The following is a 57320-nucleotide window of genomic DNA, read 5'->3' as shown; positions in this document are numbered from 1 at the left end:
CATGAGACCGGATGCTTGAAATTTACCACCATCGTTAGATGAGGCGGCGATGGCCCATTCTCGGCGGCCGGAAACGGATTTTTTCCCGTCGCCGCAACCTTAGTCCACATTTGCCGGTGATCCTCCAATTATAGAATAGTAATTTTATGGAAAATATTGACGATTTCGGACCGTCGCCCGAGGATAAGGGAATTGAGCAAAGGAGGCGCACATGCCGCAGGGACTTCATGCGTTTACTTTCGATCTGTTCGGTTTGACCCGGCGCCAGCCGCGTAGCGAGGAACAGGTTAGTCTTCATCCTCTGGATCATTCCGGACGCATCAGGCAGGAGAAAAGCGATCTCGAACTCGAAAGGGAAGAGATCTGCGAAATGAACTTTGCGATGCTCGGCCTTTATCCGGTCTTCTGACGATCATTAACGAAGGCTCCTTTTCCCTTCGGAGCGCGGTTTATCGGGGAGAGAAACTCTCTTCGCCGGGTGGAAATTGGAACAAAATTTCTTAAACGCGCCGGGGAATTGGCTACCCTTTTATCATCAAGCCGCATTGCCCGAGGGCAGATTGCAAAGGACCTGCCGATGAGCACACCCGATAAGCCACTCGATTTTCTGTGGTTCATACCCACCTCAGGCGATGGCAGCTATCTCGGCTCAGACGATCTTTCGCGTCCTGCCGATCCCGGCTATTTCCGGGAAATAGCCCAGGCCGCTGATCGGCTCGGTTATTCAGGCGTGCTCATTCCCACCGGCGTTGCCTGTGAGGAATCCTTCATCCTTGCGGCCAATCTTGCCGCCTATACCGAAAAGTTGAAATTCCTGGTCGCCATCCGTCCGGGCGTCGCATCGCCCGCTTATTATGCGCGGCTTGCTTCCACTCTCGATCGCGTTTCCCATGGCCGGCTGCTGCTTAATATCGTGGTCGGCGGCAGCGCCCAGGAACTCGCCGGCGATGGCATTTTCCTGCCCCATGACGAGCGTTACGATCACGCCGGGGAGTTCTTCCAGGTGTTCAATTCGCTGATTGAAACCGGCAAGGGAAACCTCGACGGCAAATATATCAAGGCGGTGGACGCAAAACTCGGCCTGCCGCCGGTGCAGGAACCGCGACCGCCTATTTATTTCGGCGGCTCCTCCGATGCCGGCATCGAGTTTTCGGCCGGTATCACCGACAAATACCTGACCTGGGGTGAACCGCCGGCGCAGGTGGCTGAAAAAATCGCCAAGGTGCGCGCCGCCGCCGCCAAAAAAGGGCGCGAGGTTACCTTCGGTATCCGGCTGCATTTCATCGTTCGCGAAACAGACGAGGAAGCGTGGGCCGATGCCGACCGGCTGATCTCGAAGCTTTCCGACGAAACCATCGCATCCGCTCAGGAAGTCTTCTCCAAGGCTTCGGATTCCGTTGGGCAGGCGAGAATGCAGGCGCTGCACAATGGCCGGCGCGACCGGCTGGAAGTCTCCCCGAATTTGTGGGCGGGCATCGGTCTTGTCCGTTCGGGTGCAGGCACGGCGCTGGTCGGTTCGCCGAAGACGGTGGCGGCGCGGCTCAGGGAATATCAGGCGCTGGGCATCGATACCGTCATCGCCTCGGGTTATCCGCATCTGGAAGAAGCCTATCGGCTATCCGAACTGCTGTTTCCGGAAATCGGGCTCGGTGGGCCCCGTAACCAGATACGGTCCTCTTTCGGCGCGAAACAGGTTTTCGGCGGTGGCGGGCATGGCGGTAACGTCAAGCTGGTGTCCGGATCCTGATTCATCGGCGGGAGGCGGCTTATGCCTTCTTCCGTTTCGGCAGACATCCTTGCGGCGCAATGAAATCAGGCAACGGCATATAAAACATTATTTCTATAGAATATTATCAATATGGAAAACGATGTCTATTTCACCCCCCGCCATCGCTGCTAGCTATTGAACAATTCAGCTGTTTTCAGGAGCAACCCGATGACATTGCAATATGCGGCCAAGGATCAACACTTCATCAATCTCCGCGACCCGGTTGGCGGCAAGTCGGCGGATGCCGACAGCCTCAAGGCGGCGTTGAGAACGCTGGGCGGCGGTGTCAGCGTGATTACGGCGGGGGGGGGGGGCGGGGGAGCGGGAGCGGGCGTGACTTCGGCCACCGCTCTGTCGGTCGATCCGCCGCGCATTCTGGTAGCGCTCACCCGTTCCTCGTCAACGTGGCCGGTGGTGCAGCGTTTCGGTCATCTTGCCGTCAACATCATCGGAGCGAACCATCAGTTCATTGCCAATCAGTTTGCCGGCATCGGTGGCCTGAAGGGCCCGGATCGGTATCGCGGCGCTGAATGGACACGGCTGTCGAGCGGCGCGCCCATCCTCGAAGACGCGGTTGCCGCGATCGATTGCACCATCGAAGAAACGATCGAACGGCACAGCCATGTCATCGTCATCGGCAAGGTGGAGGCGATCCGCATCGGCTCCGGTCATTCGCTGCTCTATCAAAACGGGCGTTATCATTCTCTGGACTGAGCGCCGGCCATTCGGCGCTTTCACTTTGTCATTCTTTGAGGGAGTTGAGCATGGGATCCGTCACGCCTCTCGGCGAAAGACTTCGTTTCGTTCCTCCACGCCTCGGCGCGGATATCGATGTGCTGACCGTTGCCCGGACGATCGCCGAAAACTGCGCCGTTGAAAGTCCCGGGCAAATTCATGCGCGGATCGCCCGTTCCGGTCTTCTTGCTCTTTCCGTTCCAACGGAACTCGGCGGGGCGGATATCACAAATGACGTTCTGTCACAGGCGTTAGCCATCATTTCCGCAGCCGATGCGGGGGCGGCGCATGATCTCGTTGAACATTTCACCGCCCTGGAATTCATCAGGAACGCGGGTAGCGAAGACCAGCGCAAGGCGCTCTTCGCCCGTCTTGATCTTGGCGAGACCTTCGCGCTGGCAATATCTGCCGCTGATCTGGATCAGGCGGTTGTGGTGACGGAAGACGACTACGCCCTGCGGCTGCCCGATGAAGTTGCGGGGTCGGTCAAGGTCGATGCGGACTGGATCGTTGTGCCGGCTGTCAACACGGCCGGACAGCCCCTGCTTGTCGTCCTGCGCAATCGCCCCAATACGTCATGGGAGGGTCTCTTGCGCGCCGATCAGGTGGTGTTCCTTGCCCAGGGCGTAGGAAACCTGGCCGCTTCCGTTTCCGCCCTTTTGAAAGCCGCGGTGGCGCTGGGGCAGAAGCAGCGTGAGCTTTCCGTTCTGCTGATCGACAGACTGGCGGACGAGGGCGCAGCGCGGCCCGTGATAGGTGAAATATTTCTCGCCATCGAACTCCTGAAGGCGCAGATAACAAGCCTTGCGGCCAATATCGATGCGGCGCAGGTGGGGGCGGAGAACGTCACCTTTCGTTCGGTCCGCAACAATGCCATCACGCTTGAAATCCTGATGGCGCGCCTCGGTCTTGTCGAAGGCGTCAGCGAAGCCGGGCTGATCGCGTCGCTGGACAGTGATCTGCGCAGGCAATAAGCGACGCTCTGTCGTGGAACCCGAACGAAGGGCCGTGCGAAATCCTATTCGCCGGCCGGAATAGAACGGGCATCCTGCCCGTCCTTTGCCACGAACTGCGCAAGCGTCATATTGTCCAGAATGGTTGCGATGGCGTCACGCACGTCCGTCATCGAAACCCTGACCTGACAGGTCTCGGGATCATCACAATCGTCACAGGCTTCAAAGGCCGTGCGACTTGCGCAGCGGATGGGAGCCAAGGGTCCATCCAGCGTACGGATAACTTGCCCGATCATGATTTCGGATGGCATTTTCGACAGTGAATAACCGCCATTCGGGCCCTTCTTGGAGCGCAGAATGCCGCTATTGCGTAGTTCCAGAAGAATAGTGTCCAGGAATTTTTTCGGGATGTTGTTGCGGGTCGCAATCTCCGTCACGAAGGCGGTCTCGCCCTGGGGCAACCGCGCCAGATCGACAAGAGCCTTTAATCCGTATTTGCCTTTTTTGGTCAACATCGCACGATCCGAAAAGAGAGTCGGCACAGTTTACAGTGCCGGGCCGTATTATTCCTTACTTACTAAGTAGTTTTTAGCGAATTCCGGCGCAAGCCCGTTTCGTCCGGGTTTGGTGCTGAAAGCGGCCTGTTGCAGCCTTTTTGAGACCAGGTCCCCCGTTTTGCCGGCACGGGCTTTCGAAAACATCACTGAAAACAATATTTTCTCTGATCGTGCCGCAACGTGGAACGATCATCCTTTATTAGAATATAAAATCGGTAGACAAAGTATGCATCAAAGACGCGAGGTGATGATGTATACGCTCAGTTTGCTGGACAAGAGCCCGGTTTCAACGGGGGAGGACGCCGCGAGCGCGTTCCGCGACACGATCAATCTTGCCAAACGCGCCGAAGAGTTGGGTTATCGCCGTTTCTGGGTGGCCGAACATCACAATTCGCCGGAGCTTGCCGGTTCCGCGCCGGAGGCGCTGGTTGCATGGATACTGGCGAAGACTTCCCGCATCCGTGTTGGCTCGGGCGGCGTCATGCTGCAGCACTATAGCCCTTACAAGGTTGCCGAGGTTTTCAACGTCCTGTCGTCGCTTGCGCCCGGCCGGGTCGATCTCGGCATCGGCAAGACACCGGGTGGGTTGCCGCTTGCGACGTCGGCCTTGCAGCAGGCCTATGATCCCGCCCGCAAGCCGGATTTCGAAGCGGCCTTCGGTGAACTCACCACATTTTTATCGGGCGCCGCGCCGCAGGATCATGCACAGGCCGGGCTGCAGGCAACACCTGCGCCGCCGGTCGCGGCAGAGAGATTTCTGCTCGGCGCCAGCCCGGAAAGCGCAAGGCTTGCGGCTTCAAGGGGATGGAATTTCGTCTTTGCCGGCCACCTCAATGGTGATGCGGAGGTTCTTCGCCGCAGCCTCTCGGCTTTCCGGGAGGAAAGCAGTGGAGCTGCCCCGATCCTTGCCCTGTCGGCTTTTGCGGCCAGCGATCCAGCCCATGCGGCGAGACAGGTCGAAGGTCAACGCATCTACCGGGTATTCCTCAGCGACGGCAGGGCGTTCAACCTCGGCCGCCGCGAACAGGCGGAGGAATTCGCCCGCCAGTCCGGCGATACCGATTATCGCATCGAAGAGCGCAAGCCCAACGTCCTGCATGGCGGGCCGGAGGATATTCACAAGGCGCTTCGTGCGCTTTCCGAAGAGCACGGCATCGAGGAATTCATCATCGAACCGCCCCATGTCGGGGCTGATCAGCGGCTTGCCTCGGTCGAACTCTTGGCCCCACATCGCCTTTCCCGGGCGGCATAATTTTCTCTCAGGAGGGAATGACATGACGAGAAAGAAAATCCGTTTCGGCATCATGCTTCAAGGTCCCGGCGGGCACATGAATGCCTGGCGGCACCCCAAAAGCCCTGTCGATGCCAGCGTCAACTTCGACTTTTTCAGAAAGAACGCGCTGAAGGCGGAAGCAGCCGGCATCGCCTTCGCCTTCGTGGCGGATGGGCTTTACATCAACGACAAGTCCATTCCGCATTTCCTCAACCGGTTCGAGCCGCTGACGATCCTTTCGGCGCTCGCCGCCGTCACCTCGAAGATCGGCTTGGCGGGAACCGTTTCGACCTCCTATAGCGACCCCTTCACCATTGCCCGCCAGTTTGCCTCGCTCGATCTTTTGAGCGGCGGCCGTGCCGGGTGGAATGCCGTGACGACACCGCTCGAAGGCACGGCGAAAAATTACAGCCGCAATCACCCCGAACATGCGCTGCGTTACGAGATCGCCGACGAATACCTCGAGGTTATCAAGGGCTTGTGGGACAGCTGGGACGATGACGCTTTCCTGCGCAACCGCGAGACGGGACAGTTTTTCGACCGCGCCAAACTCCACACGCTCGGCCACAAGGGCCGCTTCTTCCAGGTGGAAGGCCCGCTGAACATCCAGCGTTCTCCGCAGGGTCAGCCGGTGGTGTTCCAGGCAGGCTCGTCCGATGCCGGCATCGGTCTTGCTGGCAAACACGCGGATGCGGTCTTCACCAATTCCGCTTCGCTGGAGGAAAACCGGACCTTCCTCAAGCGCGTGAAACAGAGCGCCGTTGCGCAGGGCCGGTCCGCTGCCGATGTGAAGATTTTCCCCGGCATCGGCCCGATTGTCAGCGAGACGCAGGAGGAAGCGGAGGCGAAATACGACGTCATCCGCAACCTCATCACTATCGAGGATGCGCTCGCCTATCTCGGTCGCTTCTTCGATCATCATGATTTCAGCGCCTATCTGCTGGATGAGCCTTTCCCCGAACTCGGCGAGATCGGCAAGAACAGTTTCCGCTCGACGACCGACCGCATCAAGCGGCGGGCCAAGGAAAAGAACCAGACGCTGCGCGAGGCGGCGCTGGAGGCTGCGACCCCGCGTGAAGGCTTCATCGGCACACCCGACAAGGTGGCCGACGAGATCATACGCTGGGTGGAACACGATGCGGCCGATGGCTTCATTCTGGGCTTTCCGGTGATTGCCGAGGGACTGGATGATTTCATCCGCCTCGTCATTCCGGTGCTGCAGCGGCGCGGTTATTTCGATCCGCATCTGGAAGGCGCGACATTGCGTGATCATCTCGGTCTGCCTTTTCGGGAAAGCGTCTATGCCGGCGGCGAAAACGCGTCTGACAAGGCCATCGCCTGAGCTTGCAGCCGGGCGGCGTTAATCGCTGCCCGGCGCATATTTCAAGACGCGGCGCGCAAAGGCCCCGCGCAGGAGACAGAACCATGAATATCCGCATTGACGGCGCGCGTCCGCAGGACGACGCCGAACGGGGAATCCTTGCCTTCATCGAAGAGAGCATCGCCATCCGGCATGATCTCCACCGGCATCCGGAGCTTTCGCTCAAGGAGACGCGCACGGCGGCGCTCATTGCCCGTTATCTCCTGTCTTTCGGATACGAGGTGGCGGAGGGTGTCGGTGGTCACGGTGTCGTCGCCACGTTGAAGCGCGGTCATGGTGAAAAACGTCTCGGAATCCGCGCTGATATCGACGCCCTGCCCATTATCGAGGAGACCGGCCTTGCCTATGCCAGCCAGACGTCGGGCGTCATGCATGCCTGCGGTCATGATGGCCATACCGCGATCCTGCTTTCGGCCGCCCGTTATCTTGCCGAAACATCGAGCTTTTCCGGCACGCTGACGCTGATTTTCCAGCCTGCCGAAGAAATCGGTGCGGGTGCGAGGGCGATGATAAAGGACCGGCTGTTCGAGCGCTTCCCGGTCGATGCGGTGTTCGGGCTGCATAATTGGCCGGGTGTCGAAACCGGCCAGTTCGGCTTCGTCGAAGGCCCTGCCATGGCCTCCGTCGACAAGGCGAAGGTGCAGATCATCGGCAGGGGCGGGCATGGGGCCGCACCGCATGAGACGGTCGATCCGGTTCTCGCCTCGGCAAGCTTCATCACCGCCCTGCAAAGCATCGTTTCGCGCAATGTCGATCCGCGCGAGATGGCGGTGCTGACGGTCGGCTCCATCCATGGCGGAACCGCCTCCAACGTCATTCCCGAGAGCGTAGAACTCCAGATCACCGCGCGGGCTTTTTCGCCCGCCGTACGTGACAGGCTGGAGGAGCGGCTTCCGGCGCTGGCCAGAGCGCAGGCGGAAAGTTTCGGCGCAAGGGCCGATGTCTCCTATTCCCGTGGTTTCCCGCCGGTCATTAATCACGCCCCGCAGACGGTCTTCGCCCGTGAGGTTGCCAAAAGGCATTTCCCGTCCGCGCAGATTGCCGAAGCGTTCCAGCCGCGCACGGCGAGCGAGGATTTTGCCTTCATGCTGCAGGAGCGGCCCGGCTCCTATCTCTTCGTCGGCAATGGCGACAGCGCGCCGCTGCACAGCCCCCACTATGATTTCAACGACGCGATCATCGCACCGGCAGCGCGCTTCTGGGTGCGTCTGGCGGAAGCATACCTCTCCTGACGCGAAATTTAGGACAAGGACATGAGCGACAGTTTTCTCTACACATCGGTCAAGGATCCGCTCGCAACGCCGCTTCTGGAGGAGTTGCTGTTTGAATATGACAGCCGTTACGGCACATTTTTCAACGCGGAAGGGGCCAAGGCGGAGCTGAACAAATATCCGCCGGAGGCCTTCAGCCCGCCATCGGGCAATTTCCTGCTGCTTTTGCGCGACGGTAAGGCGATCGCCGGCGGCGCTTTCATGCGCTACGACCACGAGACGGCCGAATTCAAGCGCGTCTGGACCCACTCGGCCCACCGCCGGCAGGGGCTTGCGAAAATCGTGCTTCAGGAGCTGGAGCAGCAGGCGATCCGGCAGGGTTACGCCCGCGTTTATCTGACCACGGGTTTCCGCCAGCCGGAAGCGGTCGGCCTTTATCTCACCAATGGCTATCGCGCCCTGTTCGACACGGCGGCCGATCCCGAGACGATCCGATCGCTGCCATTCGAAAAATGGCTTTCCGACACTGCCGCCTCCATCCCGGATGGCGCGCCAGTACAGGCCGCCCGGCCGCAACTCTCTCCGGTTCATCCGTGAAAGGCTTTCTCCGATGACAATAGCCTCCGATTTTCCGCATGTTGCGGTGAACGAACAGAAGGGTGAGCCGGTCAAGGACGGTTACGCGCATTTTCGCGTCGTTCCCGCCCGTTATCCGCTGCGCACGGCGGGCACCGTTCTCTCGGTCCTCATCATCGCTGCCATTTTGCACTCCGTATTCGGCAATCCCCGCTGGGGCTGGAACGTGTTTGCGGAATGGTTCTTTGCCGAACCGGTGCTTGTGGGGCTCGGCCGGACGCTGCTGTTGACGGTACTCGGGGCTTTTCTCGGTTTCGTGCTCGGTACGGTTCTGGCGCTTGCGCGCGTTTCGGGTTCGCCTTTGCTTGTCGCGATTTCCTGGACCTATATATGGATATTCCGTTCCATTCCGCTGATCGTGCTTTTGCTGATCCTCAACAATCTCGGTTATCTCTACGAGACCGTGACGATCGGCGTGCCCTATACCGGCATCAATTTCTTCAGCTGGAATACGACGCAGCTGATGACGCCCTTTGCCGCTGCGGTGTTGGGGCTGACATTGCACGCTGCGGCGTTTTCATCGGAAATCGTGCGCGGCGGCATCCTTTCGGTGGAACAGGGCCAGCTTGAGGCTGCCGCTTCACTCGGCCTGCCGCGACGCAGACAGTTTTCACGGATCGTGCTGCCGCAGGCGATGCGCACCATTCTGCCGAATGGTTTCAACGAGATCATTCTGCTCGCTAAGGGCACGTCGCAGGTCTATATCCTCGCCCTGCCGGAGTTGTTCTACACGATCCAGATCATCTATCGCCGCAATCTGGAAGTGATCCCGCTGCTGATGGTCGCCACCGTCTGGTATCTGGTGATCCTGACGGCGCTTTCCATCGTGCAGCACCATATCGAACGGCACTTCTCGCGCGGCGCTCTGCGCAATCCGCCGCCCTCGCTGTTCGCCACGCTCTACCGCACCTTCCTGCCGCGCAAGCCCCTGCCTGAAGCGGGGGAGACGGCGACGCCTGCGGTTGCCGTGTCCCAACGCCCCGCCACAGTCAGGACGGGAAGTTTCCAGCTCGGAAATCGCGGCGGTTCGGTCAATATTCACGGTGTCTCGAAATCCTTCGGAACGCTGAAGGTGCTGGACGATGTCAGCCTTTCCATCCCGGCAGGCAGCGTCACCACCATTCTTGGCCAGTCCGGCTCCGGCAAGTCCACATTGCTTCGTTCCATCAACCATCTGGAGCGTGTCGATGACGGTTTCATCGCCATAGACGGCGAGCTGGTCGGTTATCGTCAGAAGGGCGATACGCTTTACGAACTGAAGGAACGGGAAATCCTGAAACGCCGCGTCGAAGTGGGCATGGTGTTCCAGAGCTTCAACCTGTTCCCGCATCTGACCGCACTTGAAAACATCGCCGAAGCGCCGGTCGTGGTTCGCGGCATATCGAAAGAGCAGGCCGAGGCCGAAGCACGCGATCTTCTGGCCCGTGTCGGCCTTGCCGAAAAAGCCGGCGCCTATCCGCGCCAGCTTTCCGGCGGGCAGCAGCAGCGCGTGGCGATTGCCCGGGCGCTGGCCTTGCGGCCGAAGGTGCTGCTCTTCGACGAGCCGACATCCGCTCTCGATCCTGAACTCGTCAACGAGGTGCTTGACGTCATCAAGGAGCTTTCCCGCTCCGGCGTCACCCTCATCATCGTCACCCATGAAATCGGTTTTGCCCGCGAAGTCTCCGACAGGGTCGTCTTCATGGAGCAGGGCCGCATTCTCGAAACGGGCACGCCGGAAAAGGTGTTCAACAACCCGGACCATCCGCGCACGGCCGAATTCCTCGCAAAAGTTCTCTAATCAACAACAAAGGAAACACTCGCATGGCATTTTCATCGAAATTATTGTCCCTGCTCGCCGGCGGTCTTTTCACCGCCACCGCCGCACTCATTCCGGCTGCGCATGCGCAGGAAGTGGACCTTTCCCCCGAACAGAAGGGCCGGGTGCGCGCCGAAAAGGTGGAAGAGGCGATCAAGCTTCTGCCCGCCGGCCACAAGTTCATCGCCGACGGAAAGCTGACGGTCGCGACCGTGCCCTTCCGTCTGCCGCTGGTGGATTATGCGAGCGACACCAAAACGCCGATCGGCGTGGAGCCGGATATCGCCCAGCTGGTCGCGGACAGCCTTGGCCTTGAGCTGCAACTTGTTCCCATCGCCTGGGCCGACTGGCCGCTCGGTCTCACCTCCGGCAAATACGATGCCGTCACCTCCAACATCACGGTCACGGAAGCCCGCAAGGAAAAATTCGATTTTTCCAGCTATCGCAACGATCTGCTCGGCTTTTACGTCGGCAATAACAGCAAGGTTACGTCCATCGGCAAGCCCGAGGATGTAGCCGGGCTGAAGGTGATCGTCGGCGCGGCAACCAATCAGGAGCAGATCCTGCTGAAATGGATCAAGGACAACAAGGCCAAGGGTTTGGCCGATACCGACGTGCAATATTACGACGATCAGGCCGTGCTTGACGTCGCCCTGCAATCCGGTCGCGCGGATGCCTATCTCGGCCCCAACGCCACCTCTGCCTTCCAGGCGGCAAGCCAGAAGAAGACGAAACTTGTCGGCACCTTCTCCGGCGGCTGGCCAGAGGCGGCGGAAATCGCCGTCGCTTCGAAAAAGGACGCGGGCATCGCCGAGGCCATCACCGCCGCGCTGAACGTCCAGATCAAGAATGGCAATTACGGCAAGGTTCTCGCCCGCTGGAATCTCGGTTCGGAAGCCATTACCGAATCCCGCACCAATCCGCCCGGCCTTCCGAAGAGCTGAGTTCTGGTTTGCTTGCCAAAAGCTGAGTCGAAGGTGGGACATCACTCAGCCGGTAGCGCGGGCATCCTCCCGCCCGCGCTACCTCCGTCCCGCAATCATTCTATCGGGAAACCACAATGACCTTCACCTCTCGTCTCGCCACGGCCACGCTCGGTGCTTTTCTTTCCGTTGCCGGTTTCGCACCGGCTTTTGCAGCGGATGTCTTCGATCTGTCGCCGGACCAGCCAGGCCGCGTCAGGGTTGAAAAAGACCCCGGCGCAATTGCCGCTATTCCCAAGGATTTCAAATTCGTCACACCGGGCAAACTCACCGTCGCGGTCGCACCCGGTGGGCCACCGCTTGCGACCTATGCGACGGATGCAAAAACTGTGGTCGGCGCAGACCCTGATTACGCGCTTGCGGTGGCCGACAGCCTCGGCCTCGATCTGGAATTGGTGGCGGTGGCCTGGGCGGACTGGCCGCTGGGGCTTGCTTCCGGCAAATACGATGCGGTGATCTCGAATGTCGGTGTGACCGAACAGCGCAAGGAAAAGTTCGATTTCTCCACCTATCGTCAGGGCCTGCACGGATTTTTCGTCAAGTCGGATAGCGGTATAACCGCCATCCGCGAGCCGAAGGACGCGGCCGGCCTGAGGATCATCGTCGGCGCTGGCACCAATCAGGAGCGTATTCTGCTGAAATGGAGCGACGAGAATGTTGCCGCCGGGTTGAAGCCGATCGAGTTGCAATATTACGATGATGAAGCCACACGGTTTGTGGCGCTTTCTGCGGGGCGGGCGGATGTGATCGTCCAGCCGCATGCGCAGCTGGTTTTCATCGCCGCACGCGACAAGACCATCAAGCGCGTCGGAACCCTCTCCGCTGGCTGGCCGGAACGGTCCGATGTCGCCATCACCACCCGTAAGGGCTCAGGACTGGCCGATGCGCTGACGCTTGCCACCAACGATCTGATCAAGAGCGGCGCTTACGCGAAGATCCTGGATCGCTGGCAGCTATCGGAAGAAGCCCTGCCGGAATCGCGCACCAACCCACCCGGCCTGCCAAAAAGCTGACCGGTCGAATAAATGCGGCGGACGACAATACCCGCAGGCTCAGGCCTTGCGGGTATTGTTTTGTCCGTCAGCCCTGGGCGGGAAGGGCGCGAAAGAGTTGTCGCAATTCGCCAACAAAGGGTTTGAAGAAACGTGAGAGCGGCCGCGCCGTGTTGGTGGAAACGGCGACATTCATCGTCACTTCAGGCATGAACGGGCGCACCGTCACTCCCTCGAAACTGTTCCACCGCACCAGGCCGTCAACAAGGGCGATGCCGATACCGCCACGCACCAGCGGCACAGCGCCGACCGACGAGGTGACCTGCACCGAGACATCACGCATAAGCCCGTCGCGTTCGAAGACCTCGTTCAGCTGCGGGCCGATCTCGTCCGCCTGGTTGCCGTAGGAAATCAGCGGTCTGCCGGCGAGGTCGCGCGGCGTCACCGTCATCATCTCGGCCAGGGCATCATCATGCCGCATCACCGCCACAACAGGCACGGAGGCAAGAATTTCACTGCGCACTGTTGGTGCCTGAATGGTGGACAGCGTTACCGCAAAATCGATGTCTCCCAGCAGCAGCTGCTCGGCAATTTCCTTTTTGGGCAGGGCGTTGAGGTGGATTTTGACGGTCGGATGCGTCTGCCGGAAAGCGAGCAATGCTTCAGGCAGCACGGAATAGGTGACCGGCAGGCTGGCCCCGATGCGCAGAAGGCCAAGCTTGCGCTCGCCGATGGGGCGCGTCGTTTTTTCAGCCCTTCCAGTTCACGGAAAACCCGGTCGGCATCCTCGTAGATCAGATGCGCTTCCATCGCCGGCACCAGCCGCCCGCCGATGCGCTCGAACAGCTTGTAACCCAGCTGGCTTTCCAGATGGTGCAACACCTTGCTGACGCCGGGCTGGGAAACGGCAAGCGAATTGGCAGCCGCTGTCACGGAGCCGTCGCGCATGATGGCGCGGAAAATTTCAAGCTGTCGGGCGTTCATGGAAACCTCCGGCGTCATCTCTTCCATAACCCAAGGTTCTGTTCAAGCGACCATTTGCGATTGGTGAGAAACCTTCTGCCGTGGAAATCTGTGACGGTGCAGGAGAGGTGCCTGCGAAGGTTTTGGGAAAGGAAACGCGGATGCTTGCCAGATTCAGGCGCATCGCCGAAGAGCGACGCGCGGTTTGCCCTGTCCTGATCGACGGCATGCCGGTCGAGGCGCTGGAGGGAGACACGGTGCTGACGGCGCTGATGCTGTCGTGCGGGTTTGCCCGCCTTTCGGAATTCGCCGATGGCAAGCGCGCGGGGTTCTGTCTGATGGGCGCCTGTCAGGATTGCTGGGTCTGGACCGGGGAAGGGGAGCGGCTGCGCGCCTGTTCCACCGCCGTTCGCCCGGGCATGGATATCAGAACCGAGGTTCCGGAGGGGTTATGGCAGATTTGCGCGTCGTGATCGTGGGCGCCGGCCCCGCCGGTACGCGTGCCGCCGAGACGCTGGTGCGGGCTGGGCTTCGCCCCGTCGTCATTGATGAGGGAGATCGCAGCGGCGGCCAGATCTATCGCCGTCAGCCGCAGAATTTCAAGCGCTCATATACCGCTCTTTACGGCACGGAAGCGGATAAGGCGAAGGCTCTGCACGACACATTCGACGGGCTTTCAGACCATATCGATTACCGCCCGCAGACCCTGGCGTGGGCAATTCGCGACAATCGCATTCATATTCAGCGCGCAGAGACATCCGAAGCTCTGGATTTCGATGCCCTCATCATCGCATCGGGTGCGACCGACCGCATCATGCCCTTGCCGGGCTGGACGAGGCCGGGTTGTTTTTCGCTTGGCGCGGCGCAGATATCCCTGAAGGCGCAGGCCTGCGCGATAGGGCGACGGGTGGTTTTTATGGGCACGGGGCCGCTGCTTTATCTCGTGGCTTATCAATATATGAAGGTAGGGGCGGTGCCTGTGGCGGTGCTGGATACCACGCCATTCTTCACGCAGATCAAGGGCCTGCCGGGGATGGTGGCACGACCAATGCAGCTCCTCAAGGGCATACGGCTTGTCGCGGCGCTGCTTGCGGGCGGCGTGAGGATCGAACGGGGCATCGTGCCGATAGAGATTATCGGCGACGCTGAGAGTGGCGTGACCGGCATTCGCTATCGGGATGCGTCCGGTGAGGAAAAACGTCCCGCCTGCGATGCCATCGGCATGGGCTATCATCTGCGGGCGGAAAGCCAGCTTGCCGACCTTGCCGGTTGCCGCTTCTCCTTTGATCCGCTGATCCGGCAATGGCTTCCGGATGTGGACAATATGGGGCGGAGTTCCGTGCCTGATGTCTATCTGGCAGGCGATGGCGTGCGTATTCTCGGTGCAGATGGTGCGGAAGCCTCCGGCCGGCTCGCCGCGCTCGCGCTTCTTGAGGATCAAGGTTTGAAGCCATCCCGTGCGGAGATCGGCCGCTGCCGGAAATCGCTGAAAGCCGCGAGCCGCTTTGCGCAGGGAATGGCCCGGGCCTTCCCCTGGCCGCACCTGTTGGTGCGGTCACTTGCCGACGACACGATTATCTGCCGCTGCGAGGTGGTGACGGCGGGCGAGTTGCGCGCAAGTGTGAGCGGCAAGGGCGCGACGGAGGTCAACCGCTCGAAAGCTTTCTCGCGGGTTGGTATGGGGAGATGCCAGGGCCGGTTCTGCGGGCAGGCGGGACAGGAGATTGTCGCCGCCGCCTCTGGTCTATCGGTGGAATTGGCCGGACGGCTGCGCGGGCAGGCGCCGGTGAAACCGCTGCCGCTGGCGATTGTGAAGGGAGGCGATGATGCGTAACACGCTTGCAGAGGCCGATGTCATTATCGTCGGCGGCGGCATTGTTGGAACCGCGACGGCGTTTTTCCTGCGGCAACGGGGTGTCAGCGTCATTCTGCTGGAGCGGTTCCTTGTCGGTCAGCAGGCGAGCGGCACCAATTTCGGCAATGTCCGCCGACAGGGGCGTTATCTCGGGCAGCTTCCGCTCGCCAACAGATCGCGGGATATCTGGAGCAGGATCCCGCAATTGACCGGTGCGGATGTGGAATTCATGCCGGTCGGCCATATCCGGTTTCTCTGGGCGGAAGAACAGATCGCCGTGGTCGAGAAATATCGCGACGATGCCGCGCAATATGGTCTGGAATTGCAGATCCTCTCGCGCGAGGCTGTCAGGCAGAAATTCCCCTTCATCGGACCGGAGGCAGTTGCGGGATCATGGTCGCCGCATGATGGTCACGCCAATCCGCGCCTTGTCGCGCCCGCCTTTGCCCGCGCGGCGCGGCGGGATGGTGCAACCATCGTGGAAAATTGCGAAGTTCTGGCCATCGAAAAGGCGGGCGAGGATTTCCGGGTGACGACGGCGGAAGGGGAATATCGCGCGCCCTCGGTGCTGGTCGCCAGCGGTGCATGGGGCGGCGGGTTTGCCGGCGCCCTGGGAGAGGCGGTGCCGCTGGAAGTGGCCGGCCCGCAAATGGGCGTGACGGAACCTTTGCCATGGTTCATTCACCCCGTCGTCGGCGTCTCCACCAAAATTCCCGGCGAGGTCATTTATATGCGGCAAATCCCGCGCGGAAACGTCATTTTCGGCGGGGTGAAACGATGCGCCGCCGCGCTGGACGAACGCCGGGCGAAATATGATCCCGCCGGGCTTGATGCTCAGCTGCGCCAGTTGCTGCGGCTGGCTCCCGCTTTGCGCCATGCCCGGCTGATCCGCACCTGGTCCGGCGTGGAAGGTTATATGGCCGACGATCTGCCGGTCATGGGGGGAAGTGCTGCGACCTCCGGCCTTTATTATGCCTTCGGCTTCAGCGGCCACGGTTTCCAGATCGGGCCGGGTGTTGGCGACGTGATGGCGGAGCTGATAGCAACCGGGAAGACTACGACGCCGATTGCGGATTTTCACATCGGCCGGTTCCATCGCGGTGAGTCTGTCGCATCCCATTAAGGGAGGGTCAGAAATCGGCGACCTTGCCCCAGGACGAATCGAGGAAGCGGCTGGGGTGATAGGGGGCGGCATCGACGATCGGGTTCGAGCCCGTCACGATATCGGCGATCAGATGGCCGGCACCCGGTCCGATGCCGAAACCGTGGCCGCTGAAGCCGGCGGCGAGGATGAAGCCGGGCAATTCGCTGGTTTCGCCAATGGCGGGCACACCATCGGGCGTGCTGTCGATGAAGCCCGCCCAGGCGGCGGAAATCCGGGTTCTGCCGAGGGCCGGCAGAAGCTTCAGTGCCCTTTCATGGGTCTCGCGGATGGCGGCGGCATTGGGTTTCGGATCGAGAATACGAACCCGTTCCATCGGCGTCGGCGCATCGAGCCGCCAGCGTTTCAGCGTCTCGTGGCCGCCGCGAAGACCTTCCAGCCCGCCTGGCCGCAGGCTTCGCCAGCGCTTGAGAAACATCGGAACAAATTCACGGGCAAACCGCATCTGCTGCGCCGTCGGGTCGATGCGCCCCAGCCCGCTGATAGCGAGAGTATAGCCGCCGTCTTTTCTCTTCGTGGCTGAGACGGCGGCGGTGTGCAGTGCATCCGGCAGCCCCTCCGCACCCGGCGTGACGGACAGAATGGAGGAGCGGACGGAGGCCTGCGGGAAACGAATGCCGAGCTGGCGGCAAAAGGACGACGCCCAGGCCCCGCCGGACATGATGGCGGTTTTGGTGCGGATCGCGCCTTTTTCGGTGACAACGGCGCTGACACGGCCGCCTTCCGTCTCAAGGCCGCGCGCGGCGCAATTCTGATGCACCGTGCCGCCCAGTTTGATGATGGCGCGCGCCACGGCGGGCGCAGCCATGGAAGGATCGGCCGTGCCGTCTGTTGGTGAAAACACACCGCCCTTCCAGCGCTTGCCCGTAGATCGGCCGCGTTCGCTCGCCTCATCGGCGCTCAGCATATGGGTCGTCACGCCTGCGGTAATGGCAAAATCGCGCCAGCGCGCCCAGCCGGCAAGCTCGGCTTCATTGTCGCTCAGATAAAACAGCCCGCAGCGCCGAAAGCCCGTGTCCTCGCCGCTCTCTGCACCAAACTCTTCCCAGAGCGCCAGGCTCTTGGTGGAAATCGGCAATTCGCGGGCGTCGCGGTTCTGCTGGCGGCACCAACCCCAGTTGCGGCTGGATTGCTCCGCCCCGATCAGGCCCTTTTCGACCAGCGCCACTTTCAGGCCGCGCCGGGTGAGATAATAGGCGGCGAAGACACCGACGATGCCGCCGCCGATAATGACGGCGTCCGCAGATGTCGGCAGTTCCGGCGATGTCGTGATCTGTTGCAGCGGGGCGGGCATGGTCGGACTCCTTATATTCGTCCTAATTTACCTCAGCTGGCGTGTAAACGCTGCCAGACTGGGCGTCTTGCCGGAATCTCATGCTGTTGGTGGCCACGTCTGCAACTCTTTATGCTGCACCAAAAAAACATCTCCACGTCGACAGGGCGCGCCCATGTGGTAAGATTTCCGATACCGCGCCAGAATTTTATGCCGCGTGTTCAAAAAACAAAAAAGGGGTTCCGCACGTGATGAAACTTGACCGGATCGATATCAAGATCCTCTATGAACTGCAGAAAAACGGTCGCATCACCAATGTCGAGCTGGCGGAGCTTGTCAATCTGTCGCCCAGCCCTTGCCTGATGCGGGTAAAGAAGCTGCAGGCGGAAGGTTATATCGAGGGTTATTCGGCGCAGATCAACATCAACAAGCTCGGCCAGACGCTGACTGTTTTCACCGAGATTACGCTGAAGAACCACCGCCAGATCGATTTCGCCCGCTTCCTCGGCGTTGTCGAAAAGATCGACCAGGTGGTGGAATGCCACCTCGTTTCCGGGGGTTACGACTACCTGCTGAAATTCGTCACCTCTGGCATCGTCGAATACCAGTCGATCATGGAGCGACTGACCGATATGGATGTCGGCATCGATAAATATTTCAGCTTCGTGGTGCTGAAATCACCGATCATCAAATCGCATATGCCGCTGACCAGCCTGTTTCCGCTTTGAGGTGTGGGATACGGCCCTTTGCAGGGCCGTATCATCCCGTTCTCACCTCTTCGAAAACGCCCGCACCAGCTCCGCATCCTGCTGCAGATTGTCGAGCCATTTCGGGTCGAGTTTCGGCACCGAGGAGAACAGCAGTTTCGAATAGGGGTGGGTCGGCGACTTGATCGCTTCCGTCTCCAGATGCTCTACCTTCTGCCCGCCATACATCACGACGATTTCGTCACAAATGGTCTCCACCACCGAAAGATCATGGCTGATGAAGATGTAGGAGAGGTTCAGCTCCCGCTGCAGTTCCCCGAGAAGATCGATGATCGCGGCCGCGACCACGGTATCGAGCGCCGAGGTGATTTCATCGCAGATGATGAGCGATGGTTCGGCCGCAAGCGCCCGGGCGAAATTGACACGCTGCTTCTGCCCCCCGGAAAGGCCGGAAGGATGGCGATGGCGAACCGAGCGCGGCAGCTTCACCATATCGAGAAGCTGGTCGATCCGAGCATCGCGCGCCTTGCCCTTCATACCGTGATAAAAGGTCAGCGGCCGGCCGAGGATGTCCTCGATGGGTTTGGACGGGTTGAGTGCCGTGTCCGCATATTGGAACACGATCTGCATGCGGCGAAGCTGATCGCCGGTCCGTCGGCGTGCATCGGCATCCAGTTCCTTGCCTTCGAAGATCACATGGCCGCTTGCCGCCGGCAGAATGCCGGCAATGGCGCGCGCAAGTGTCGATTTTCCGCAGCCGGATTCGCCGATAATGCCGAGATTGCGGCCGGGATAGACTGAAAGACTGACGGAATCCACCGCACGCACTAGCGGCATCTTGTCTCCGCCCTTCGTTCCATATCCGGCGATCAGCTCCTCTATATCCAGGAGGGGCGTGGCCTGCTCCTGTTTGATGGGTGTGACAACGCGTGCCTTGTCGTGAAAAGCCGTCAGCAATTCCCTAGTATAGGGATGCTGCGCATTTTCGAGGATATCCGCCGTGGTGCCGGTTTCCTGCACCTCGCCGCCTTTCAGCACCACGATCCGGTCGGCAATCTGGGCGACGACGGCAAGATCATGCGAGACATAAACGCCGCCGATACCGCCCTTGCACATTGCCGATTTGAAGGCGCGCAGCACCTCGATCTGGGTCGTGACATCGAGCGCCGTGGTCGGCTCGTCGAAGATCACCAGCTTCGGGTTGCCGATCAGCGCCATGGCGGCGGACAGGCGCTGAAGCTGGCCGCCGGACACCTGATGCGGGTAGCGCTCGCCGATGGTCTCAGGGTTGGGCAGCGACAGGGCCTTGAAGAGTTCTACCGCCCGCACCCGCGCCTCCTGCGGCGGCATCAGATGGTGGATGCGGGTGACTTCGATCACCTGGTCGATGATCCTCTGCGCAGGGTTAAAGGCGGCGGCCGCACTTTGGGGCACATAGGTCACCTTCGTGCCGCGGATCGTTGCTCGCTCGGCTTCGGAAAGCTGCACCATGTCGCGACCCGCCACCTTGACGCTGCCGCTGGAAATGCGGCAGCCCGGGCGGGCATAGCCCATCAGCGTCAGCGCAATGGTGGTCTTGCCGGAACCGCTTTCGCCGATCAGCGCAACGATCTCGCCATCGGCGATGTCGATGTCCACACCCTTGATGATGTCGATGCGGCGGCCGGAATCGGTGGTGGCCTCGACTTTCAGTCCGCGGATTTCAACGAGATTGCTCATTATTCGCTCCTGTCGCGGATTTTCTGCGGCAGATTGTCGATCAGCAGGTTGACGCTGATCGTCAGGCTGGCAATCGCCAGGGACGGGAAGATGACGGCGGGTGCCGCGAACGGCAGGCCGCCGATGTTTTCGCGCACCAGCGCACCCCAGTCCGCATTCGGCGGCTGCAGGCCAAGACCAAGGAAGGAGAGGCCTGACAGCAGCAGCACGATGAAGACGAAGCGCACGCCAAGATCGGCCAATACGGGACGGACGATGTTCGGCAGGATTTCGGAACCGATGAGATAAAGCAGGCTTTCGCCGCGCACGCGGGCGACGGTGACGAAATCCATGGTGTTGACATTGACGGCGAGCGCCCGGGCGAAACGATAGGCGCCCGGCGTATAGATGACCGAGAGCGTGATGATCAGCACCGGTATGGACGAGCCGACGGCGGCGACGACAACGAGGCCGAAAAGCTTGCTCGGAATGGAATTCACCGCATCGAGAAACCGGCTCAACGCCGCATCGAACCAGCCGCCGATGACGGCGGCGCACATGCCGAGCACGACGCCGGAGGTGCAGGCGATGGTGACGGCTGCGAGCGATATGCCGACCGTGAAACGCGCGCCCATGAGAATGCGGGAAAACACGTCACGGCCGAGGTAATCGGAACCGAGCCAGAGATCTGATGTCATCGGCCCGAAATAATCGAGATCGACGATTTCACCGACTGGATGCGGTATGAGATACGGCGCCAAGATTGCGACCATGGCCCAGGAAAAAATCATGAGAAAGCCGAAAACGCCGACTGCGTTGATCTTGTAACCCAAACGCGAAGTCCCCGAAGTTGTTTTGATATTGTCGGCCATCAGCGCAGCCTCGGATTGGACATGATGGTGATAATGTCAGCCGTCGTGATGAGGAGGAGATAACCGACGCAGAAGATCATCGCGCAGCTCTGGATCAGCGGCAGGTCGCGGGTTGCGACGCCATCCACCATCAGCTTGGCGATGCCAGGATAATTGAAGATCGTCTCAACGATGATGACGCCGCCGACGAGATAGGAAAGTGACAGCGCCACCGCATTGACGATGGGGCCGAGCGCATTGGGAAGCGCATGGCGAAGCACGATGCGCATGCGCGGTGCGCCCTTCAAAAGCGCCATTTCGACATAGGGCGTATCCAGCGTTTCGATGACGGCGGCGCGGCTCATGCGGATCATCTGCGCTGAGACGACGAAGGTCAGCGTGATGACCGGCATGGCATAGACCCGCAGTACATCGAAAAGCGTGTGAACCTCGCTGACCAGCGAAAGCGCCGGCAGCCATTTCAGGTAAACGGCGAAAAGCAGCACGGCGAGTGTGGCGATCATGAATTCCGGCACCGAGATGACACCGATGGTCAGCACGGTGACGGCCCGGTCATAAAGCGTTCCGCGCAGCATGGCGGAGCTGATGCCAAGCGTGAGCGCCAGCGGCACGGCGATGATGGTGGTAATGCCGGCAAGCTTCATGGAATTGACGAAGCGCGGACCGATAAGATCGGCAATCGCCATGTTGTTGGCATAGGAGGTGCCGAGCTCGCCATGCAGCAGGCCAAAAAGCCAGCGGACGAAACGCAGCAGGGCCGGGTCGTCGAGATGCATGGCGGTCCGCAGGCCCGCCACGGCCTCCGGCGTCGCCGCCTGGCCGAGAAGGATCGTCGCCGTGTCGCCGGGCAGCAGGCTGGTGGCGGAAAAGACGATAAACGACACGATCAGCAGCGTCGTCAGCATGACGACCAGCCGCCTGGCGATAAGGGACAATATCCGGCTGTTCATTCACACGCTCCTGCGACCTGCCTGATTGTGGAGGCTTCCCGCATCCTGCGGAAAACGTGCCGGGCGCATTTTCGCGCCCGGCCCCATGGTCTATCAGGCTTCAAGCCAGACGTATTCCGCGAAGGAATAACCCATCATGCCGCCGAGCGGATTGGCTTCCAGCCCCTTCAGCTTGGAGGTGATGGCGTCGACATTCGAAATATAGGCGGGGATGATGGTGCCGGCTTCGTCGGCGATCATCGTTTGCAGTTCGAAGTAGATCTGCTTGCGCTTCTCCATATCGAGCATGCCGCGTGCTTCCAGCATCAGCTTGTCGAATTTCGGCGACTTGTACTGGCTTTCGTTCCACGGGGCGTCTGAAGCATAGAGCAGCGAGAACAGGATGTCCGGCGTCGGGCGCGGGTTGATGTTGCCGAAATGGACCGGCGCCTTCAGCCAGTAATTGCTCCAGTAACCGTCGGAGGGAACACGCTGCACATCCAGCTTCACGCCGATTTCGGCGGCCGAAGCCTGGATGATCATCGCCATGTCGACCGAAGAGCTTGCTGCATCCGATGCGATGACCGGAATGGACTGGCCGATGAGGCCTGCCTTCTGGAAGTGGAATTTCGCCTTCTCCGGATCGAAGGCTTTCGGCTTGAGATCCGGATTGTGATAGGGGTTCATCGGCGGAACCGGCTGGTCGTTGCCGACTTCACCGAGGCCGCGCAGGGCCGCCTTGACGATCTGCTCGCGATTGACGATCGACTTCATACCGGCAATGAAATCGGCATTGTTGCCGGGCGCCTGGTCGAGACGCATGTTGAGGTTGGTGTAGTTCCCCGATGTCGTCTTGGACAGAACGACACCTTCCTGCTTGTCGAGCAGGCGAAGCGCACGTGGGTTGATGGAGGCCGCGAGCTGGATATCACCCGAGAGAAGGGCGTTGACGCGGGCATTGTCGTCCGAAATCGCCATGAATTCGAAACTGTCGATGTGCGGCCCGCCGGACTTCCAGTAATTGGTGTTCTTGGCCATGATCGAACGGACGCCTGGCTCGAATTTCTCGAGCTTGAAGGCGCCGGTGCCGTTGCCCTTGGAGAAATCCGTGGTGCCGTCGGCAACGATCATGAAATGGTGCAGAGCCAGAATGGATGGCAGGTCGGCATTCGCGTTCGCCAGCGTGATTTCGACCGTGCTCTTGTCGAGAGCCTTGAAGCCGGTCATCTGCGCGGCAATCTTGGCGACCTTGGAGCCGACGGCCGGATCGAGATGGCGCTTCAGCGAATAGACCACGTCATCGGCGGTCAGGGCCTTGCCGTCATGGAAGGTGACGCCGGAACGCAGCTTCACCGTCCAGGTCTTGGCGTCCTTCGTTTCGATGGCTTCGGCCAGCTCCAGCTGCGGCGTGCCGGAAACATCGAGGAAGCTCAAACGGTTGTAGAGCGCGCAGCAACGAACATAATCCGTCGAAAGCGAGGCTTTCGCCGGATCGAGCGTATCGGCGGTGGAGGAGGACCAGCCGGCGGCCTTTAGCGTGCCGCCGGAGACCGGCGTTGCGGCCACGGCATTTGAGGCGCGACCGAGAATGGCCGAACCGGCGGAAAGGGCGACACCACCCGCCAGCAGCATGTGAAGCAGCTCGCGCCGCGTTGCGCCGCGTCGGATCGCCTGTTCAACGGCGGCATCGTCGGAGCGGGTCCAGTTTGTAATCCTGTCACTCATGGTCTTCCCCTTTTGTATGATTTGTTGAAATGCATCTGAAGAAATTTCAGGCATGCCGCATCCCAGTTCGCGGCACGCCACTGGCGGTGCGGCTTAACCGCCCGCTTGCCTCGCGGCGTCGGCAAGGCCGGCCATTGAGGTAAAGTGATAGTCCGGCTCGGTGAAGTTTTCCGGTTCGATGGTGCCGCCATATCCCTTCTGGGCGTGACGCCGCTCGATCCAGCAATTGGTCATGCCCAGTTTCCGGGAAATGCCGATATCGTGATACTGGCTTTGCGCGACATGGAGAATGTCATCCTTCGATGCGCCTTCGCTCTCCACAAAAGCAAAAACCTTTTCGAAGAAGGCAGGATCGGGTTTTTCCGTGCCGGTATCATCCGCCGTGAAGGCCGCATGAAAGGGATTGCCGAGTTCCTTCGCGAAATATTCGAAGGCCCAGCGCTGGGCATTGGTCATGGCGATGAGGCGATGCGTCTTGGCAAGCTCGGCCATGGCGGCGCGGCTGTCTTCAAAGCCTTTCCAGCTTTTTGCCGCGTCGCGCAGGCGCTCGCCGAAAGCGCGTTCCGCCGGCAGTCCAAGTTGCGGAGCGATGATCAGGTAGACGCGGACGAGATCGTCCGGAAACAGGTCGGTCGCATCGGAGTAACGGGCTGCGCGATAAAGGGCGAGCGCCTTTTCACCATCGACCTCCACGCCGTTTTCCGCGCCGATTGCGGCCAGCGTCGATTTCAGGCCGCCTTCGAAATCGATGAGGGTCCCCACCACGTCGAAGCTCATATATTTGAAGTCGCTCAGTTTTTTGGGCAATGTCGGTCTCCGCTTGGCCGCCTCGGCCTCTTGGGGAGGCTGCGGCAGATTATTCTGTTCCCGGACGGGATCCTTGCCCCGTTCCCATTTGTAATTACGCCCTTTTTTATGGCGTTTAGTGCCTTTTGCATTAATAGTTTGGCACTTTCGGCACGCCGGATACGCCGAAATGGATCGGCTCTTCGGCAGAATATTGCGAATATGCGGTGCGTTGCGACATTTCGAGAGGGTGCCGCAACGCTGCCCTTCTATCGGCTCAGGCCATGGCGGCCCTGACGGCCGGGTCTTCGAGCGTCTGGTCGAGTGTCTTCAGCGTCCGCTCGATAATGGCGTCGATCTCGCTATCGGTGCAGCAGAGCGGCGGCGCGTAACCGAGAATGCCGTTTGCAAAGGCGCGCACGATCAGGCCGTTTTCCCAGGCGCGGTCGAAAACCTTGCGTGCAGGGGCCGCTGCAGCCGGCAGCGGCGTCTTTTTGTCCTTGTCCGTCACAAGTTCGATGGCGGCGAGCATGCCACGGCCGCGCACATCGCCAACCAGCGGATGGCTTTTCAAGCCTTCCAGGCCGGCCATCAGTCGTTGACCGGCGCGGCGGCCGTTTTCCAGCAGCCCGCCCTCGTAGAGTTTCAGCACTTCAAGGCCGACAGCGGCGCTGACGGGAGGGGCGGAGTAGGTGTATCCATGCCCCACGGCGGCATCGCCGGCAAAGTCGGCTATTGTATCATAGACGTGATCCGCCATGAAGACGGCGCCCATCGGCACATAACCCGACGTGAGACCCTTTGCAGCCGTGATGAAGTCCGGCACGATGTCCTCGTCCGTGCAGGCAAAGAGCGGTCCGGTGCGGCCGAAGCCGGTGATGACCTCATCAGCGACGAAGAGAATGCCATAGGAACGGCAGAGTTCGCGCATGGCCTTGATCCAGCCCGGCGGCGGCACCAGAACGCCGCCCGAGCCCTGAATGGGTTCCGCATAAAAGGCGGCGACCCGGTCCGGGCCGATGGCCTCGATCTTGTCTTTGAGAATTTGCAGGGAGGAGGCGATGATCGCGGCCGGATCGTTGCCGGCCGGATTGCGGTAGGCGTAGTGCGACGGAATTTTGTGCTGCCAGTCATAAGGCACACCGAAACCCGCATGGAAAGCGGGCAGCGCCGTCAGACCCGACCCGGCGGTAGTGGAGCCGTGATAGCCCTGTTCGATGGAAATGAACTGATCGCGCTGCGGCTGGCCTTTGGCGTGCCAGTAATAGCGGATGAAGCGGATGGTGCTGTCCACCGCATCGGAACCGCCAAGCGTGAAATAGACATGGTTGAGATCGCCCGGCGCGCGGTCGGCGAGTTCGGAAGCAAGCCGGATCGCCGGTTCACTGCCGATGTCGAAATAGGCAGTGGCATAGGGCAGCTCACGCATCTGTTTGGCTGCCGCTTCGATGATGCTGTCATGCCCGTAACCGGCATTGACGCACCAGAGGCCGGCAAAACCGTCGATGAGCTGGTGACCGGTCATGTCGGTGACCGTGGCGCCGCTTGCCGATTTCAGCACCCGCACACCAAGCTTCTCATGGCCGCGGAAGGAGGAGACGGGGTGCACCAGATGGGCGCGGTCCAGTTCGATCAGTGAATTGCTTAACATGGGTCTCTCCAGATTCAGCCCAGTGCCTGGCTGGTCAATGCGAATGTTTTCAGTTTTTTGTCGGCGGGGATTTCGGTTTTCGACCGGCGCATGGCGATGCCGCCGCCGACATGGGCAAGGCCACGTTCGGCAAGCCAGGGGCCAAGACCGGTATCGGCGGTGGTATCCACGCGCAGGAATGCGCCGGGGCGCTCGGAAACTGCAAAGGCGATCAAATTCTTGGCGATTTCAGCATTTTCCGCCACGACCGGGCCGATGACCTCGCCGCGCCCGAAGGTGCGAAGTGCGGCAAAACCCCTGATGACGCCCTGTTCCTCGACGATTGCGAAACGTGCCCTGTCGGCAAGCGCTGCAAAGAGCGCCGTGCGATCGGCGCCGAAAGCCTGCGCATCGAGTGCCGCAAGCGCGGATGGATCAATGGTCTCGACCCAGTTGACACCGGCTGGCTTGTCGGTCGTCACCGGAATTCCCTGATGTTGAAGCACCTCGCCGCAGGCGACGAAGCCCAGTTTTTCATAGAGCGGCAGGCCGTCCGCCGTGGCGATCAGACGGCATTCGCGATCTTCTGCTGCGTCCATTGCCGCCTGCATCAGTTGACGCCCGAGGCCACGGCCGCGCATGCTCTCATCCACGATCACCATATTGACGGTGGCGCAGCTTTCTCCGAGAAGCGTCGCCATGGCGGTGCCGACGACGCGTCCGTTCTCAAGGGCGACAAAACCCCTGCTCAGGGAAAGGACCAGCGCCCAGTCTTCCTTCCGGTGCGGCCAGCCGGCCTGGCGGGAAAGTTCAACGGCCGCGTCGAGGTGGTCCGGTTGAAACATTTGGATATCGATCAGGCTCGCCTGCATGCCGGAACTCCGTTTTTTCTTACTCTTCATTGATAGACTGACGCCGGAAGAAGATTGTCCCGACAAATGGGAAGGTTCGATATGTTTCGCTGTTGCTTTTATCCGCCGCCGCATCTTATGCCGCATCTTGTCCGCACCCGGTCGTAAAACCAGGGCGGGCGGCGGCTTTCGGTTGGGCTCAACGCAACTCTCTGCCAAACTGGCGGCTGCATACGCAACAATCTGCTTCCGCTGATGGCAATTGCGGTGCGCCGACCGGGCAAAGGCTTTCTATGATCAATTCATTCCGGCACGGCCGATCCCCAAGCAAGGATGACGACGATATGACCATCTTCCGCCCGAAATACATCTCCTTTGATTGCTACGGCACGCTGATCAATTTCCAGATGGCAGAGGCCGCCCGTGATCTCTATGGCGATCGCCTGGATGAAGCGCAGATGCAGCAGTTCATCAAGAATTTTGCGGCCTACCGTCTTGATGAGATTATGGGCGACTGGAAGCCCTATGCTCAGGTGGTCCACAATTCGCTTTCGCGCAGCTGCAAGCGCAATGGTGTCGCTTTCAAGGATGAAGATTCCACCTTCGTTTACGAGCGCGTTCCGACCTGGGGGCCGCATGCCGATGTTCCGGCCGGCCTCGCGAAGGTTGCGAAGGAAATTCCCCTCGTCATCCTGTCCAACGCCATGAATTCGCAGATCATGTCGAATGTCGAAAAGCTCGGCGCACCCTTCCATGCGGTCTATACCGCCGAGCAGGCACAGGCTTACAAGCCGCGTTTCAAGGCCTTCGAATATATGTTTGACATGCTCGGCTGCGGTCCGGAAGATATGCTGCATGTTTCCTCCTCGTTCCGTTACGATCTGATGTCGGCCCACGATCTCGGCATCAAGAACAAGGTCTGGGTCAATCGCGGCCACGAGCCCGCCAATCCCTATTATGGTTATGTCGAGATATCAGATATTTCCGGCCTGGCAGGCGTGGTTGGATTGTAAGGAAAGGTCGGGACCATGAAGTTCGTCTCCTATTGGCACGATACCGCGCCGCAATTTTCAGGTGCCGCGCAAGGTCCCGTCGAAGGTCATTATGATGTCGCCGTCATCGGCGGCGGCTTCACCGGTCTCGGGGCCGCGCGCCAGCTGGCCAAGGCGGGCGCGCGGGTGGTCGTTCTCGAAGGGGAGCGGGTCGGTTGGGGCGCCTCTGGCCGCAATGGCGGGCACCTCAACAATGGCCTTGCCCATTCCTATCTCTCCGCCAAGGCGGAACTGGGCAAGGAACGCGCGATCGCCCTCTACAAGGCGCTGGACGATTCAGTCGACACGCTGGAAGCACTGATCGCGGAGGAGGGGATTGATTGCAATTTCCGCCGTTCCGGCAAGCTGAAGCTCGCTTCCAAGCCGCAGCATTTCGAAGGTCTGGCAAGGAATTTCGAGGCGTTGCATGCCGAGGTTGATCCGGATACGGCGCTTCTGTCGGCTGCCGATCTCAAGGCGGAAATCGGCTCGCCCTTTTATGGCGCCATGCTCTCGAAGAAGAGCGCGATGATGCATATGGGCCGCTATGTGGCCGGCCTTGCCGAAGCCGCCAGCCGCCATGGCGCGGTGATCTTCGAAAAAGCGGCGGTGACGAAACACATCCAGAACGGCAAGCTCCATGAGCTGGAGACCGTCCGCGGTAAGGTCACGGCCAACAATGTGCTTGTTGCTACCGGGGCTTACACACCCTCCGGCTTCGGTTATTTCCGCCGCCGCATCATCGCGGTCGGCAGTTTCATCATCGCCACGCGGCCGCTGACGGATGCCGAAATCAAGGCTTCGGTTCCCGGCAGCCGCACCTATGTCAACTCCATGAATATTGGCAATTATTTCCGGCTCTCGCCTGACAACCGGCTGATCTTTGGTGGCCGCGCCCGTTTTTCCGCAACTTCGGATCAGCGTTCGGACTCCAAAAGCGGTGCGATCCTGACGGAAAGCCTGCATCGCATTTTCCCGCAGCTTGCCCATGTGCCGATCGATTATTGCTGGGGCGGACTGGTTGACATGACCAAGGATCGTTATCCGCGCGCAGGTTTCCATGACGGCGTCTGGTACGCCATGGGCTATTCCGGCCACGGTGCGCAGCTTTCCACCCATCTCGGCATGATCATGGCCGACGCCATTCTCGGGCGGCCGGACAACAATCCGCTGAAGGGGCTGGACTGGCCGGCGGTGCCGGGTCATTTCGGCAAGCCCTGGTTCCTGCCGCTGGTGGGATTCTATTATAAGATGCTGGATAAGATTCAGTAGAAGGGCTGTTAGTTCTTCCGTCATGCCGGACTTGATCCGGCATCCAGCCACAACGCGGTGAAAGAATTTCTTGCGATCAATGACTTGATCGCACTGAATCCGGACTGTGTCCGGGGTGACGGCGTGTAAATGCTGCCGCTTTTTCAATCCCACGCTTCAAAAAAGAAGGGCCGCAGAGCGGCCCTTTAGGCGGGGATGAGAAAAAGGCTCAAGCGAGCCCACCGATATGGAAGGTCTTGATCTCCAGATATTCCTCGATACCGACCTGCGCGCCCTCGCGGCCGAGGCCGGATTGCTTGACGCCGCCGAAGGGGGCGACTTCGGTGGAGATGAGGCCGGTATTGAGGCCGACCATGCCGAATTCCAGCGCTTCGCCCACACGCCAGGCGCGCTTGAGGCTCTCGGTATAGAAATAGGCGGCGAGGCCGAAGGGCGTGCCATTGGCGATGGCGAGTGCTTCTTCTTCCGTCTCGAAGCGGAAGAGCGGCGCGACGGGCCCGAAGGTCTCTTCGCTTGCCAGAAGCATGCCGGTCGTGGCGTCCGTCAGCACCACCGGTGCCGTATATTGCGGACCTTCCGGCAGATTGCGCGGCTTGGTGATGATCGTCGCGCCCTTCGAAATAGCGTCGTCGATATGGGCGCGGATCTTGGCGATGGCCGGCTCGTTGATCATCGGGCCGATGGAGACCCCCGCTTCCGTGCCGGGGCCGACCCGCATGGCATCGACGCGATCCGCCAGTTTTTTCGCGAAGGCGTCGTAAACACCAGACTGGACGAGAATGCGGTTGGCGCAGACGCAGGTCTGGCCGCCATTGCGGAATTTCGAAATGAGGGCGCCTTCAATGGCGAGATCGAGATCGGCATCGTCGAAAACGATGAAGGGCGCATTGCCGCCCAGTTCCAGCGACAGTCGCTTTATGCTGTCGGCGGCGCCACGCATCAAAAGCGAACCGACGCGGGTGGAGCCGGTGAAGGAAATCTTGCGAACCGTCTCGTTGGCCATGATTTCGTTGCCGATTTCCGTCGGCATACCGGTGACGATGTTGATGACACCTGCGGGAATGCCGGCTCGTTCGGCGAGTACGCCGAGCGCCAGGGCGGAATAGGGTGTGAATTCCGATGGCTTGATGACCACGGTGCAGCCGGCCGCGAGTGCGGGCGCGACCTTGCGGGTGATCATGGCGTTCGGGAAGTTCCATGGCGTGATGATGCCGCAAACGCCGACAGGCTCCTTCAGCCCCACGATGCGCCGGTCCGGCGTCGGTGACGGAATGGTGCCGCCGCCGATGCGACGCGCCTCTTCTGCAAACCATTTGACGAAGGATGCGCCATAGCGGATTTCGCCCTTTGCCTCCTCGAGCGGCTTGCCCTGTTCCGTGGTCAGGATCAGGCCGAGATCGTCTATATGCTCGATCATCAGCGCGAACCATTTTTCGAGAAGTGCCGCACGCCCCGCATGGGTCTTCTTCTTCCACGGGCTGAAGGCGGCGTTGGCTGCCTCGATGGCCGCGCGCGTTTCCGCGCTCCCCATATCGGGAACGGTGCCGATCACGGCCTGTGTCGCGGGATCGATGACATCGACCGCCTTGCCCGACGCTGCCGTCTTCCATGCGCCGCCGATCAAGCCCGTCTGGCGAAAGAGTTCTTTGTCCTTCAAGCCCTGCATCATAATTCTCCGAAATCAGTCGAGTGCCGCAAGAATCGCGGCGGTGATGGCGTCTGTCTTGTCCTTACCCGGCACCGTGCCGATACCCCGGCCGGTCGCCGTTTCCAGCGCCGTCATGATGCGCACTGCTGCATCTTTTTCGCCGAGATGCTCGAGCATCATCGCGCCGGACCAGATGGCGGCAATGGGGTTGGCTATGCCGAGATGGGCGATATCGGGGGCCGAACCATGCACCGGCTCGAACATGGAAGGCGCGCTGCGGTCAGGGTTGATATTGGCGGAAGCGGCAAAACCAAGACCGCCCTGAATGGCCGCGCCGAGATCGGTCAGAATGTCGCCGAAGAGGTTGGAGGCGACCACGACATCAAGGCTTTCCGGGGCCATCACCATGCGTGCCGCCATGGCGTCGATGTGATAGCTGGAAACTTCGACATCGGGATATTCGGCAGCGAGCTTGTGTGTCACCTCATCCCAGAAGACCATCGAATATTTCTGGGCATTGGACTTGGTAATGGAAGCGAGCTTGCCGCGACGCTTCTGCGCCTGCTCGAAGCCGAAACGCAGGATACGCTCCACGCCCTTGCGGGTGAAGATCGAGGTTTCGACCGCAACTTCATCATCGGTGCCCTGATGCACGCGGCCGCCCGCGCCGGAATATTCGCCTTCCGTGTTTTCGCGGATGCAGAGAATGTCGAATCCATCGGCCTTCAAAGGTCCCTGCACGCCGGGCAGAAGCCGGTGAGGGCGGATATTGGCATATTGCACGAAGGCCTTGCGGATCGGCAGCAGCAGGCCGTGCAGCGAGACTGAGTCCGGCACTTCCGCCGGCCAGCCGACTGCGCCGAGCAGAATGGCATCGAAGCCGCGCAGGGTTTCGATACCGTCCTTCGGCATCATCGCGCCGGTTTCCTTGTAGAAGGCGCAGGACCAGGGGAATTCCGTGCCTTCAAGTGCAAAACCGGAGGTTTGGGCGGCGGCGTTGAGCACCTGCCAGGCGGCATCAGTTACGCTTTTGCCGATGCCGTCTCCGGGAATGAGTGCGATGCGATGCGTTTTCAAGAGAATTCCCCTGTTACAGTCCAATCAGGACGCTTTTGCTCTTGCGGTTGGCGAGATAGGCCTCCCGTCCGAGATCCTTGCCGATGCCGGAGCGCTTGTAACCGCCTGTCGGCAATATGTGGTCGCGGGAGCGGCCGTAACGGTTGACCCAGATCGTTCCGGCCTGAATGGCGCGCGACAGACGCAAGACACGCGAGACATCACGGCTGAAAAGACCCGCCGCCAGACCGTAAGTCGGATGATCGGAAAGCGCCAGAGCCTCTTCTTCCGTCCGGAAGGTCTGCAGCGTCAGCACCGGTCCGAAGATTTCCTCGGTGACGGCGGGAGATGTCTGGTCGACATTGGCGATCAGCGTCGGTTGGTAGAAATAGCCGGGGCCGTCCATGTTCGCGCCGCCCGTCAGGCATTCGCCGCCATGGGCGACGGCCGCCTGAACGATGCCGTCGATGCGCTTGCGCTGCACTTCGGAGATAATAGGCGAATATTGCGACGCCTCGTCCCATGTCGGGCCGGGCTTCACCGCCTTCATGCGGGCGATGATCGCGGCGGAAAGGGCATCTGCCGCACTTTCTTCAACTATAATGCGGGAGCCGGCCACGCAGGCCTGCCCGGCATTGGAGAGAATATTGCCGGCAATGGCCGCCGCCGCTTTTTCGATATCGGCATCGGCAAAGACCAGTTGCGGGCTCTTGCCGCCGAGCTCCAGCGTCATGGGCTTGATGCCGGTGCGGGCGATATTGGCCATGATGGCGGCGCCCGCGGCTGTGGAGCCGGTGAAGCTGACCTTGGAAATATCAGGGTGCCCGGTGATGGCATTGCCCGTCACAGGCCCGTCACCCAGTACGATATTGATGAGACCGGCGGGGAGCCCGGCCTTGATCGCCAGCTGTGCCATGAAAATGCTGGAGAAGGGCGTCATTTCCGAGGGTTTCAGCACCACGGCATTGCCGGCGGCAAGCGCCGGGCCGAGCTTCCAGCCGGCCATGGACACGGGAAAGTTCCACGGCGTGATGGCGCCGACGACACCATAGGGCTCTGTCATGATCATGCCGAGGCTTGCATCGTCGGTCGGCACCAGATCGCCGCCTTCCTTGTCGGCAAATTCGGCGAAGAAGCGGATTTGCTCGGCGGTGACGGCGATATCACCGGCAATCAGCTGGCCCACGGGCCGTGTCGAGGAGAGCGCTTCGATTTTTGCCAGCGTCTCGGCTTCCTGTTCGATCAGGTCGGCCCAGCGCTGCAAGACCTTTGTACGCTCACGCGGGCGCACGCCGCCCCAGTTGCTGCTCTTCAACGCAGCCTTGGCAGTCTGCACCGCTTCATCGACCAGCGCTGCATCCGCCTTGGGACAACCGGCATATCCAACGCCATCGGATGGGCGGTGCATGTCGATGCCGTTTGCCGCCGTAATCAGCCGGTCGCCGATGAAGTGGCCGATCGGCAGGGACAAGCTGTCTGGATCGAAGCTGAGCGTCATGTGGAATCCTTTCTGGATATGCCCCAACGCTAATCCCTGACGGCAAGCAGCATCGACCGACTGCGGCGTGGGCGGTGAATGAAAATCCTGTTTTGCCACCGGCAGACAGCGCAATCTTCGGCGGCGAAGGCAGGCCGCCGGTCAAACGCCGTAGCGTGCACTTATCCGGTCGAAAATCCCGGCCATCCGCTCGCAAAGAGGCCGGGGATCGTCGCCTTCGTTTTCGACTGCTTCAAACACCCGGTGTTTCAGGAAGAAACGCCATCCCACGGGCGATTTTTGCAGAAATTGAGTCAACAGGTCATAACGTTCCCGGGTCCAGACCGCCTCGAAGGCGAGCCGCTCCGGTCCATAACTGATGATATCGTCCGTCTTTCGGCGCGGTGTGGAGCGCAGGGCGGCCGTCGCTTCTTCATCGATCTCATCGCCGATGAGCGCGACCCCGTAGTGTCTTGCAGCATTTTCTGCCGACACTGCGCCGCGCCGCACATCGCGAAGCACGGCCTGTTGCGGGCGGGTGAAGGGGTCGCCGTAACCGCCCGCTCCCGGTCCGATGACACGAATGACATCACCCGGGCCGCAATGGACGATATCGGTATTGCCGAGCGAGATTTCGCCCTCCGTATCGGGATTGCGGAGAAAGCGGGAAATCAGCCCCGGGCCCGCACCATTGACGCCCCAGCTTGCCATCAGCGAGCGATTGCGGTTGCGTGCCGTGACCACCGTTTCCGGCGAGGATATTTCAAACTCCATGATGGCCGAAAGCCCGCCGCGAAAATGGCCTGCCCCGCCGGTATCGCGTTGCAACCCATAACGACGGAAGAGGATCGGCACCTCCGCTTCGCTGATTTCGATCGGCGTGTTGCGCAGAAAGCCGGTGGCGCCGCCCGCGCCGTCGCTGCCGTCGCAGAAGGGCGTACCGCCGCCACCGCCGCCAACCGGGCCGATGGAGGCCATGACCGGGCGGCCGCTCCGGTCGCTGGTCTTGATGTTCATGATGGCGTTTCCGCCGGGGGAGGCCGCGGGAATAAGCTCGGGCAGGGCCTTTGCGAAAGCGCCGATGGTGACGATCTGGGTCATGGCGCAGGTGAGTGAGCGCATGCCGACAGCGGCCGGGCGTTGACAATTGACGATCGTGCCTTCCGGCAGCACGGCCCGTACCGGGCGCAGGGTCCCGGCGTTCAGAAGCAGGCTGTTATCGAGCGTATAAAGCACATAGGTCAGGCCGACCATGACGAGTGAATGTCGCTCGCGACCGCCGGTTGGCATATTCAGCGACGAGCCGAGCTGCGGATCGCTGCCGGTATAGTCGAGAACCGCCTCGCCGCCGCGGATTTTCAGCGTCAGCGCCACGCGGCATGGCCGGCCGCCAACGGAATCCTCGTCGGCATAGTCGGCAAAGAAGTAATCGCCATCGGGAACCCTGGTGAGGATTTGCCGGGTCTGCTCTTCCGCATAGTCGAAAATCTGGCGCACACCGTCCAGAAAATCATCAAAGCCGAAACGGGCAACGATCTCCTGCATCTTGCGTTCGCCGATGTTGACGGAGGCGATCTGGGCGTGGAGGTCGCCGATATTCTGTTCCGGCATGCGGACATTGGCCTTCATCATGTCGATGATGAAGGGGTCGAGCCTGCCTTTGCGAACGAGCTTGACCGGCGGGATGCGCAGGCCTTCCTGCTCGATTTCGGAAAGCGAGCGGGACAATGAGGCGGGAACCGCGCCGCCGACATCGGTATTGTGGATGTGCCCGACCACGAAACAGGCGATTTTGCCCTCGTGGAAGACCGGTTTCCAGATGTGGATATCCGGCGAGTGGGTGGCGACGAAACCGCTATAGGGATCGTTGGTGATGCAGATATCGCCGTCTTCATACTCCTCGAACATGGAAATCAGCGGCGCGTAATCGATGCCGCTATACCAGGGCGCGCCGAATTGCCGGGGATTGGCGAAGGCAAGCCCCTCGCGCGTCACCACCTGGCAGGAAAAATCCTCGGTTTCCTTGACGAAGGCGGAATGGGCGGTGCGCATCAGCGTAAAGGCCATGGCGTCGGCGGCGGCCGAACAGAAATTGGCAAGCACCTTGAGATTGCGGCGATCGATGGCCATGTATCAAAACTCCCTCTTGGTAATGACGAGATTGCCGAAACGATCCACATGGACGGAGAAGTCGGGCGGCACCACGGTTGTGGTGTCGTCCTGAAGGATGATGGCGGGACCATCGAAATCGTGTCCGGCCGCCAGATCGGCACGATGATAGATAGCCATGTCGTGTTCCGTGCCACCAAACCAGCCTTTCGCGTGGAAGCGCGGTTTAGCGGGACCGGTGGCCATGCCTGTCTCCCGAAGAGGGGGCTTCGGTGTTTGGCCGGAAACGACGAGCCTGAGGTTGACCATTTGTGCGGCCGCCCGTTCATCGGAATGGCCATAAAGACGGGCATGTTCTTCGTGGAAAGCCTTGTTGATCGCGCCGGCGTCGCCTCTGCCCAGCCATTCCGGCTGCAGCGTGGTGTCGATTTCGTAGGACTGGCCGCGATAGCGCATGTCGGCGGAAAGCCGCATGTCGCAATCACCGTTAAAACCCTGTTCCTTCAGCCAGTTGCGGCCGGTCTCCTGCATTTCGGCGAGAAGGGGGGCGAGATCAGAGGCCGCCCTGTCGTCCACCTCGCAATAGGTGGTGCGGATGAAATCATTCTTGAGATCGGCAATCAGGCCGCCGAGCGCGGAAACGACACCGGGGGTGGGCGGCACCACCACACCTTTCATATCCAGTTCGCGGGCAAGGAAACAGGCGAGCATCGCGCCCGCGCCGCCGAAAGCGAAGAGGTGAAATTCGCGCGGGTCGATGGCGAAGCGGGAGGTCAGGGCGTTCACCTCCGCATACATGCCCGAGACGGCGATATCGACGATGTTGCCGGCGAGCGCCTCGACGGAAAGGCCGAGTTTTTCGGCAAGCGGCAAGAGGGCGGCGCGCGCTGCGGCGTGATCGACGGTCACTGCGCCATAACCGAGCGGCATGTGGCCGATGAGATTGGCGGCCGCCATGGCGTCCGTGATTGTCGGGCGGTCGCCGCCGCGTCCGTAACAGGCAGGCCCCGGCGTCGAACCGGCACTTTCCGGTCCGACCTGCAACAGGCCGAGACTATCCACCCACGCGACCGAGCCGCCGCCCTGGCCAACGGAACTGACGGAAACGGAGGGAACATGAATCTGGAAATCGCCGATCAGCTCACCGACCCCATATTGGGCCTCGCCATCAAGGATAACGGCCACATCGGCGCTGGTGCCGCCAATGTCCAGGCTCATCACCCGCTCAAAGCCGCTGGCCTTCGCCAGATAACCCGCGCCGATGACGCCGGAGGCGGTGCCCGACAGGATCATCTGCACACATTCGCGCCGCGCCTGATCGATGCCCATGACGCCGCCATTGGTCTTGGTGATGAGCAGCGGGCAGGCAATGCCTTGCCTGCGCAGCACCGTTTCAAAACGATCGAGGTAATGTGCGACGCGCGGCTGGACATAACCACTGATGACGGCGGTGACTGTGCGCTCATATTCGCGGATGATCGGCCATGTCTCGGCAGAGGAGACCACTGGCAATTGCGGTGCGATGCGCTCGATCATCGCCTTCACGGCCCGTTCGTTTTCGGGGTTACGGTAGGAATGCAGGAAGGCGAGAACGATGCCGTCGCAACCGGCTGCAATTGCTCCGGCGACAGCCTTCGCCACATTCTCTTCGTTCGGCGTGAGCTTTATCTCGCCGGTCGCCAACATACGCTCGGCTATGCCGAAAACCCGTTCACGCGGGATGAGCGGTTCCGGCCGCACGGAATAGAGATTGTGGATCTGCGGGATTTTCAGGCGTGCAACATCAAGCACGTCCTCGAAGTTTTCCGTGGTGAACAGGGCGACGTTCTGGCCGTTGCGCTGGATCACCGTGTTGACGCCGACGGTGGTTCCATGGGTGAAATAGGAAACGTCCTTCGCTTCTATGCCGTCGCGCTTTTTCAGCGTATCGAGCGCGAGAAGGATTTCTTCTCCCGGCGCATCGGGGCGGGAAAACACCTTCAGGGTGGAAAGCGAGCCGGTCCCATCGTCGAACACGGCAAAATCCGTAAATGACCCGCCCACATCAACGCCAATGCGATATCCCATCTCTTCCGTCTCCTTTTCCAGTCCTGATGATGCTGTCATCGGGACCGGAAAAGGGCCAAGCATTTATGGGATAAGGGTCATAGCTCCAGGTTATGATGATGGCCGACATGACGTGCAAGTCAGGCTGATCAGCCTTCGCCGGGTTTTGGCACCGTCATGTAATATTCGGGATGCGGTGCGGCGCGATAGCCGGCCTTTTCATAGACGCCATGGGCGTCGCGGGTCGCGAGCATCCAGCTTGATACCGTTGAGAGCTCCGGATGCCTGCGTATCTCGGTGGCGATCCAGGAAGCAAGGCCGCGACCGCGATGATCCTCCACCGTGAAGACATCGCGCAGATAGCCGAAAACGGCATAGTCCGTCACCAGACGGGCGAAGGCGGCCATGGAACCATCGGGGGCGTAGACGCCGACCGGCAGCGAATGCGAAAGCGCCCGCTTCAGCCGGTCGGCGGTCATTCCCTGCGCCCAGTAGGAATCGCGGGCGAGAAAACCATGGACCAGATCGAAATCCACACGCGTCGGATCGGTGCTCAGCACGTAGCCGTCGCGGGTGATTTCGAAAATGGCCGGTTCCCAGTTCATCCGTTCACCGTAACATAGATCTTGCGGACGGTTTCAATGGTTTTCCATACGCCGACGAAGCCCGGCTTCATGACGAAACTGTCGCCCGCCGTATAACGCAGCGGTGCGCCGCCTTCCGGCGTGATTTCGATGACGCCTTCGAGAATATGGCAGAATTCGAAGGTTTCGCCCTTGATCGAACGGCTTTCGCCCGGCGTCGCTTCCCAGATGCCGGTGTGGACGGTGCCGTTGCGGGCTTCGTCCAGCGGCCAGGTTTTGAAGGACGGATCGCCGGAGATGAGGCGTTCCGGCAGGGCCTTGGAAGCTTTCGGTTCGAAGGCGGGATGGGTGTCGATGGTCTTGAGAAGCGGCATGGGTGTCCTTTCCTGGAACGGTATGATCAATATCCGCGGTTGCGGTCGACGAGGCCGAGCGGCTCGAGGCCGGACTGGTATCGTTTGATGTTTTCGACAACGGTGCGTGCTGCCGAATGCGGCTGGGTGACGCTGGCGATATGCGGCGTCAGAAGAATTTTCGGATGGGTCCAGAAACGATGCTCTTCCGGCAGCGGTTCGGGTTCGGTGACGTCGATCACCGCGCCCGAGAGCCCGCCATTATCCAGCGCATCGACGAGGGCGTCGTGGTCGAGTTGTTTGCCGCGCCCGGCGTGAACGAGGCCAGCGCCTTCCGGAAGCATTGCCAGACGTTCGCCGTTCAGAAGCCCCACGGTCTCTTCGGTCAGCGGCAGCAGGCAGACGAGAATATCGCTTGTCGAGAGGATGGCGGCCAATCCGGCTTCGCCGTGATGGCAGGTGACGCCGTCGATCGCGCGCGGGGAACGGCTCCAGCCGGAAAGTGGAAAACCGAAGGGTTTCAGCCGCTCCAGCGCCGCAACACCCAGCATGCCGAGGCCGAGAACGCCCACGCGGCACTCTTCCGCCTGACGTTGCGGCAAAGCCTTCCAGAGTTGCTGGCGCTGCTGTTTTAAATAGACCGGCAGGTTGCGGTGAAGCGCCAGCACGCCAAGGCTTACATATTCCTGCATCATGCGGATGATGCCTTCATCCACCATGCGCACGACCTTCACATGCGCAGGGACCGCATCGATGTGGAACTGATCGACACCCGCACCGATGGAAAACAGGATTTCGAGATTGCGGTAGCGGCCGATATCATCAGGCACGGTCCAGGTGATGAGGTATCGAACCGCATCGGCATCAACGCTGTCGGCATCCATCGAGAAGGGCAGCTCCGGCAAGCCGCGGGCCAGGGCCTGCCGGAAAATCTCGCCGCGCTTCGCGTCGGAATTGAAGAAAAACGTCATCTGATATCCGTGGTTCCGAAGGTTTAAACCGTGCAGCGGTTCGCCAGTGTTTCCAGCATTGACTGGCAGGCCGAAAGTTCGCCGGCCGTTATGAATTCGTCCGGCTTGTGGGCGCGGCCGATATCGCCCGGACCACAGATGATGGCGTCGATGCCGGCCGCCTGAAAAAGCCCGGCCTCCGTGCCGTAGCTGACGGCGGCGATGCAGGGCGCGCCGGTCAATTCCTCCAGAAGCTTCACGAGCGGCGCATCGGCGGCGAGGGACATCGCCGGATAATCGCTCATCGGTGCCCATTCTATGTCGATGCCCTCAGCGGCGAGCGCTTCGACGCCGTCACGCACCGGCTGGAGCAGGGCGAGCGGCGACACACCGGCAATTGCTCGTGCTTCCAGTTCGATGGCGCAGAGATCGGGAATGATGTTGATCGCCTGTCCGCCTTTCACCGTGCCGATCTGCAGGGAAGAATAGGGGGGCTCGAATGTCGCCTCGAAGGGGCCTTGCGTCAGGGCCTGTGCGGTCTCGACAGCCTTCGCCATGATGCCGGTGATCAAATGGATGGCGTTCACGCCCTGATCCGGCCGCGAGGAATGGCCGGAGCGGCCGCGAATGGTGATGCGTGCAGCGGCCTTGCCCTTGTGGGCGCGCACGGCACGCAGATTGCTCGGTTCGCCGATGATCGCGCCCGCCGGTTTTGCGCATAGTTCCGGCAATCGGGCAATGAGGTGCGGGACGCCGCGGCAGCCCGCCTCCTCGTCATAGGAAAAGGCAATATGAACGGGGCGATTCAGCGCCATGCGCGAAAATGCCGGTGCCGCGGCGAGAACCGTGGCCAGAAATCCCTTCATGTCGGTGGTTCCGCGTCCGTAAAGACGCTCGCCTTCCGCTCTCAGGGTGAAGGGATCGGAGGACCATTCCGGCTCACCGGCAGGCACCACATCCATATGGCCGGACAGGATGTATCCGCTGGTATCTGTCGGCCCGAAGCTGGCGAAGAGATTGGCGCGGTCGCCCTCGGGACCGGCAAGCAGCGATACTTTCGCGCCGTGACTATCCAGATAATCGGCGATCCACCCGGCGATATCGCCATTGGCGGTTCCGACGACCGATGGGAAGCCGACAAGACGCTCCAGAATTTCGATTGCGTTCATGGCTGTCTCCGCCGCTTCAACGTCGAAAAGCTTAGAGCGGCCGGCGGCGTTTATCTGCTGAAATAGGGGTGTTTTCGGTAGATTGTTGTGTCTTTCCAGCGCTTTCGGAAAATTCCTGCCGGCAAGGCTGGTTATCTTCGGATGTCGTGGGCTGGGCTGCCGGGATCAAGGTTCCGCGCCGGAGGGAATGAGAGCCGTTTGTCATGGAGCTGCTCAAGGTCGATAGTTTCGAGTTGCGAACCGTGGATATCGCCGATGTGGAGGCCGATCATCTGCATGCCCTCTCCATGGCTGTCGGATGGCGATACCACGCGAATGAATGGTGTTTCCTGCGTCAATGTGGCATCGGCCTTGCCGCGCTTGACGAAATCGACCGCGTTGTCGCAACCGCCATGCTGTTTCCTTATGATGAAGGTTTCGCGACGGTCGGTATGGTCATCGTTTCCCCGCGCTTGCAGGGACAGGGCGTCGCACCGTGGCTGGTGGGGCAACTCATGGCAGATTACCCTGACGCTGCACTGCGGCTGAACGCCACGGAAGCGTCGCGGCGGCTTTTTGCCCGGCTGGGTTTTGTGGAAGATACGGAAAAAGTACATCTCCTTCGCGGCAAGGCGCGCTGCCCTGCCGAGATGCCGACGCTCGGAAGAAAACAGAGGATCGAGCCGCTTTCGGAGGACCATTTGTCCGCTGTTGCGGATCTGGATCAGGCGGCTTTCGGTGTCTCGCGCCAGCGCGTCCTGCAGCGTCTCCTGCGGGAAAATAAGGGTTATGGCCTGTTCGAGGCGGATCGTCTCGTGGCCTTTGCATTGCGGCGCGCAGCGGGGCGGGGCCATATTGTCGGCCCGGTCGTTGCGGGTGAGGAAACGCAGGCCATTGCGCTGGTCAGGCGGCATTTTTCCGATCTGGACGATCAGCTCGTCCGTCTCGATGCCGTGCGTGACAGTGGTCTTCTGACCGACTTTCTGACGCAATCCGGCCTAGTGGTGATCGAAACGCTTACCACCATGTCGAAAAATGCGCCGCAACCGGCCGGCTCTGGTCCCGCAATGATTTTCGCCCTGGCTGGCCCGTCTTTGTGCTGAGGTGCGGCACTATCGCAATTGACGCCCCGCCCGTTGCCCCTTATGTGAGAAAGCGACGGTTCCTGCAGCCGAAAGGCGAAGGGATTAATAGGGAACATGGTGCGGGCGATCTTTTTCGCCCAATGCCGTGGCTGCCCCCGCAACTGTAAGCGGATTGTCGTTCATCCCAGTGACGCTTCAAGGCGTCATGCCACTGTATTCTCTGGAATGCGGGAAGGCAGATGAGTGACGCAAATCCGTGAGCCAGGAGACCTGCCGTCAAAATATGAACCATCGTTACGGGCGGGGAAGCCCGGAGGAGGAGATTGTAATGTTATTTCATAACATTTGGTTTGCGTCCCGTCGTCGTTCTCCGTACAAGACGTCCCGCTGTTGCTGCGCGTTCTGACGCCTGCTGCTCTGGAATAAGTTTTACTTTCGACTGGAGAACACATGTTTCATTCTAGACGCCTGCCGGTCCATGCCGGCTTTCTGGCCGCCGCGTTTGCGGTTTTGCCTCTTGCCAACGCTAACGCTGCCGAAACCACTTACCCCCTGACGATCAACAGCTGCGGTCAGGAGATCACCTTCAAACAGGCTCCCGCCCGCACCGTATCCGTCGGCCAGAGCACGACCGAGGTTCTTTATCTGCTCGGGGTTGCTGACAAGGTGGTCGGCACGGCGCTGTGGATCGGCCCGGTTCTGAAGGGCTACGAGGAGGCCAATGCCAAGGTCGAGCGACTGGCCGATAATGATCCGAGCTTTGAGGCGGTTGTCGGCAAGAGGCCTGACCTCGTGACGACGCAGTTCCAGTGGCAGATCGGCCCTGAAGGCGTCGTCGGAACGCCGGCGCAATTCGCCGAACTCGGCATTCCCGTCTATACCTCGCCTGCCGATTGCATCGGCAAGGATAATTCCGGCGGTGGCGACGGCGTGCGCAACACCGGCTTCACCATGGATCTGATCTATCAGGAAATCCGCGATCTCGCCAAAATCTTCAACGTGCAGGATCGCGGCGAGGAAGTCGTTGCCGATCTGAAGAAGCGTGAGGAAGCCGCCCGCACCAAGATCGCCTCGGCAAATGGCAAGCTTTCCGCCGTCTTCTGGTTCTCCAGCGCCGAGCTGGATATCGACCCCTATGTGGCCGGCCGCAACGGCGCGCCCGGTTACATCATGTCCGCACTGGGCTTAAAGAATGTCATCGAAAGCGATGAGGAATGGCCGACCGTCGGTTGGGAAACCATCGCCAAGGCAAATCCGTCCGTCATCGTCGCCGGCAAGATGGACCGCCGTCGCTTCCCGGCTGACGATGTCGCCGTCAAGCTGAAGTTCCTCGCCAGCGATCCCGTGGCCAGCATCATGCCCGCCGTCAAGCAAGGTCATGTCTTCGAGATGGATGCGCAGGCGATGAACCCGACCATTCGCACCATTGAAGGCATCGAAACGCTGGCTGAAGCGATTTCGGCTGCCGGCCTCGCCAAGTGAACGGTCTTTCCGTCCATTTCGGCAGGGTGGGACTGGCTTTCGCCGCGCTCGCCCTGCTGCTCGTCGCGCTGATGGCTGGAGCGGCCATCGGCGAGACCGCCATTCCTTTTGACGTCGTGGCGAAAACTATCGCCAACCGTGTTTTCCATGCGGGTTATCCGCTGGAGCCGCTGGATGAGGGCATTGTCTGGAGTTACCGTCTCAGCCGCGCCGTTGTCGCCGCCTGCTGCGGGGCTTCGCTGGCGCTCGCCGGGGCGGTGCTGCAATCGCTTCTGCGCAACCCGCTTGCCGATCCCTATATTCTCGGCATTTCCGCCGGCGCCTCCACCGGCGCCGTCGCGGTCGCGCTTCTGGGTTTCGGCGCCGGGTTTCTGACGATGCCGGCCGGTGCGCTCATCGGTGCTTTTGTGGCCTTTTCTCTGGTCAGCCTTCTCGCCGTGCGCGCGGGACATGGCAACAGCGCCATCATTCTGGCGGGCGTGGCCGGGTCGCAGCTGTTCAATGCCATGACCTCTTTCATCGTCACCAAATCCGCCAATGCGGAACAGGCGCGCGGCATCATGTTCTGGCTGCTCGGCAACCTCTCGGGCGTGCGCTGGCCGGATGTCTGGCTGGCGCTGCCGGTCAGCCTTGCGGGTCTTGCTGTGTGTCTCTGGTATGCCCGGGCGCTGGATGCCTTTGCCTTCGGCGGTCAAGCCGCCGCTTCACTCGGTATCCCGGTGCGGTGGGTCTATGCGGTGCTGATCTCGGTTTCGGCAATCATGACGGCCGCGATGGTGTCGCTGGTCGGCTCCATCGGTTTCGTCGGGCTCGTCATTCCCCATGCCGCGCGCATCTTCGTCGGCGTTCGCCATGGCATCTTGCTGCCGGTGACGGCACTGACCGGTGCGGTTTTCATGATAGTCGCGGATATTCTCTCGCGCATCGTCATTCCGGGGCAGGTGCTGCCCATCGGCGTCATCACCGCGCTGGTCGGCGCGCCCGCCTTCGCCTTCATCCTGGGGCAAAAGAGGGCGCGGTCATGAAGTTATCCGCCCACGGCCTGCATTTCCATGCCGGCAATATCGATATCGTGCGCGGCGTTTCGCTCAATGTCGGTTCCGGGGAGTTTCTGGGCATCATCGGCCCGAATGGTTCCGGCAAGAGCACGCTGCTTTCCATGCTGGCGGGAATTCGCAAACCACGCCGGGGGCACGTTACGCTTGGCGAGGAGCCGCTTGCCTCGCTGGGACGCCGCGACCTTGCCCGCCGGCTCGCCTTCGTGGAGCAACAGGCTGAAACGACAGAGCGCATCACCGCACGGCAGGCCGTGGAGCTTGGGCGCACGCCCTATCTCGGGCCGCTTTCCGCCTGGTCACAGAATGACGACGCCATTGTTGATGCGGCACTTGCCAATGTCGACATGGCCGACAAGGCGGAGCGCAACTGGCATCATCTTTCCGGCGGCGAACGCCAGCGTCTGCATATCGCGCGCGCATTGACGCAGGAGCCACATATCCTGCTTCTGGACGAACCGACCAATCACCTCGACATAGGCCATCAGATCGGCCTGCTCGATCTGGTGCGCCGGCAGGGCCTGACCGTCGTTGCGGCGCTGCACGATCTCAATCACGCTGCTATGTTCTGCGACCGCGTCGCCATCATGCATCGGGGTGAGATGATCGCGGTCGGCCCGCCGCGGGACGTTCTGACACCGGCGACAATAGCCGAGGTTTTCGGAGTCAAATGTGTCGTCACCACGGACGAGGGCGGCTTTTCCCATATTCGTTTTCTGCCGGCCCATGGGCGGGCCGAGCACCCAAGGAAAGTATTGGCACGATGATGATGTTGACGATGCTCGCAAACGCCGCTGCAAAGACCAGACTGTTTTGCGCCGCTGCCGCAATTGCCGTGACGGTCACGGGCTTTCCGCTTCAGGCTTCAGCCGAGACCTTCGAGGTGAAAATGCTGAACCGGGGCGAAAAGGGCCCGATGGTATTCGAGCCCGATTTTCTCGAAATCGCGCCCGGCGACCGCGTACGCTTTGTGCCCACTCACAAGAGCCACAATGCCGCGACCATCGATGGCATGGTTCCGGAAGGTGTCGAAGGGTTCAAAAGCCGGATCAATGACGAGTTCGAGACCGGGTTCGAAAAGCCGGGCTTTTACGGCATAAAATGCTCGCCGCATTACGGCATGGGCATGGTCATGCTGATCAAGGTGGGCGATGCGACCCTGCCGCAGAGCTACAGGACGGTGGACGTGCCGGGTCGCGCCAAACCACGGTTCGACGATCTTTTCGAGCAGGCGGAAAAATAAAGCGATGTCGGAGGCCCAGCTGCGGCGGTTGATGCCGCCTCAGCTTTTGCCAGTAACATCCGGCTTCACCGCACATACCGCATAACGATGCTGCAGCCCGCGCAGGACGCCTTTTAGAAGGCTGAAGTTTTTCGCCTGGGCGCGGTGAATGGCCTGAAGTTCCTGATCGATCGCGACAGGTTCGAAACCGGTCGTGCGTAACAGCGCCGCGACATCGCCGGCCCTTGCGCCCTTCGAAAAATAGACCCGCGAGAGGATGCTGTTGAAGGTATTTTCCGGGTCCGCCGGCTTGTGCGGCTGGTCCGGTTTAATGAGGCCGATGTTTTCGAGGCTGGCCGCCAGTTTCTTCACCAGCTTTTCGCGCCAGCCGGTATTCACGAAATCGCCGTCAACGATCAGAAGCCGCCCGCCGGGTTTCAAGACACGGAACCATTCGGCAAAACTCGCCTGTGGGTCCACCAGCGTCCAGACCAGATGACGGGTGATGATGACGTCGGCGCTTTCATCCGGCTCCATGGTGTTTTCGGCATCGCCGACGAAAAAGCGGATGTTGCGTCCACGGCTTTTCGCTTTTTCCCGGGCAAGGGCCAGCATCGTTTCCGACCAATCCATGCCGGTAACCTGAAAACCGAGATCGTCCATCAGGTGTGAGATGACGCCGGTGCCGCTGGCGAGATCAAGCGCCTTGCGGCCCTCTCCGCGGCCCAGATGTTTCAGGATAAGCGCGTGCCAGGCTGCACGCTCGTCTTCGGAGAAAATTTCATGCCCGGGCGAAAGGTCGAAAGTCGCGGCGCGGCCGGACCAATAGGATTTGATTTCGTCTCTCAGACTGTCGTTTTTGCCGTATTGGATGGTATCGATCATCGGTGTTCAACTCATGTACCGGTCAGTTAAGAATGGCTCTAAAACATAAATGTTGACTAGTACAGTCAGAAAATAATACAGCCGCGCCAGTCAACACTGGAGAGCAATATCCGATGCGCATCTCAGCCAAATCTGCGGCACTTGCCCTTGGCCTTCTCGTATCCGCTGCATGGCCGGCATTCGCCGAAAAGGTCACCGTCAAGGATGTGACGGGCCGCGATGTCGAGGTCAATGTGCCCGTATCGCACGTCATCCTCGGCGAAGGTCGCCAGATTTATTTCCTGGCTGCGCTCGACAAGGAAAACCCTTTCCAGCACGTCGTTGGTTGGCGCGACGATCTGGCGAAAGCTGATCCGGAAACCTATGCCGCCTATCTCGCCAAATATCCCGAGGTTGCCAAGCTGCCGACTTTCGGCGGCATGAAGGACGGCACCTTCGACATCGAGCAGGCCGTTTCGCTGAAGCCTGACGTGATCCTGATGAATATCGACGCCAAGACGGCGACCGAAGAAGCAGGCTATATCGAAAAGCTCGCCAAGGTCGGCATTCCGCTGGTTTACGTCGATTTCCGCGAAAAGCCGATGGAAAATACCGAGCCGAGCATGCGCCTCATGGGCCAGCTGACCGGCAAGGAAAAGATCGCCGAGGACTTCATCAAGTTCCGCGCCGACTCCATCGCCAAGGTCACCGATACGCTTGAAAAGGCCAATCCGAAGAAGCCTGTCGTGTTCATGGAGCGCGCCGGCGGTTACTCCGACGATTGCTGCATGTCTTTCGGCAACGAGAATTTCGGCAAGATGGTCGAGCTTGCCGGCGGCATCAACATGGCCAAGGACATCATTCCCGGCACCTTCGGCAACGTCAATCCGGAACAGATCATCGCCTCCAATCCGGAGCAGGTCATCATCACCGGCGGCAACTGGAACGGTTATGTGCCGGGCGGCAACTGGGTCGGCGTCGGTTATGGTGCGGATCTGAAGGAAGCCCATCGCAAGCTTGAAAACCTGACCAAGCGCCCGGCTTTCACCGGTGTGCAGGCGGTGAAGGACGGCAATGTCCACGCCATCTGGCATCAGTTCTACAACAATCCCTATCAGTTCGTGGCCATTCAGGAAATCGCCAAGTGGCTGCATCCCGACCTCTTTAAGGATCTGGACCCCGAGGCGACCTTCAAGGAGCTGCATGCCCGCTTCCTGCCGCTCGACTACAAGCCCGGCTACTTCGTTTCGCTGAAGGACGCCAAGTAATACAGAGACGGTGAAGGGGAGCGCCGTCCGACCGATGGATAAAGCCGCAGCCATGCGGCTTTATCGCTTTGTTTTGGAACTCAATGAGGACTTCTCATGCGGCTCAACGCTCTCAGGCATCTTGCGGTGCTGGCCTTCTCCCTTCTCGCCGTGACGGCTCATGCCGGGGAAATCACCGATGTCACCGGGCGCGAGGTTGAGCTGGACCTGCCAGCCAAGCGCGTTATCGTTGGTGAAGCCCGTCAGGTGCACGTCATCGCGGCGCTCAAGGGCGAGCAGACCTTTGATACCATCGTCGGCTGGCGTGACGACCTTCTCAAGAAGGATCCCGACAGTTATGCCGCCTATGTCGAGCGTTTTCCGCAGATCGAGAAACTGCCGCGTTTCGGTTATGTGCCGCAGGGCGATTTCAGCCTGGAAACCGCCATCACCCTTTCGCCGGATGTGATCACCCTCAATCTGGAAGCGGAGAAGTCCGCGAAGGAAAGTGGTTTCGAAGAAAAGGCCGCCGCCGCCGGTATCAAGATCATCTATCTCGATTTCCGCATCGATCCTGAAAAGAACAGCGAAGCCTCGGTCGAGATTCTCGGCAAGCTGTTTGGCGCCGAAGAGCGCGCGAGGGAATTCATTGCCTACCGCCGTGCTGAAATCGCCCGCGTGACCGATCGGCTAGCAAGCGTCAAGGACCTGAAGCGCCCGAACGTCTTCATCGAACGTGCGCCCGGCATTTCCGGCGAAAACAATTGCTGCCGCACTTTCGGGCCAGTCAATTTCGGTGCGATGGTCGATCTTGCCGGCGGCCACAATATTGCCGACGGCATCATCAAGACGACGTTCGGCGATCTCAATCCAGAGCAGCTCGTCGTTGCCGATCCGGACCATGTCATCGTCACAGGCTCCAACTGGGCGGCCGAATCCGACATCAACCAGTTCGTTCCTGTCGGCCGCGGCGCGGATATGACCCTTTCCCGCGATAGGCTCGCCAACCTGATGAAGCGCACGCCGTTTCCTGAACTGAAGGCCGTGAAGGAAGGCAATGTCCACGCCGTCTGGCATCAGTTCTATGGCGCGCCTTACGAGTTCTTCCCGATCCAGCAATTCGCCAAGTGGTTCCATCCCGATCTCTTCGCCGATCTCGATCCCGAAAAGAATTTTGAGGAGTTTCACCGCAAATTCCTTCCCGTCACCTACAAGCCGGGCTATTTCGCCTCGCTGGAAAAAGGTTTGAACCAATGAGTTCGCTGAATGAAAGCGCGGTTGGCATCAGTGGGCGCGATCAATATCGCGCCCTTGCCGCGCGCAGGATCATCATCCTCTTCGGGCTTTTTATCGCCCTGTGTTTCAGCATGGCCGCCGACATGGCGCTCGGCCCGGCGCGCTACACGCTCTCCGAGGTTCTGGCGACCATTGCCGATCCGGCTGCCGTCGGAAACCAGCTCCGGGTGGTGATCTGGGATATCCGCATGCCGATCGCGCTGATGGCAGTCACTGTCGGCGCGTCGCTTTCGGTTGCGGGCGCACAGATGCAGACCATCCTGTCAAACCCGCTCGCCAGCCCCTTTACGCTCGGCATTTCCGCCGCGGCAAGTTTTGGTGCGGCGCTGGCGCTGGTTGGCGGCGTGGCGATCTTTCCGGGCGCGGTGCATTACATGGTGCCGATCAATGCCTTCATCATGGCCATGGTCGCGGCCCTCTTCATCCATTTCGCCTCGACGCTTCGCGGAGTGACGGTTGAAACCATCGTGCTGCTCGGCATCGCTCTGGTGTTCACTTTCAATGCGGCGCTGTCGCTGCTTGAATATCTGGCGTCTGAACAGGCGCTTGCCGCCGTGGTTTTCTGGACCATGGGCAGCCTGACCAAGGCGACCTGGGACAAGGTCTATATCACGGCTGCCATCCTCCTCGTCACCGTGCCGATGTTCATGCGCAATGCCTGGGCGCTGACGGCGCTGAGGCTCGGCGATGACAAGGCGGCCAGCATGGGCATCAATGTCCGGCGGCTGCGGTTGACGACCATGCTGACGGTCAGCCTTCTGGCGGCCATTCCGGTTTCTTTTGTCGGCACCATCGGTTTCGTCGGGCTGGTCGGTCCGCACATCGCCCGCATGGTTGTTGGCGAAGACCAGCGTTTCTTCCTGCCCGGCTCGGTGATCTGCGGCGCGCTGCTTCTGTCGGCAACCTCGGTCATCAGCAAGATCCTCATTCCCGGTGCGATCCTGCCGATCGGTGTCATCACCGCGCTTGTCGGCGTACCCTTCTTCTTCGCGCTTATTTTCGGCAACAGGAGACGCGCATGGTAGCGCTCGCACTGAGAGATGTCGGCGCCGCCTATGGGCGCATCACTGTACTCTCCAAGGTCGGCATCGATACGCTGGAAAGCGGTAGTGTTACGGCCGTAATCGGCCCGAATGCCGCCGGCAAGTCCACGCTTTTCAAACGCATCGCCAGCCTGATTTCTGGTCCCGGTCTGGTCGAGCTCTCGGACACGGCGCGTGGCAACCGCGCCATCTGCTATATGCCGCAGGATACCGGTGCGAACGCCGTGCTGACTGTCTATGAATCCGTGCTTCTTTCCGCCAAGCAGGGCGGCGGCTGGCGGGTTCACGATGACGAGCTGTTCGAGATCGACGCCATTCTCAAGGCGCTGAAAATCCACGATCTGGCTTTCCGCGGCCTCGGCGAGCTATCCGGCGGCCAGCGGCAGCTTGTTTCGCTGGCGCAGGCGCTGGCCCGCAAGCCGGAAGTGTTGTTGATGGACGAGCCGACCTCCGCGCTCGATCTCCACCGGCAGATTGAAGTTCTGGGCTTCGTTACCGATCTGGCGCAGAAGACCGGCATGATCGTGCTGATCGCCCTGCATGACCTCAACCATGCGCTTCGTTATTGCGAAAATACGATGGTGATCGCGCGCGGTGAAATGGTGGTGAGCGGCAGTACCGAAGCGGTGATAACCCCTGAAATGCTGCGCGATATCTATCGCATCGATGCCCGTATCGAGCCCTGCTCGCAGGGCAGACCCATGGTCATCGTCGACGGGGCCATCTGACAGGTCAAGACCCGGCCGCATCCGTTGCCGGGTCCGCTTGCCGACGGGGGCTTGGATTCACAGCCTGCACAAATTCTTGATGATAAAAGTCATGAAATATCTGTTCGAGCCGCGGTTTGGATGCTAGAGCTTTGAACGGCAAAACTGCGCGGCCATTCGGGGGACGGCGGGTTTGGTCGATCCCTCAATTTCTCTCGGTTGAGACATGGGCATACGGGAAGATGACAAGCGTTATAACGCTTACGTCGCGCATAGGGTCGACCTGATCAAATATGCCACCCTCATTCTGGGGTCGCGGGCGGATGCGGAGGACGTGGTTCAGGAAGCATTCCTGAAATTCGTTCCCGAGGCCTCCGGCAATCCTTCCAATCTCAAATCCTATCTTTTCCGCATCGTTCGCAATCTTGCACTCGACAATATCAGGCGCAGCCGCCAGGACCTGAGGGAACGGCCGGACGATACGCCGTTCTGGGGCATGCCGCAGGACAGTGGTACGCCGGAGGAGCACGCGCTTTTCTGCGACGAAGTCCGGCAGATGCGGACTATTTTGGCCGGCCTGCCGGTTCAGGCAAGGGTGGCATTGGAAATGCACAGATTCGGTGGTTACAATATGGAGGAGATTGCGCGTCACCTCGGCGTGTCCGTGGCCAGCGCGCACCGTCTGATCAAGGGCAGCATTGCCGCGATTACCAAAGAAATGAAGTAAATTGTCCTGATTGTCCCGCCCTGTGAAAAAAAACTCTTCGTCAAACGTCTTTATAGCAATGAAGAAGACGACGCTTCTCCTCCGCCCCCCAAAAGGAACTGGCCCGGTTCAATGACCATTGATCCAGAGAAAAAAATTGAACTGCCGGCCGGGAAGGCGGAAGAGGCGGCTGACTGGCTGCTGCGTTTGCAGTCGGGCTCAGCCGAACCGCGGCTGAAGGCGGAATTTGAAAAATGGCTGGCGGCTGCGCCCGCAAACCGTCTCGCCTGGGAACGAACATGCAAGACGTGGCGGAACCTCGGTCTGGTAGAGCCGGAATTCAAGAGCCTCTGGGAAGACGCGCCACATCTGCCGGGTGAGGCCGCGACAAAGCCGCAGCGGCGGCGCTGGTCCGTGCGGCATTATGCCGGCGCGGCCGCAGCGGCAGCATCGCTCTGTCTTGCGATGCTGTTCGTTCCAGCATTTTTCGTTCGCCTGGAGGCTGATTATCAGACCACCACCGCTGAAAACCGCACGATAACGCTGGAAGACGGCAGCAAGGTGCAGCTTGCGGCGGCGAGCGCGCTTTCAACGGATTTCACGGATGGCCGTCGCAATGTGACGGTGCTGAAGGGTGAAGCTTTTTTCGATGTCGTGCCGGACAAAACCCGTCCCTTTGTCGTGAAGGCAAAAAGCCTGACCGTTCAGGTGCTGGGCACGGCTTTTGACGTCGACCTGACGGATGGAGTGACGCAAGTGGCGCTGGCGCATGGTTCCGTGGAAGCGTCCTTCCGCAATGAGCCGTCAACGCGGCTCGTGCCGGGCGAGATGCTGATTGTCGATGCTTCCGGCGCGATCCGCAAAGAGACTGTTTCCGTCGAGGATATTGGCGGCTGGCGCAACGGTGAACTCTACGTGGTCGATGCGACGATAGGCTCGGTCGTGGAGCAGATCCAGCGCTACCATCCGGCATGGCTGACGATGGCCGACAAGCGGCTTGCCGAACAGAGGGTGACGGGTTTTTACGATCTGCGCGATCCGGATCGCGCGCTGGAGGCGCTGGTGGAACCGTACAAGGGCAAGGTGCATGCGATTGGCGGCAGCGCCCGCATCATCACCCGTTTCTGAAACACTTCGAAACAAAAAATCATATTTATTTTCAGTAATTTATAAAATTTCTCCCGAAAGTCTGAAAAAAATCGACGAGGCAATCGTCTTTTTGTTGAGTAATCCGGTCAAGATATATCCGGAGCGAAAGACAGGAAGACGAAAGCAATATGCGCCTCCAGACATGCAAGACCGGTTCAGAGGAAAAAGCGGCAAAGCAGGCGCGCAGGGGCGTGCTGCTGGCGACAACGGCGATCGCCGTTTCATTCGCCGCGCCTATTTTTGCTCAGACCGGGACTGACACCGCAAATTCTCAGCGCCCCGGTGGTGAGCAGGGGGCAACGCGGCCATTCAATATTCCCGCCCAGTCACTATCCTCCGTCGTGGGCGCTTTCGGGCGTCAATCCGGCCTTCAGGTCACGCTTGCCACCCCGTCTGCCGGCAATGTGCGCACCAATGCCGTCACTGGCAGTTTCACGGTACGGGATGCGCTGTCGCGGTTGCTGGCGGGAACGGGGGTCAATTTCCGCATCACCGGAAACGGCAGAACCGTCATCATCGGCACGGGGCAATCGACCGTCGATCTCTCGGGGACGGAGGGGACGACGGTTCTCGAAACCATTACCGTGACCGGCAAAACCGGGCGTAATTCCATTGCCGGCTCCGGTTATCAGGGCACGCCCGACTGGGTTTATGAAACGCCTGCCAGCGTCAGCGTGGTTGGCCGTGAGGCGATCCAGTCGGCCGGCGTGCGCAACACGCGCGATGTTTTCAACCGGGTTTCGGGCGTTTATGCCGGCGAAGGCAATGGTAGTTTCCCAACCGTTTCGCCCAATGTGCGCGGTTTGCAGGAAAGCGGCCGCGTGGTCGTCTCCATTGATGGTGCGCGGCAGAATGCGCAGCGTGGTGCGGCTTTCGGCAGCGCGACGAGCTACACCGCAAGCGCCGGGCAGGGTTATGTCGATGTTGCTTTCATCCGTGCCGTCGAAATCGAGAAAATAACCAATGCGCGCTCAGGCAATGCCGGCTCTCTGGGTGGCAAGGTCGAGTTCCGCACCGTCAGCGCCGATGATCTGATTGCCGCAGGTGAGAACAAGGGTGGGGAAGTGAATGTTTCCCGCGGCACCAATGGCTATGATTTTCAGGGCTCGGTTCTCGGCGCCGTCCGCTCGCCGGATGGTCCTCTTTCCTTCGTCACCGGCTACAGCCGCACGATCATGGATGAATACAAGATCGGAACAAAGGGTGAGGCCCGAAGCACCGCGCTGACGATGAAAGACCTGCTCGGCCGCGATGGCTGGTCCACCTTTTTCAAGGGTGAAGGCGACTTCGGCGACGTGAAGGCCTCGCTTTCCTGGATGCATCAGGAGAATGATTTCGTTCAGGGCGCGTCCACGGTGATCGACCGGGAAAGCGTGCGAAACGACAGCGTTGTTGCGAAGCTGGACTGGGACCCGGAGAGCGAGCTCATCGACTTCAAATCGTCGCTGTGGCTGAACGATAATATGACGCATGAACTTCGTGCGGCGCGCAATAAACTCGATGGAAGCGCTGGCTATGCTTCTGAAACCAACCTCGACATGGGCCTGCGCAGCTTCGGCGGTAGTCTGGAAAATACCAGTCGTTTCGACACGGTGGCGGGTGCACTCAGCCTGAATTATGGAGCGGAAGCCTTCCGGGACATCGCTACCTCCGTGGCCACGAGTGCCACAATCGTGCAAAATCCCGCTTATGCCAGCAGTTACACGGCTTTCAGTCCCGCTGGAAGGCGCGATGTCGCAAGTCTGTTTTTAAACGGGGAATTGGAGCCGGCGGATTGGATCACGCTCAGCGGCGGTGTGCGTTATGATTGGTCGCGCCTGAAAGGGTCAGCGACTTATTACAGCACCCGCAGCTATCTCATCGACACGTCTGTTGCTTGCGATCCCGTTCGTAACCACTATACGGCTCTAGACTATTTCAATCGGGTCTTTCTTCCGGCAAATCCGAGCTGGGCGACACGTTATGCGCTTTATCTCGCGCGTGCCTGGCCCAACGCCTCGGCGGGCTGCATGCCGGGAACCGGTACAACCACGCCGCCGATACCCGTCACCGAATACCCTGAGCACAATGTCGATATCGATCGCACCTACAGCGACTGGCTCCCCTCGGCCACCATCGAACTGAAACCCGTCGACTGGTTCCGCCCCTATGTGAGCTATTCCCAGAGCCTGCGTCCGCCGACAATTCTCGAGGCATTTTTCGCCGGTGCGCGTCCGGGCGATAGCGCCGGATACGAATACGCTCCGAACCAGGCCCTGCGCGCCGAAAAAGCGACGACCTATGAAATCGGTGCGAATATCAGCTTCGATGGCGTGCTGCTGGACGACGATTCCATCCGCATCAAAATGGCCGCCTTTCGCCGGGAGGTGAAGGACTACATCGCTCTCGGTTATCTCGTCACGGATCAGGTCCTCGACCGCACCTATACCAGCTTCATCAATCTTGATGGCACGACCTATATGCGCGGGCTTGAATTTGAGGGCAATTACGATGCCCGCAGTTTCTGGATCGGCGGCTCGGCGACGTTTCTGAAGACGGAATGGCCTGAAAAGACACAGGTTTTCTCCAACAGCACTACCACGACAACGGGTGAGATCGTCGCCTGGCCCGGCGATGTCGCGCCCAAGGTGAAGCTGACGCTCGATGGCGGCATGCGTTTCTTTGATGAGAAATTCTCGTTGGGCGCAAGGCTCAACCACGTCACGCCAACGCAGTCGCGCACGCTCGATACGGAGGGCAATCTGCGTGAGGTGACCGATCCCTACACGACGGTGGATCTCTACGGTTCCTATGCCTTCAACGACAAGGCCACGCTTCGCTTCGCCGTCAACAACCTGACGGACCGCAAATATATCCCGGCAGCCAGCGCCTACACGGCGCCGGGCCGTACCTTTATCGCGACGATGAACGTGAAGTTCTGAAGCGTGGAAGAAATTCTCCGGGCTGGGTTGCAGCCCGTCCCGGAGATGAAACGCCTTCGCTACAGGACGAAGGTACCTCTATTGGCCAGCAAAGGAGTACACCTATGGCTACCACAATTCAACTGACGCAGTCTTCCTCCGACCTGATCGGTTACCTCAACGGTTGGACGAGCGGTTTCGGTTCGACCTATGGTGCGTTCTACGACGCTCAGACCAGCTCTCTCGCCACCACCACCATCGATCCGAACACGACCTATGAGGCGTGGGGCGATGGCAGCTCCGGCGGCAAGGGCATCGTCATGAGCGGCGCTCTGCAGTACTCCCAGGGCAACCTGACGGGTTCGGTCGACAGCATCGTTCTCGGCACCGGCTACAGCCAGTCCACGAGCGGCATCGCCGTCAGCCAGCAGGAACTGCTGATCGATCCCGACAGCGCCTATTCGCTCGCCGGTGCTCGCGATCTTCTCGATCTCGCGGTTTACCAGCTTGCCCGCTTCGGTTCGCTGGCTGGATTCTATGATTATTTTGCCACCACCGGCACGGTGATCGAGGACACGGCTGCCTCCAACACCCTGACCGGCTTTGCCGGCGCGGATACCTTCGTATTCTCCGGCGGTAATGATGTCGTGCAGGCCGGCCCAACCGGAACCTACGGCTATCAGGATGGCACGGATACGCTCGATGTTTCCGCCTGGGGCGCAACTTCGGTGGACGATTTGTTGTGGTATAATGATAGCGGAAATGCCGTTATCCTTTCTGCAGCAGACACTTCCGTCTCCATCACGCTGAATGGCGTTGATGCAAATGTGCTCGATGCATCGGACTTCATTTTTGCCAACGCATCGGCGCTTGCCGCGTAAAGGAAAAACAGGCTGTGGGCTTTCAAAACCACCAGCAGACGCCGCCGCAGTCCCTCACTGCGGCGGTTGTTTCGCCCCTTAAAAGCACGTTTCTCGGCGTCGCGCTCGTCAGTGGCGTGGTCAACATACTCGCGCTGACGTCGCCGCTCTTCATGCTGCAGGTCTATGACAGGGTGCTGGCAAGCGGCAGCCTGCCGACACTGGTCGGGCTCGCTCTTCTCGCACTTGGCCTTTACGGCTTTCAATGCCTGCTTGATATCATCCGCGCCCGCGTCCTGATCCGTATCGGCGAAGACTTCGATATGCGCCACTCCAGCAGGGTGCATGACGCCGTGGTGCGCCTGCCGCTCGTCAATCGCATGCCGGGCGATGGTCTGCAGCCGTTGCGCGATCTCGATAATGTGCGCGGTTTTCTGTCCGGCACGGGGCCGACCGCGTTTTTTGATCTGCCGTGGATGCCGCTTTATCTCGGCATATGTTTTCTGTTTCATTTCTGGATCGGCGTTACGGCCCTTGCCGGCGCGATACTGCTCGTCTCCCTTACGATCCTTACCAATATTTTCTCGCAGAAGCCGATCCGCGACACCATGGTGGAAAACATGGCCCGCAACCGGCAGCTGGAGGCCTCGCGCCGTAACGCCGAAGTCGTGCAGGCCATGGGGCTGGGTGGTCGGCTTGGCAACCGCTGGCAGAATTCCAACGGGGCCTATCTCGCCGCCAATCGCAAGGCGGGTGATGTGGCCGGCGGTCTCGGTAATATTGCAAAATCCCTGCGTGTGGTGCTGCAATCGGGCATTCTTGCGGTTGGGGCATGGCTTGTCATCAACCAGGAAGCGTCCGGCGGCGTGATGATCGCCAGTTCGATCATGATGGGTCGGGCCTTGGCGCCCGTTGATCTTGCCATCTCCAACTGGAAGTCCTTCGTGGCCGCCCGCCAAAGCTGGGCGCGGCTGAGGGAGCTTTTCGCGCAGATGCCAGCCAATGCCGCCGCCATGGCGCTGCCGAAGCCTGAAAAGGAATTGCGGGTCGAAAACGTCACCATCGTTCCGCCAGGAGAGAGAAAGCCGACGGTCACCGGTCTCGGTTTTGTCGTGAGCGCTGGAAACGCGCTCGGCGTTATCGGCCCCTCCGGCTCGGGTAAATCCACGCTTTCGCGCATTCTCGCCGGCGCGTGGATGCCGGCTGCCGGCAAGGTACGACTGGACGGCGCAAGTTTCGATCAGTGGGACCGGGAAACGCTCGGCCGCCATATCGGTTATCTGCCGCAGGGC

At 60.4% G+C, this 57320-nt stretch carries 53 protein-coding genes and 1 riboswitch (2 of these 54 cut by a window edge); of the genes, 32 read left to right on the top strand and 21 right to left on the bottom strand.

Features of this window, described 5'->3' with window-relative positions; all coding sequences use genetic code 11:
* The 5 genes from ASB65_RS17650 to ASB65_RS17630 form a co-directional block, all read left to right on the top strand.
* Positions 1-5: the end of a YeeE/YedE family protein gene (locus ASB65_RS17650; RefSeq protein ID WP_060724856.1), read on the top strand. The gene continues 1177 nt to the left of window position 1, outside the view; the window shows 5 of its 1182 coding nt (coding positions 1178-1182); the start codon falls outside the window, past its left edge; the stop codon is at positions 3-5.
* Between the two features lie 206 nt (positions 6-211).
* A complete protein-coding gene (locus ASB65_RS28550; RefSeq protein WP_003506893.1) occupies positions 212-409 on the top strand; it encodes a hypothetical protein in 198 nt (65 codons plus the stop codon).
* Between the two features lie 168 nt (positions 410-577).
* On the top strand, positions 578-1747 hold the full coding sequence (gene ssuD / locus ASB65_RS17640) for an FMNH2-dependent alkanesulfonate monooxygenase (protein ID WP_003506891.1): 1170 nt from the start codon (positions 578-580) through the stop codon (positions 1745-1747).
* Between the two features lie 189 nt (positions 1748-1936).
* Positions 1937-2482 carry a flavin reductase family protein gene (locus ASB65_RS17635; protein ID WP_060724855.1) on the top strand — a complete coding sequence of 182 codons (546 nt, stop codon included), beginning with the start codon at positions 1937-1939 and terminating at the stop codon, positions 2480-2482.
* Positions 2483-2532: 50 nt separating this feature from the next.
* Positions 2533-3477 carry an acyl-CoA dehydrogenase family protein gene (locus tag ASB65_RS17630; protein ID WP_060724854.1) on the top strand — a complete coding sequence of 315 codons (945 nt, stop codon included), beginning with the start codon at positions 2533-2535 and terminating at the stop codon, positions 3475-3477.
* A gap of 44 nt (positions 3478-3521) precedes the next feature.
* Here the strand turns inward: ASB65_RS17630 and ASB65_RS17625 are convergent, their stop codons facing one another.
* Complete coding sequence (locus ASB65_RS17625) at positions 3522-3971, bottom strand: RrF2 family transcriptional regulator (protein ID WP_003506886.1); 450 nt, start codon at positions 3969-3971, stop codon at positions 3522-3524.
* A 289-nt stretch (positions 3972-4260) separates the two neighbouring features.
* Between ASB65_RS17625 and ASB65_RS17620 the strand changes: the two genes are divergently transcribed.
* The 7 genes from ASB65_RS17620 to ASB65_RS17585 all read left to right on the top strand — a co-directional run bounded on the left by ASB65_RS17620 (position 4261) and on the right by ASB65_RS17585 (position 12308).
* Positions 4261-5265, top strand: a complete 1005-nt coding sequence (locus ASB65_RS17620) for an LLM class flavin-dependent oxidoreductase (protein WP_060724853.1) — start codon at positions 4261-4263, stop codon at positions 5263-5265.
* A gap of 22 nt (positions 5266-5287) precedes the next feature.
* On the top strand, positions 5288-6628 hold the full coding sequence (locus tag ASB65_RS17615) for an LLM class flavin-dependent oxidoreductase (protein ID WP_060724852.1): 1341 nt from the start codon (positions 5288-5290) through the stop codon (positions 6626-6628).
* A gap of 83 nt (positions 6629-6711) precedes the next feature.
* Positions 6712-7899 (top strand): M20 aminoacylase family protein, encoded by a 1188-nt coding sequence (locus ASB65_RS17610; RefSeq protein ID WP_060724851.1) that lies wholly within the window; start codon positions 6712-6714, stop codon positions 7897-7899.
* Between the two features lie 21 nt (positions 7900-7920).
* Positions 7921-8475: a GNAT family N-acetyltransferase gene (locus ASB65_RS17605; RefSeq protein ID WP_060724850.1), complete on the top strand. Its 555-nt coding sequence runs from the start codon at positions 7921-7923 to the stop codon at positions 8473-8475.
* Positions 8476-8488: 13 nt separating this feature from the next.
* Entirely contained in the window at positions 8489-10294 is a 1806-nt protein-coding gene (locus tag ASB65_RS29120) for an amino acid ABC transporter permease/ATP-binding protein (RefSeq protein ID WP_081088442.1), read from the top strand.
* 23 nt (positions 10295-10317) lie between these two features.
* On the top strand, positions 10318-11256 hold the full coding sequence (locus tag ASB65_RS17590; protein WP_060724849.1) for an ABC transporter substrate-binding protein: 939 nt from the start codon (positions 10318-10320) through the stop codon (positions 11254-11256).
* 116 nt (positions 11257-11372) lie between these two features.
* Positions 11373-12308 (top strand): ABC transporter substrate-binding protein, encoded by a 936-nt coding sequence (locus ASB65_RS17585; protein WP_060724848.1) that lies wholly within the window; start codon positions 11373-11375, stop codon positions 12306-12308.
* A 67-nt stretch (positions 12309-12375) separates the two neighbouring features.
* Here the strand turns inward: ASB65_RS17585 and ASB65_RS28955 are convergent, their stop codons facing one another.
* Together ASB65_RS28955 and ASB65_RS28950 are read right to left on the bottom strand one after the other, a co-directional pair.
* The gene (locus ASB65_RS28955; RefSeq protein WP_245301397.1) at positions 12376-12945 is read right to left on the bottom strand and encodes a LysR substrate-binding domain-containing protein; all 570 of its coding nucleotides are present in this window, start codon (positions 12943-12945) and stop codon (positions 12376-12378) included.
* Positions 12837-13271: a LysR family transcriptional regulator gene (locus ASB65_RS28950; RefSeq protein ID WP_245301395.1), complete on the bottom strand. Its 435-nt coding sequence runs from the start codon at positions 13269-13271 to the stop codon at positions 12837-12839. The genes ASB65_RS28955 and ASB65_RS28950 overlap by 109 nt, the downstream gene beginning before the upstream one ends.
* Positions 13272-13411: 140 nt before the next feature.
* Between ASB65_RS28950 and ASB65_RS17575 the strand changes: the two genes are divergently transcribed.
* From ASB65_RS17575 to ASB65_RS17565, 3 genes are read left to right on the top strand one after another with little or no spacing between them, the layout of a single operon-like run.
* Complete coding sequence (locus tag ASB65_RS17575; RefSeq protein WP_060724847.1) at positions 13412-13723, top strand: (2Fe-2S)-binding protein; 312 nt, start codon at positions 13412-13414, stop codon at positions 13721-13723.
* Positions 13702-15084, top strand: coding sequence for an NAD(P)/FAD-dependent oxidoreductase (locus ASB65_RS17570; RefSeq protein WP_060724846.1), 1383 nt, complete (start codon positions 13702-13704; stop codon positions 15082-15084). Before ASB65_RS17575 ends, ASB65_RS17570 begins: the two co-directional genes overlap by 22 nt.
* Complete coding sequence (locus ASB65_RS17565) at positions 15077-16228, top strand: NAD(P)/FAD-dependent oxidoreductase (protein WP_060724985.1); 1152 nt, start codon at positions 15077-15079, stop codon at positions 16226-16228. The genes ASB65_RS17570 and ASB65_RS17565 overlap by 8 nt, the downstream gene beginning before the upstream one ends.
* 7 nt (positions 16229-16235) lie before the next feature.
* Here the strand turns inward: ASB65_RS17565 and ASB65_RS17560 are convergent, their stop codons facing one another.
* Positions 16236-17561, bottom strand: a complete 1326-nt coding sequence (locus ASB65_RS17560) for an NAD(P)/FAD-dependent oxidoreductase (RefSeq protein WP_060724845.1) — start codon at positions 17559-17561, stop codon at positions 16236-16238.
* 230 nt (positions 17562-17791) lie between these two features.
* Between ASB65_RS17560 and ASB65_RS17555 the strand changes: the two genes are divergently transcribed.
* Positions 17792-18268: an Lrp/AsnC family transcriptional regulator gene (locus ASB65_RS17555; protein ID WP_003506856.1), complete on the top strand. Its 477-nt coding sequence runs from the start codon at positions 17792-17794 to the stop codon at positions 18266-18268.
* Positions 18269-18310: 42 nt separating this feature from the next.
* Here ASB65_RS17555 and ASB65_RS17550 read toward each other — a convergent pair whose 3' ends face one another.
* From ASB65_RS17550 to ASB65_RS17520, 7 genes are all read right to left on the bottom strand, one after another.
* Positions 18311-19966: an ABC transporter ATP-binding protein gene (locus ASB65_RS17550; protein WP_060724844.1), complete on the bottom strand. Its 1656-nt coding sequence runs from the start codon at positions 19964-19966 to the stop codon at positions 18311-18313.
* Positions 19966-20817, bottom strand: coding sequence for an ABC transporter permease (locus tag ASB65_RS17545; protein WP_020812188.1), 852 nt, complete (start codon positions 20815-20817; stop codon positions 19966-19968). Before ASB65_RS17545 ends, ASB65_RS17550 begins: the two co-directional genes overlap by 1 nt.
* Positions 20817-21767, bottom strand: a complete 951-nt coding sequence (locus ASB65_RS17540; protein ID WP_060724843.1) for an ABC transporter permease — start codon at positions 21765-21767, stop codon at positions 20817-20819. The genes ASB65_RS17545 and ASB65_RS17540 overlap by 1 nt, the downstream gene beginning before the upstream one ends.
* A gap of 93 nt (positions 21768-21860) precedes the next feature.
* The gene (locus ASB65_RS17535) at positions 21861-23471 is read right to left on the bottom strand and encodes an ABC transporter substrate-binding protein (RefSeq protein WP_003506850.1); all 1611 of its coding nucleotides are present in this window, start codon (positions 23469-23471) and stop codon (positions 21861-21863) included.
* 93 nt (positions 23472-23564) lie between these two features.
* On the bottom strand, positions 23565-24278 hold the full coding sequence (locus tag ASB65_RS17530) for an HAD-IA family hydrolase (protein WP_003506848.1): 714 nt from the start codon (positions 24276-24278) through the stop codon (positions 23565-23567).
* Between the two features lie 256 nt (positions 24279-24534).
* A complete protein-coding gene (locus ASB65_RS17525) occupies positions 24535-25908 on the bottom strand; it encodes an aspartate aminotransferase family protein (RefSeq protein ID WP_060724842.1) in 1374 nt (457 codons plus the stop codon).
* 14 nt (positions 25909-25922) lie between these two features.
* Entirely contained in the window at positions 25923-26759 is an 837-nt protein-coding gene (locus ASB65_RS17520) for a GNAT family N-acetyltransferase (protein ID WP_060724841.1), read from the bottom strand.
* A 323-nt stretch (positions 26760-27082) separates the two neighbouring features.
* On the opposite strand from ASB65_RS17520, the gene ASB65_RS17515 reads away from it, so the two are divergent.
* Both ASB65_RS17515 and ASB65_RS17510 read left to right on the top strand, forming a co-directional pair.
* Positions 27083-27751, top strand: a complete 669-nt coding sequence (locus ASB65_RS17515) for a haloacid dehalogenase type II (protein ID WP_060724984.1) — start codon at positions 27083-27085, stop codon at positions 27749-27751.
* A 15-nt stretch (positions 27752-27766) separates the two neighbouring features.
* Positions 27767-29041, top strand: coding sequence for an NAD(P)/FAD-dependent oxidoreductase (locus ASB65_RS17510; RefSeq protein ID WP_060724840.1), 1275 nt, complete (start codon positions 27767-27769; stop codon positions 29039-29041).
* A 208-nt stretch (positions 29042-29249) separates the two neighbouring features.
* Here the strand turns inward: ASB65_RS17510 and ASB65_RS17505 are convergent, their stop codons facing one another.
* From ASB65_RS17505 to argE, 9 genes are all read right to left on the bottom strand, one after another.
* A complete protein-coding gene (locus tag ASB65_RS17505; protein WP_060724839.1) occupies positions 29250-30707 on the bottom strand; it encodes an NAD-dependent succinate-semialdehyde dehydrogenase in 1458 nt (485 codons plus the stop codon).
* A gap of 15 nt (positions 30708-30722) precedes the next feature.
* Positions 30723-31766 carry a tartrate dehydrogenase gene (locus ASB65_RS17500; RefSeq protein ID WP_003506836.1) on the bottom strand — a complete coding sequence of 348 codons (1044 nt, stop codon included), beginning with the start codon at positions 31764-31766 and terminating at the stop codon, positions 30723-30725.
* Positions 31767-31779: 13 nt separating this feature from the next.
* A complete protein-coding gene (locus ASB65_RS17495; RefSeq protein ID WP_003506835.1) occupies positions 31780-33243 on the bottom strand; it encodes an aldehyde dehydrogenase family protein in 1464 nt (487 codons plus the stop codon).
* Positions 33244-33384: 141 nt separating this feature from the next.
* Positions 33385-35352 (bottom strand): hydantoinase B/oxoprolinase family protein, encoded by a 1968-nt coding sequence (locus tag ASB65_RS17490; RefSeq protein ID WP_060724838.1) that lies wholly within the window; start codon positions 35350-35352, stop codon positions 33385-33387.
* Positions 35353-35355: 3 nt separating this feature from the next.
* Positions 35356-37398: a hydantoinase/oxoprolinase family protein gene (locus ASB65_RS17485; RefSeq protein WP_060724837.1), complete on the bottom strand. Its 2043-nt coding sequence runs from the start codon at positions 37396-37398 to the stop codon at positions 35356-35358.
* A gap of 128 nt (positions 37399-37526) precedes the next feature.
* Positions 37527-37982: a GNAT family N-acetyltransferase gene (locus ASB65_RS17480; protein ID WP_003506828.1), complete on the bottom strand. Its 456-nt coding sequence runs from the start codon at positions 37980-37982 to the stop codon at positions 37527-37529.
* Positions 37979-38335 carry a cupin domain-containing protein gene (locus ASB65_RS17475; protein ID WP_003524651.1) on the bottom strand — a complete coding sequence of 119 codons (357 nt, stop codon included), beginning with the start codon at positions 38333-38335 and terminating at the stop codon, positions 37979-37981. The genes ASB65_RS17480 and ASB65_RS17475 overlap by 4 nt, the downstream gene beginning before the upstream one ends.
* A gap of 26 nt (positions 38336-38361) precedes the next feature.
* Positions 38362-39285 carry a 2-hydroxyacid dehydrogenase gene (locus ASB65_RS17470; protein WP_060724836.1) on the bottom strand — a complete coding sequence of 308 codons (924 nt, stop codon included), beginning with the start codon at positions 39283-39285 and terminating at the stop codon, positions 38362-38364.
* Positions 39286-39308: 23 nt separating this feature from the next.
* Positions 39309-40433, bottom strand: a complete 1125-nt coding sequence (gene argE, locus ASB65_RS17465; protein ID WP_060724835.1) for an acetylornithine deacetylase — start codon at positions 40431-40433, stop codon at positions 39309-39311.
* 203 nt (positions 40434-40636) lie between these two features.
* Here argE and ASB65_RS17460 point away from each other — a divergent pair, with 203 nt between their 5' ends.
* The 5 genes from ASB65_RS17460 (at position 40637) to ASB65_RS17440 (ending at position 45277) form a co-directional block, all read left to right on the top strand.
* Positions 40637-41515: a GNAT family N-acetyltransferase gene (locus ASB65_RS17460; RefSeq protein WP_060724834.1), complete on the top strand. Its 879-nt coding sequence runs from the start codon at positions 40637-40639 to the stop codon at positions 41513-41515.
* Positions 41516-41554: 39 nt separating this feature from the next.
* A riboswitch (cobalamin riboswitch) is annotated at positions 41555-41790 on the top strand.
* Positions 41791-41947: 157 nt separating this feature from the next.
* Positions 41948-42979, top strand: coding sequence for an ABC transporter substrate-binding protein (locus tag ASB65_RS17455; RefSeq protein WP_003506818.1), 1032 nt, complete (start codon positions 41948-41950; stop codon positions 42977-42979).
* Complete coding sequence (locus tag ASB65_RS17450) at positions 42976-44004, top strand: FecCD family ABC transporter permease (protein WP_003506816.1); 1029 nt, start codon at positions 42976-42978, stop codon at positions 44002-44004. Before ASB65_RS17455 ends, ASB65_RS17450 begins: the two co-directional genes overlap by 4 nt.
* Positions 44001-44801, top strand: coding sequence for an ABC transporter ATP-binding protein (locus ASB65_RS17445; protein WP_003506813.1), 801 nt, complete (start codon positions 44001-44003; stop codon positions 44799-44801). The genes ASB65_RS17450 and ASB65_RS17445 overlap by 4 nt, the downstream gene beginning before the upstream one ends.
* Positions 44798-45277, top strand: a complete 480-nt coding sequence (locus ASB65_RS17440) for a pseudoazurin (RefSeq protein ID WP_060724833.1) — start codon at positions 44798-44800, stop codon at positions 45275-45277. The genes ASB65_RS17445 and ASB65_RS17440 overlap by 4 nt, the downstream gene beginning before the upstream one ends.
* Positions 45278-45316: 39 nt before the next feature.
* On the opposite strand, the gene ASB65_RS17435 is transcribed toward ASB65_RS17440, so the two are convergent.
* Positions 45317-46141: a class I SAM-dependent methyltransferase gene (locus tag ASB65_RS17435; protein WP_060724832.1), complete on the bottom strand. Its 825-nt coding sequence runs from the start codon at positions 46139-46141 to the stop codon at positions 45317-45319.
* A 113-nt stretch (positions 46142-46254) separates the two neighbouring features.
* Here ASB65_RS17435 and ASB65_RS17430 point away from each other — a divergent pair, with 113 nt between their 5' ends.
* The 9 genes from ASB65_RS17430 to ASB65_RS17390 all read left to right on the top strand — a co-directional run.
* A complete protein-coding gene (locus ASB65_RS17430; protein WP_003506807.1) occupies positions 46255-47388 on the top strand; it encodes an ABC transporter substrate-binding protein in 1134 nt (377 codons plus the stop codon).
* A 96-nt stretch (positions 47389-47484) separates the two neighbouring features.
* The gene (locus ASB65_RS17425; protein ID WP_060724831.1) at positions 47485-48624 is read left to right on the top strand and encodes an ABC transporter substrate-binding protein; all 1140 of its coding nucleotides are present in this window, start codon (positions 47485-47487) and stop codon (positions 48622-48624) included.
* Positions 48621-49688 (top strand): FecCD family ABC transporter permease, encoded by a 1068-nt coding sequence (locus tag ASB65_RS17420; RefSeq protein WP_003506805.1) that lies wholly within the window; start codon positions 48621-48623, stop codon positions 49686-49688. Before ASB65_RS17425 ends, ASB65_RS17420 begins: the two co-directional genes overlap by 4 nt.
* A complete protein-coding gene (locus ASB65_RS17415; RefSeq protein WP_003506804.1) occupies positions 49682-50434 on the top strand; it encodes an ABC transporter ATP-binding protein in 753 nt (250 codons plus the stop codon). Before ASB65_RS17420 ends, ASB65_RS17415 begins: the two co-directional genes overlap by 7 nt.
* A gap of 205 nt (positions 50435-50639) precedes the next feature.
* Complete coding sequence (locus ASB65_RS17410) at positions 50640-51140, top strand: RNA polymerase sigma factor (protein WP_003506803.1); 501 nt, start codon at positions 50640-50642, stop codon at positions 51138-51140.
* Positions 51141-51251: 111 nt separating this feature from the next.
* On the top strand, positions 51252-52247 hold the full coding sequence (locus ASB65_RS17405; protein WP_020808671.1) for a FecR family protein: 996 nt from the start codon (positions 51252-51254) through the stop codon (positions 52245-52247).
* A 149-nt stretch (positions 52248-52396) separates the two neighbouring features.
* A complete protein-coding gene (locus ASB65_RS17400) occupies positions 52397-55189 on the top strand; it encodes a TonB-dependent receptor (protein ID WP_060724830.1) in 2793 nt (930 codons plus the stop codon).
* Positions 55190-55293: 104 nt separating this feature from the next.
* Positions 55294-56049, top strand: coding sequence for a hypothetical protein (locus ASB65_RS17395; protein ID WP_060724829.1), 756 nt, complete (start codon positions 55294-55296; stop codon positions 56047-56049).
* 14 nt (positions 56050-56063) lie between these two features.
* Positions 56064-57320 carry the 5' portion of a type I secretion system permease/ATPase gene (locus tag ASB65_RS17390; protein WP_060724828.1) on the top strand. 591 nt of this gene lie beyond the right edge of the window, so only the first 1257 of its 1848 coding nucleotides appear in the window; it begins with the start codon at positions 56064-56066; its stop codon lies off the right edge, out of view.

Source organism: Agrobacterium tumefaciens str. B6 (assembly GCF_001541315.1).
Lineage (GTDB): Bacteria > Pseudomonadota > Alphaproteobacteria > Rhizobiales > Rhizobiaceae > Agrobacterium > Agrobacterium radiobacter.
The sequence above is the reverse complement of the archived record's forward strand: the minus strand, read 5'-3'. Positions and strand labels throughout refer to the sequence as shown.

Bases quoted from the DNA above. Each gene is read 5' to 3' on its own strand.
- ASB65_RS28550 (WP_003506893.1), top strand. From the start codon at position 212: ATGCCGCAGGGACTTCATGCGTTTACTTTCGATCTGTTCGGTTTGACC.
- ssuD (WP_003506891.1), top strand. From the start codon at position 578: ATGAGCACACCCGATAAGCCACTCGATTTTCTGTGGTTCATACCCACC.
- ASB65_RS17635 (WP_060724855.1), top strand. From the start codon at position 1,937: ATGACATTGCAATATGCGGCCAAGGATCAACACTTCATCAATCTCCGC.
- ASB65_RS17630 (WP_060724854.1), top strand. From the start codon at position 2,533: ATGGGATCCGTCACGCCTCTCGGCGAAAGACTTCGTTTCGTTCCTCCA.
- ASB65_RS17625 (WP_003506886.1), bottom strand. From the start codon at position 3,971: ATGTTGACCAAAAAAGGCAAATACGGATTAAAGGCTCTTGTCGATCTG.
- ASB65_RS17620 (WP_060724853.1), top strand. From the start codon at position 4,261: ATGATGTATACGCTCAGTTTGCTGGACAAGAGCCCGGTTTCAACGGGG.
- ASB65_RS17615 (WP_060724852.1), top strand. From the start codon at position 5,288: ATGACGAGAAAGAAAATCCGTTTCGGCATCATGCTTCAAGGTCCCGGC.
- ASB65_RS17610 (WP_060724851.1), top strand. From the start codon at position 6,712: ATGAATATCCGCATTGACGGCGCGCGTCCGCAGGACGACGCCGAACGG.
- ASB65_RS17605 (WP_060724850.1), top strand. From the start codon at position 7,921: ATGAGCGACAGTTTTCTCTACACATCGGTCAAGGATCCGCTCGCAACG.
- ASB65_RS29120 (WP_081088442.1), top strand. From the start codon at position 8,489: ATGACAATAGCCTCCGATTTTCCGCATGTTGCGGTGAACGAACAGAAG.
- ASB65_RS17590 (WP_060724849.1), top strand. From the start codon at position 10,318: ATGGCATTTTCATCGAAATTATTGTCCCTGCTCGCCGGCGGTCTTTTC.
- ASB65_RS17585 (WP_060724848.1), top strand. From the start codon at position 11,373: ATGACCTTCACCTCTCGTCTCGCCACGGCCACGCTCGGTGCTTTTCTT.
- ASB65_RS28950 (WP_245301395.1), bottom strand. From the start codon at position 13,271: ATGAACGCCCGACAGCTTGAAATTTTCCGCGCCATCATGCGCGACGGC.
- ASB65_RS17575 (WP_060724847.1), top strand. From the start codon at position 13,412: ATGCTTGCCAGATTCAGGCGCATCGCCGAAGAGCGACGCGCGGTTTGC.
- ASB65_RS17570 (WP_060724846.1), top strand. From the start codon at position 13,702: ATGGCAGATTTGCGCGTCGTGATCGTGGGCGCCGGCCCCGCCGGTACG.
- ASB65_RS17565 (WP_060724985.1), top strand. From the start codon at position 15,077: ATGCGTAACACGCTTGCAGAGGCCGATGTCATTATCGTCGGCGGCGGC.
- ASB65_RS17560 (WP_060724845.1), bottom strand. From the start codon at position 17,561: ATGCCCGCCCCGCTGCAACAGATCACGACATCGCCGGAACTGCCGACA.
- ASB65_RS17555 (WP_003506856.1), top strand. From the start codon at position 17,792: ATGAAACTTGACCGGATCGATATCAAGATCCTCTATGAACTGCAGAAA.
- ASB65_RS17550 (WP_060724844.1), bottom strand. From the start codon at position 19,966: ATGAGCAATCTCGTTGAAATCCGCGGACTGAAAGTCGAGGCCACCACC.
- ASB65_RS17545 (WP_020812188.1), bottom strand. From the start codon at position 20,817: ATGGCCGACAATATCAAAACAACTTCGGGGACTTCGCGTTTGGGTTAC.
- ASB65_RS17540 (WP_060724843.1), bottom strand. From the start codon at position 21,767: ATGAACAGCCGGATATTGTCCCTTATCGCCAGGCGGCTGGTCGTCATG.
- ASB65_RS17535 (WP_003506850.1), bottom strand. From the start codon at position 23,471: ATGAGTGACAGGATTACAAACTGGACCCGCTCCGACGATGCCGCCGTT.
- ASB65_RS17525 (WP_060724842.1), bottom strand. From the start codon at position 25,908: ATGTTAAGCAATTCACTGATCGAACTGGACCGCGCCCATCTGGTGCAC.
- ASB65_RS17520 (WP_060724841.1), bottom strand. From the start codon at position 26,759: ATGCAGGCGAGCCTGATCGATATCCAAATGTTTCAACCGGACCACCTC.
- ASB65_RS17515 (WP_060724984.1), top strand. From the start codon at position 27,083: ATGACCATCTTCCGCCCGAAATACATCTCCTTTGATTGCTACGGCACG.
- ASB65_RS17510 (WP_060724840.1), top strand. From the start codon at position 27,767: ATGAAGTTCGTCTCCTATTGGCACGATACCGCGCCGCAATTTTCAGGT.
- ASB65_RS17505 (WP_060724839.1), bottom strand. From the start codon at position 30,707: ATGCAGGGCTTGAAGGACAAAGAACTCTTTCGCCAGACGGGCTTGATC.
- ASB65_RS17495 (WP_003506835.1), bottom strand. From the start codon at position 33,243: ATGACGCTCAGCTTCGATCCAGACAGCTTGTCCCTGCCGATCGGCCAC.
- ASB65_RS17490 (WP_060724838.1), bottom strand. From the start codon at position 35,352: ATGGCCATCGATCGCCGCAATCTCAAGGTGCTTGCCAATTTCTGTTCG.
- ASB65_RS17485 (WP_060724837.1), bottom strand. From the start codon at position 37,398: ATGGGATATCGCATTGGCGTTGATGTGGGCGGGTCATTTACGGATTTT.
- ASB65_RS17480 (WP_003506828.1), bottom strand. From the start codon at position 37,982: ATGAACTGGGAACCGGCCATTTTCGAAATCACCCGCGACGGCTACGTG.
- ASB65_RS17475 (WP_003524651.1), bottom strand. From the start codon at position 38,335: ATGCCGCTTCTCAAGACCATCGACACCCATCCCGCCTTCGAACCGAAA.
- ASB65_RS17470 (WP_060724836.1), bottom strand. From the start codon at position 39,285: ATGACGTTTTTCTTCAATTCCGACGCGAAGCGCGGCGAGATTTTCCGG.
- argE (WP_060724835.1), bottom strand. From the start codon at position 40,433: ATGAACGCAATCGAAATTCTGGAGCGTCTTGTCGGCTTCCCATCGGTC.
- ASB65_RS17460 (WP_060724834.1), top strand. From the start codon at position 40,637: ATGGAGCTGCTCAAGGTCGATAGTTTCGAGTTGCGAACCGTGGATATC.
- ASB65_RS17455 (WP_003506818.1), top strand. From the start codon at position 41,948: ATGTTTCATTCTAGACGCCTGCCGGTCCATGCCGGCTTTCTGGCCGCC.
- ASB65_RS17445 (WP_003506813.1), top strand. From the start codon at position 44,001: ATGAAGTTATCCGCCCACGGCCTGCATTTCCATGCCGGCAATATCGAT.
- ASB65_RS17440 (WP_060724833.1), top strand. From the start codon at position 44,798: ATGATGATGTTGACGATGCTCGCAAACGCCGCTGCAAAGACCAGACTG.
- ASB65_RS17435 (WP_060724832.1), bottom strand. From the start codon at position 46,141: ATGATCGATACCATCCAATACGGCAAAAACGACAGTCTGAGAGACGAA.
- ASB65_RS17430 (WP_003506807.1), top strand. From the start codon at position 46,255: ATGCGCATCTCAGCCAAATCTGCGGCACTTGCCCTTGGCCTTCTCGTA.
- ASB65_RS17425 (WP_060724831.1), top strand. From the start codon at position 47,485: ATGCGGCTCAACGCTCTCAGGCATCTTGCGGTGCTGGCCTTCTCCCTT.
- ASB65_RS17420 (WP_003506805.1), top strand. From the start codon at position 48,621: ATGAGTTCGCTGAATGAAAGCGCGGTTGGCATCAGTGGGCGCGATCAA.
- ASB65_RS17415 (WP_003506804.1), top strand. From the start codon at position 49,682: ATGGTAGCGCTCGCACTGAGAGATGTCGGCGCCGCCTATGGGCGCATC.
- ASB65_RS17410 (WP_003506803.1), top strand. From the start codon at position 50,640: ATGGGCATACGGGAAGATGACAAGCGTTATAACGCTTACGTCGCGCAT.
- ASB65_RS17405 (WP_020808671.1), top strand. From the start codon at position 51,252: ATGACCATTGATCCAGAGAAAAAAATTGAACTGCCGGCCGGGAAGGCG.
- ASB65_RS17400 (WP_060724830.1), top strand. From the start codon at position 52,397: ATGCGCCTCCAGACATGCAAGACCGGTTCAGAGGAAAAAGCGGCAAAG.
- ASB65_RS17395 (WP_060724829.1), top strand. From the start codon at position 55,294: ATGGCTACCACAATTCAACTGACGCAGTCTTCCTCCGACCTGATCGGT.